The organism is Pseudomonas sp. NBRC 111139, assembly GCF_001753955.1.
Lineage (GTDB): Bacteria > Pseudomonadota > Gammaproteobacteria > Pseudomonadales > Pseudomonadaceae > Aquipseudomonas > Aquipseudomonas alloputida.
The window spans coordinates 1-57671 of sequence record NZ_BCBP01000038.1 but is presented as its reverse complement, the minus strand read 5'-3'; the positions used below and the strand labels follow the sequence as shown (position 1 = coordinate 57671).

Below are 57671 nucleotides of genomic sequence, written 5' to 3'. Positions count from 1 at the left end.
CAGCGACCCGGATCTGTTGACCTGGGTGCATGTAGCGGAGGTCAGCCGTTTCCTCGCCGCCCACCTGCGTTACCGCAACCCACACCTGCCACGCGCCGAGCAGGATGCCTATTACAACGAAATCGCCCTGATCGCCGAGCGCCTTGGTGCCCGTGACGTGCCGCGCTCGTGCCAGCAAGTTGAAGACTATCTGCAACACATACGCCCGCAGCTGCACTGTGATGCGCGCAGCCATGAGGTCATGCGAATCCTGCTCGACGCCCCTGCCCCCAGCCGCTTGGCACAGCCGGTTGGCAAACTGATGCTGCACGCAGGTATCGACTTGCTGCCCGGCTGGGCCCAGGCACTGCTCGGCCTGCAGCACGGGCCCCTGCAGCAGCGCCTGATCCGCCTGGGCCTGCGCCGCACCGCGCCGGTACTGCGCTGGGCAATGCGCGACGGTTCGGCACACCGGGCCAAACGGCGCATGGGCATTGATTGAGCGCAAAGGGTGGCCCCTGCGGAACTGATTTAACGTGCCATACTCCAAGCACTCCTGCTTAGACTGACGAAGCGACACATGTACAAAGGATTGACTCGCGCCGCTGGCGCAATCGTGGCCTTGGTAGCCCTGTATAGCCTGCTCGGCTTTCTCATTCTTCCCGGTGTCGCACTGCGCATCGCCAACCAGCAGTTGGCCCAATACGCCACCGTGCCGGCCCACCTTGAACGGATCGAACTCAACCCCTTCAGCCTCGAGCTGACGCTGTGGGGCCTGCAGGTCGGCGAGCCGGGCAAGGAACAGGTCGGTTTCGAGCGTCTTTACGCTAACGCCTCGCTCGACAGCCTGTGGACAAAAGCCCTGCATCTGGAAGCGGTGGAGCTCGACAAACCGCGCAACGAAGTGCTGTTCGCCAAGGACGGTACCCTCAACCTGACCGGGTTGTTCAAACTACCGGCCAGCGAAGCCAAACCCGAAGAGCCGCCCAGCGACCCGTTCCCGCTGCGTATTGGCAGCATCAAGCTCATCGACGGTTACCTGCACTTCGAGGACCTGCGGCCCAGCGAGCCGATCGAGTTCCTCTACGACAACATGAATCTGGAGCTGAAAAACCTCAGCACCCTGCCCAACGACAACGCCGACATGACCTTGGTGGCCAGCGGCCCCAATGGCGGACGCATCGACTGGAAGGGCACGCTGAGCCTGTCGCCGATCGCCTCCGAAGGCACACTGAAGGTCACTGACGGCAAGATGAAGCTGTTCTGGCCCTACGTGCGCGATGCCGTGCCACTGGTGCTGGAAGACGGCGTGGTAAGCCTCGATACGCACTACAAGCTCAACCTCGCCAAACAGACCGAGCTGCTGCTGGATAACGTCTCCGTGCGCATCGCGCCATTCGCCATCAAGGCGCCGGATGGCCGACCGTTGGCACGCCTGGCCAGCCTGGAGGTTAGCGAAACCACCATTGATCTGGTCAAACAGCAGGTCACCGTGGGCAAGGTTCGCAGCGAAAAGCTCGAAACCTGGGCGGCGCTGGAAAAAGATGGCCAGCTCGACTGGCAGAAGCTGTTCGCCAGCCAACCCGCCAAGGCCACGCCGAAGGAAAAGGCCGAGCCGGCGGCCGCAGCACCTACGCCTGAAGAGAAAGCGGTCAACGAGCCAAGCAAACCCTGGCAAGTGCTGCTCAAGGACGTGCAGTTGCGCAACTACCTGGTACACCTGGCAGATCGCAGCCAAAAGGCACCGGTAGCCTTGGACATTGGCCCTCTCAATGCCGACCTGCAAGGTTTCGACAGCCTCAACCAGTCGCCCTTCACCCTCAAACTCGATACAGGTGTGGGTAAGCAAGGCAAGCTGCAGGCTGCAGGCCAGGTCAACCTGGCACCGATATGGGCAAAGCTGGATGTGAGCACCCGCGACATCGACCTGCGTGTAGCCCAGGCCTACATCAGCCCGTTCATCCTGCTGGAGCTGCGCAGCGGCATGCTCTCGAGCGACCTCAAGGTCGACCTGAAGAACACCGCGCCGCTGGCCTTCAATGTGACCGGCAAGGCGCAGGTCAGCCAGTTGCATACCCTCGACACCATCAAGAGCCGCGACTTCGTCAAATGGCAGCAGGTGAACGTCGACGGCTTGTCCTACGTGCACGGCGATGCTCTGTCGATCGACAAGGTGACCCTGCTGCAGCCCTATGCACGCTTCATCATCAACGAAGACCGCACCACTAACGTGAATGATCTGCTGATCCCGCAACCGGCCGACGCCCCGGCGAGCAGCCAGCCCAAGCCGAACACGGCCAGCAGCAACAAGCCGCTTGGCATCCATATCGGGCAGATAGACATCAACGACGGCTCGGCCAACTTTGCCGACCTGTCGCTAACCCCCAACTTCGCCACGGCCATCCAGCAACTCAACGGGCAGATCGGCACCATCGACAACCGCAAGCCACAGCCGGCCAAGGTCGACGTCAAGGGCAAGGTAGACCGCTACGCACCGGTTACCATCAAGGGCGCACTCAACCCGTTCAACCCACTGGCCAGCCTGGACATTGCCACCAGCTTCAAGCGCGTCGAACTGACCACGCTGACGCCCTACTCCGGCAAGTTCGCCGGCTTCCGCATCCGCAAGGGGCGGCTGAACCTGGACCTGCACTACTTGATCACCAACGGCCAGCTCAAGGCCGAGAACAAGGTAGTAGTGGAGCAACTGCAGTTGGGCGAGAAAGTCGACAGCCCGGATGCGGTCGACCTTCCAATCCGCCTGGCGGTGGCATTGCTGAAGGATACCGAGGGCAAGATCTCGATCGAGCTGCCGGTGTCTGGCGACCTCAACAACCCGCAATTCAGCGTGATGCCGATTGTTTGGCAAACCCTGCGCAACCTGGTGCTGCGCGCGGCGCAGGCGCCATTCAAATTCATTGGCGGGCTGATCAGCGGCGGTAGCTCGGAAGACCTTGGCAACGTGGCGTTCGCCCCCGGTTCCAGCGAACTCAGCGGCGAGGCCCAGTCGTCCTTGGACAAGCTGGCATCCGCGCTGAAAGAGCGCCCGGAACTGCGCCTGGAAATCGAAGGCACCAGCGCCCAGGCCAGCGACGGCCCGCTGATTGCCCAACAGCGCCTTGAGCGTGAGTACCAGGCCACCTGGTACAAGATCCTGCAGCGACGGGGTGACAAGGTGCCGGCCAATGCCTCGATGCTGGTGGTTGACGACAGTGACAAACCGGCGATGCTCGAAGGCATCTACCGCACCCGCCTGAAGCAGCAGCCGCCTGCCGAATGGGAGCAGTTGGGCCGTGACGAACGCGCCGCCAAGCTGCGCGAGGCCGTGATCAAGTCGTGGGCCGAGAGTACCGCCTTGCTGCGTACCTTGGGGCAGGAGCGCGCCAGCAGCATCAAGGACTACCTGGTCGACAAGGGCAAGCTGGAAGACGACCGGGTGTACTTCATCGATACCAGCCTGGGGCAGCCTCAAAGCGATGGCCGGGTGGTGACACCGATGCACCTGGATGCCGAGTAATCCCCTCTGGCAGGCCTGGCCTGTTCGCAGGCACGCCTGCCCCCACAGGCCTGCGCACTACCTGTGGGAGCGGGCGTGCCCGCGAAGAGGCCAGCACGGGCTTTAAACCAAGCGCTGCCCCGACACCGCCGGGTGATACAACGGTTGAACCTTGTTCCCGGCCGGGTCCAGCAGGTGGAAGCTGCGTGCGCCGTCACCATGGTTGAACGGCCGGTCGAGCAAGGTCACGCCACGGGCCTTGAAGTAGGCATACCAGGCCTCCAGCTCCTCCACACTGTCGACAACGAACCCGTAGTGATCCAGGGTCTGCAACCCGTTGGCCGCCCCTGCCCCACGCCCCAATGACAGGTTGTCGTTACCGCAAGTGAGGTACACCAGGTCCTCATTGGCGCGATTCAGCACTTCCATGCCCAGCACATCGACGTAGAAGCGTTCACACTCTTCCAGGTTAGGCACCAGCAGGGCGATGTGGCGCAAGCCATTCAGGCGGCCAGGGCGTGCAGGCAATTCGGACATTGGCGAAGCTCCATTTTTGTATACAATTCATTATTGAATTTAAAACAAAAGGAGAGATTTGTGTATAGCCTGTTCATCAAGACCCGAGTGAAGCCTGGATGCGCCGACGCTTTCCTGAGTGCAATCAAGGTCAATGCTGCAGCTTCCGTGGCGAGTGAGCCTGGCTGTCTGGTGTTCGATGTGTCGCAGGACCGGGTTGATCCGGAGGTGATCTACCTGTACGAAATCTACCGCGATGATGCTGCGTATGAAGCGCATACCCAGACCGCGCATTTTCGCGACAGCCGCCCATTGGTGGAGCCTCTGATCCTTGAGCAGGAATGCTTCGAAAGCGATGTGATCGCGCGCAACCCAGTGTATTGAACTCAAGAAAAAGCCCTGGCACGGGCCAGGGCTTTGCTGAAAGTGGCCAAATCCATTTGGCCGACGGGACATTCCTTTACTCGGCTTTCAGGCCGTCAGACATTACGCTCTTGACGCCTTTGATGTTCTTGGTGATGCGCACCGCTTCTGCTTTCTGCGATTCGGTAACCTTCACATCAGAAGACAGCGAAACAACACCTTGGCTGGTCTCGACTTTGATGTCGCTGCCTGGGATGCCTTTTTCAGTCATCAGATCAGCTTTGACCTTGGTAGTGATCCAAGTGTCGGAGCCTTCTTGCTTGGCGTTGTCGACGGTGTTGGCCGCCAACATGACTGGAGCCTGGGTTGGCTCAGCGGCGAATGCACCGTTAGCCATGGTCAGGGTCAGAGCGGTAGCAGTAGCGGCAACAATGGCGAACTTCTTCATGTGGGTCACTCCTGTTTTTCGAAGGGTCTGCGCCGTATGTCCTGGCGTCAGGTATGAAGGTAGTTGCATGGGCTGTGCCAGCTTGGCCTCTTCGTTTATTTCCTTTTAAATCAATCAGTTAGCAAAACACCATCGCTGCTGCGGTCGTGCATTTTGCAATCTGCGCGGTAAACCTGCATGCAAGATGCAAGTCCGCAAAAGGTTCCCGCCCCCATGAAAAAAGGGCCCCGAAGGGCCCTTTCTCTATTGCGTGACGGTCGCTTAGACGCCCGAGGCCTTGGCCGCAGCGACGTCTTTGATCGACAGCTTGATACGGCCGCGGTTGTCCACGTCCAGTACCAGCACTTCGACTTCCTGGCCTTCTTTCAGGATGTCGGTGACTTTCTCGACGCGAGCATCGCTCAGCATGGAGATGTGCACCAGGCCGTCCTTGCCAGGCAGGATGTTGACGAAGGCGCCGAAATCGACAATGCGCTCGACCTTGCCGACGTAGATCTTGCCGATCTCGGCCTCGGCGGTGATGCCCAGGATGCGCTGCTTGGCAGCATCTGCCGCTTCCTTGGTTTCGCCGAAGATCTTGATCGAGCCGTCGTCTTCGATGTCGATCGAAGCCTTGGTCTCTTCGCAGATGGCGCGAATGGTGGCGCCGCCTTTACCGATGACGTCACGGATCTTGTCGGTGTCGATCTTCATCGCGATCATGGTCGGGGCGTTGGCCGACAGTTCGGTACGCGACTGGCCAATGATCTGGTTCATCTGGCCGAGGATGTTCAGGCGCGCTTCCAGGGCTTGGCCCAGGGCGATTTCCATGATCTCTTCGGTGATGCCGTTGATCTTGATGTCCATCTGCAGCGCGGTGACGCCTTTGGCGGTACCGGCTACCTTGAAGTCCATGTCGCCCAGGTGGTCTTCGTCACCCAGGATGTCAGTCAGGACTGCGAACTTGTCGCCTTCCTTGACCAGGCCCATGGCGATACCGGCAACTGGCGCCTTCATCGGCACACCGGCGTCCATCAGGGCCAGGGAAGCACCGCAGACCGAAGCCATGGAGCTGGAACCGTTGGATTCGGTGATTTCCGAAACCACACGGATGGTGTACGGGAACACGTCAGCAGCAGGCAGCATGGCCTGAACCGAACGGCGGGCCAGACGGCCGTGGCCGATTTCGCGACGGCCAGCACCGCCCATGCGGCCACACTCACCTACCGAGAACGGTGGGAAGTTGTAGTGCAGCATGAAGGGGTCTTTCTTCTCGCCTTCGAGGGTGTCCAGCAGCTGGGCATCACGGGCAGTACCCAGGGTCGCAACGACCAGGGCCTGGGTTTCGCCACGGGTGAACAGTGCCGAACCGTGAGTTTTCGGCAGCACACCCACTTCGATGTTCAGCGGGCGTACAGTCTTGGTGTCGCGGCCGTCGATACGTGGCTTGCCGTTGACGATGTTTTCGCGAACGGTGCGGTATTCGATTTCGCCGAAGATGTCTTTTACTTCGGAAGCCGAAGGCTGGCCTTCTTCACCGGAGAACTTGGCAACCGCCTGGTCACGCAGCTCACCCAGACGCGCATAGCGGTCGGCTTTGACGGTGATGGTGTAACCCTGCGAAACCGCTTCGCCGAACTCGGCGCGGATAGCATTGAACAGCTCGGTGTTGGCAACGGCAGGTTTCCAGTCCCAAGTCGGCTTGCCAGCTTCGGCAGCCAGCTCTTTGACAGCCTGGATAACAGCCTGGAATTCGTCGTGGGCGAACAGTACGGCACCCAGCATCTGGTCTTCGGTCAGCTCTTGAGCTTCCGATTCAACCATCAGTACGGCGTCGGAGGTACCGGCAACGACCATGTCCAGGCTCGAGGCAGCCAGTTGCTCGTAGGTCGGGTTCAGCAGGTAGCCAGTGCTTTCGTGGAAGGCAACGCGGGCAGCGCCGATCGGGCCTTCGAACGGAATGCCGGAAATGGCCAGGGCAGCCGAGGTACCGATCATCGCGGCGATGTCCGGGTCGGTCTTCTTGCTGGTGGAAACCACGGTGCAGACGACCTGCACTTCGTTCATGAAGCCTTCCGGGAACAGCGGACGGATCGGACGGTCGATCAGGCGCGAGGTCAGCGTCTCTTTCTCGGAAGGACGGCCTTCACGCTTGAAGAAGCCACCTGGGATCTTGCCAGCGGCGTAGGTCTTTTCCTGGTAGTGAACCGACAGCGGGAAGAAACCCTTGCCTGGATCAGCCTGTTTGGCGCCTACCACAGTCACCAGCACGGTGACGTCGTTGTCGACGGTAACCAGCACGGCGCCGGTTGCCTGACGGGCAATACGGCCCGTTTCGAGAGTGACGGTCGATTGACCGAACTGGAAAGTCTTGATTACCGGGTTCACGGTTTCCTACCTTTTTCAGTGGCTCTTGGGGGAACTGGTTTCTTGCGAATTCTTGGGCAGAACGGGGAATCGGCCCCATTGACCGTCCAGATACAACACGAGGCTGGGAGCCTGGCACCAAGCGGAAAAACCGCTCAGCATTGCCAGGCTGCCAACCTCGGAGATACGCGTGAAGTGCCCAACGGCAGCGCTGCAAAACAGCCCTGCCGAAGCCTGCGACACCCCACGCACACCACTGACCAGGCCGCTATTAGCGACGCAGGCCCAGGCGACCGATCAGGGCGCTGTAACGAGTGGTGTCTTTGCCCTTCAGGTAATCCAGCAGCTTACGACGCTGGTTGACCATACGGATCAGACCACGACGGGAGTGGTGGTCTTTATCGTTGGCCTTGAAGTGGCCTTGCAGCTTGTTGATGTTGGCGGTCAGCAGAGCAACCTGCACTTCCGGGCTACCGGTATCGCCGGCGGCTTGCTGGTATTCGGCAACGATCTGAGCTTTTTCTTCAACGCTGAGGGCCATTTGGCTTCTCCTGATAACGGATCCCGCATGCGGGGTCCAATAGGCCAGGGACAAATCCCTGTATTAATAAAAAAGGTGTGACCGTGCCTACTGACAGCCACCCTTGATGCCGTGGGGCTCGGCAACTGCCTGACCCCGCGGTTTCGGTCATTCCGACCGAATCAGCCGACGCGGCGCAATGCGCCCGTCTTCGCTCACTTCACCGATACCGATGAAGCGTGCGTTGTGATCCTGTACCCGCACCATGCCAAATTGTGGCGCGTCCGGCGCGCGTACCGCCTGGCCATGCAGCCAGTAGAACGCACTGTGTTCCGACAGGCTGACCAACGGCCAGTCCTGCAGCCCGCTGTCCGATGGCATCAGGAAGCGGTCGAGCGCTTCGTTACCACCTTCGGCATGGGCCTGTTCGAGTTCCTCGAGGGTGACCGTCTGTGCCAGCGCAAAGGGCCCTGCCTGGGTCCTGCGCAGCTCGGCGACATAGGCGCCGCAACCAAGGGCTTCACCGATATCCTCCACCAGCGTGCGGATATAGGTGCCTTTGCTGCATCCTACGCTCAACCGTGCACGGGTGCCTTCGCACTCGAGCAACTCCAAGCGGTTAATAGTAACAGAACGCGCCTCGCGCTCCACTACCTCTCCTGCACGTGCCAGCTTGTACAACGGCTGGCCGTCACGCTTGAGCGCCGAGTACATAGGCGGTATCTGGCTGATCGGGCCGCGAAAACGGGGCAGCAGCGCTTCAATGTCGGCGCGACCAACGGTCACGTCGCGGGTCTGCAGCACCTCACCCTCGGCATCGCCGGTGTTGGTAGTCTGCCCCATCTGCATGACGGTTTCGTAGCCCTTGTCGGAATCCAGCAAGTACTGCGAAAACTTGGTCGCTTCACCGAAGCACAGCGGCAACACGCCGGTCGCCAGCGGGTCGAGGCTACCGGTATGGCCGGCCTTTTCCGCGTTCAGCAGCCAACGCACTTTCTGCAAGGCGGCATTGGACGTGAAGCCCAGCGGCTTGTCGAGCAGGATGATGCCGCTGACATTGCGGCGGATACGTTTGACCTGGGCCACCGCTTACTCCTTGGTGTCCGACTCGTCGGCATCCTTGTGCAGGCGGTCTTCGGCCACTGCACGCTCGATCAGCGCCGACAGGTGCACACCACGGCTGACACTTTCATCGAAATGGAAGTGCAGCTGCGGCACGCTGCGCAGTTGCATCGAACGCCCCAGGTGCAGACGCAGGAAGCTGGCAGCGCTATTCAATGCCTTGAGCGATTGCTGCACGGCATCCGGGGTTTCCTCGCCCATGACGGTGATGAACACCTTGGCATGGCCCAGGTCACGGCTCACGTCCACGGCGGTGATAGTCACCAGACCGACACGCGGGTCCTTGACTTCGCGACGGATCAGCTCGGCCAGCTCGCGCTGCATCTGATCGCCAATACGTTGGGTACGGCTATATTCTTTGGCCATTCTTGCTACCTGTAACTTAAAGCGGCAAACGCCCGGACAGACGAATGCCTGACCGGGCGCTACCTGAAGAGGTACCGCAAGCCGCCCTGTAGCAGGCGCTTGCGGCTCGCTCGCCCTTAAAGGGTACGAGCCACCTGGACTTTCTCGAAGACTTCGATCTTGTCGCCGACCTTGACGTCGTTGTAGCTCTTGACGCCAATACCGCACTCCATGCCCGAACGGACTTCGGAAGCATCGTCCTTGAAGCGACGCAGCGATTCCAGCTCGCCTTCGAAGATCACAACGTCATCACGCAGTACGCGAATCGGACGGTTGCGGTACACGGTACCCTCGATGACCATACAGCCAGCGATGGCGCCGAACTTCGGCGAACGGAACACGTCACGTACTTCGGCGACACCCAGGATGTTCTCGCGAACATCGCTGCCGAGCATGCCGGTCAGGGCCTTCTTGACGTCTTCGATGATGTCGTAGATCACGTTGTAATAACGCATATCCAGACCTTCCTGCTCGACGATCTTGCGCGCACCGGCGTCGGCACGCACGTTGAAGCCGAACAGTACTGCATTCGAAGCCAGCGCCAGGTTGGCATCGCTCTCGGTGATACCACCGACGCCACCACCAATCACGCGCACTTGCACTTCGTCGTTGCCCAGGCCGCCGAGCGAACCCTGCAGCGCTTCCAGAGAACCACGCACATCGGTCTTGAGAACGATGTTGAGGGTTTTCTTCTCTTCCTGACCCATGGTCTCGAAGATGTTTTCCAGCTTGCCGGCGTGAGCACGGGCCAGCTTGACCTCGCGATACTTGCCTTGACGGAACAGGGCAACTTCACGGGCTTTCTTCTCGTCGGCAACCACGGACAGCTCGTCACCGGCTTCCGGAGTACCGTCCAGGCCGAGGATTTCGACCGGGATCGACGGGCCAGCTTCCTTCACAGGCTTGCCGTTCTCGTCGAGCATGGCACGTACGCGGCCATAGTTGGAGCCGCACAGGACCATGTCGCCCTGACGCAGGGTACCGTCCTGAACCAGGATGGTCGCCACCGGGCCACGACCCTTGTCCAGGCGCGATTCGACAACCACACCACGACCTGGCGCGGTTGGGGTAGCGGTCAGTTCGAGGATCTCGGCCTGCAGCAGAACGGCTTCGAGCAGCTCGTCGACACCGGTACCCATCTTCGCCGAAACCTTGACGAACGGCGTGTCACCACCCCAGTCCTCGGAGGTAACGCCTTCGACGGACAGCTCGTTACGGATGCGATCGAGGTCAGCACCTGGCTTGTCGATCTTGTTCACTGCAACGACCAGCGGAACACCGGCTGCCTTGGCATGCTGAACGGCTTCGCGGGTTTGCGGCATCACGCCGTCGTCCGCCGCCACCACCAGGATGACAATGTCGGTCGCCTTGGCACCACGGGCACGCATCTGGGTAAACGCAGCGTGACCTGGGGTATCGAGGAAGGTGACCATGCCGCGGTCGGTTTCCACGTGGTAGGCACCGATGTGCTGGGTGATACCACCGGCTTCGCCAGCGGCAACCTTGGCACGACGGATGTAGTCGAGCAGCGAGGTCTTACCATGGTCAACGTGACCCATGACGGTAACCACCGGCGCACGCGACTCGGTCTGGCCTTCGAACTTCAGCGATTCGGCCAGGGAGTCTTCCAGGGCGGTGTCGCTGACCAGCGTGACCTTGTGGCCCAGCTCTTCTGCGATCAGCTGAGCGGTTTCCTGGTCGAGCACCTGGTTGATGGTGACCGGGGTCCCCATCTTGAACATGAACTTGACCACTTCAGCGCCCTTGACGGACATCTGGTTGGCCAGCTCGGAGACGGTGATGGTCTCGCCGATGGTCACGTCACGGATGACGGGGCCGGTCGGGTTCTGGAAGCCGTGCTGATTACGCTTTTTCAGCTTGCTCTTGCCACCACGGCCACGACGAGCGCCATCGCTCTCTTCGTCGGTAGTGCGCGGAGCAGCACGCGGAGTCGGCGCCTTTTCCTTCTCCTTGACCTTGACCTTGATCGACACACGAGGCGCTTCGCCACGACGACGGTCGTCATCACGGGTACGGCTTTCGTTGCGACGGGTCTCGTCTTTCTTGCGCTCGGCAGCACGGGCTGCGGCGTCTTCAGAGGCCGGGGCGTCTGCGACTACCGGGGCCGGAGCAGCGACCGGAGCAGCGGCAGGAGCCGGCTCTGGCTTGGCAGCAGGCGCAGGGGCGGCGGCGGTGGAGCCGGCCGCCTGACGGCGAGCCTGCTCTTCGTTGCGCTGGCGAACTTCGGCCTCGACCTTGTCGCGAGCGGCATTTTCAGCCGCGCGGCGCTCTTCCAGCTCACGCTTCTGCTCAGCCTGGATTTCTTCAGGGCTGCGCTGAACGAAAACTTTCTTCTTGCGTACTTCTACGCTGATGCTCTTGCTACCGGCGACACGCAGGGTGCTGGTGGTTTTGCGCTGCAAGGTAATCTTGCGCGGCTCTTCCGCCTTGCTCTTGTGGCTGCTTTTCAAATGAGTCAGCAGGGTCTGCTTCTCATTGTCGGTCACTACCTGACCGGCGTCGGTGTGCGGCAGACCTGCCTCACGCATCTGCTGCAGCAGGCGCTCTACCGGTGCCTCGACCTCTTGGGCCAGTTCTTTCACCGTGACTTGCGTCATGCACTTCTCTCCTCAGGCCGCGCCTAATTACTCGAACCAGTGGGCTCGGGCGGCCATGATCAACTTGCCGGCACGCTCTTCGTCGATGCCGTCGATGTCGAGCAGATCGTCGATCGACTGCTCGGCCAGGTCTTCGCGGTTAACCACGCCGCGCACCGCCAGTTCAGCCGCCAGGTCTTTGTCCATGCCCTCAAGGGAGAGCAGGTCTTCGGCCGGGTGGGCGTCTGCCAGTTTTTCTTCGGTAGCGATGGCCTTGGTCAACAAACGGTCCTTGGCTCGAGCGCGGAGCTCATTGACGATATCTTCGTCAAAGCCATCGATGTTGAGCATTTCTTCCAACGGTACGTAGGCAATTTCTTCAAGGCTGGTGAAGCCTTCGTCGACCAGCACTTGGGCCAGCTCCTCGTCGACTTCCAGTTCCTCGATGAAATTGCGCAGGATGTCACCGGTTTCGGCCTGTTGCTTGGCCTGGATGTCCTTCTCGGTCATCACGTTCAGGGTCCAGCCGGTCAACTGACTGGCCAGGCGAACGTTCTGACCGCCACGGCCAATGGCCTGGGCCAGGTTGTCCTCGGCGACGGCGATGTCCATGGCATGGGCATCTTCATCAACGATGATCGCCGCGACTTCAGCCGGCGACATGGCGTTGATGACGAACTGCGCCGGGTTATCGTCCCACAGGACGATATCCACACGCTCACCACCCAGCTCCCCGGATACGGCCTGGACGCGCGAACCACGCATGCCGATGCAGGCACCTTGCGGGTCGATACGCTTGTCCTTGGAGCGGACGGCGATCTTGGCTCGCGAACCCGGATCACGGGAAGCAGCCATGACTTCGATGAGGCCCTCGGCAATTTCCGGCACTTCAATGCGGAAAAGCTCGATCAGCATCTGCGGCGCGGTGCGCGACAGGATCAGCTGTGGGCCACGGTTTTCGGTGCGAATTTCCTTGAGCAGCGCACGCAGGCGCACACCAACACGGAAGGTTTCGCGCGGAATGATGTCTTCGCGAGCCAGCAAGGCCTCGGCGTTGTTGCCCAGGTCAACGATGACGTTGTCGCGGGTAACCTTTTTTACGGTACCGGAGATGATCTCGCCAACGCGCTCACGGTAGGCATCGACCACCTGGGCACGCTCGGCCTCACGGACCTTCTGCACGATGACCTGCTTGGCGGTCTGGGCGGCAATACGACCGAACTCGATGGACTCGATCTTCTCTTCGATCACGTCACCGACCTTGGCTTCAGGGTGGGTGTCCTTGATCTTGTCCAGCCAGGTCTCGATCGCCGGATCATCAAGATCGGCTTCGTCGACCACGGTCCAGCGACGGAAAGTCTCGTAGCTACCGGTGTGGCGGTTGATTTCCACACGTAGGTCGACTTCGTCTTCAAAACGTTTTTTGGTTGCAGTGGCCAGGGCCACTTCCAGCGCTTCGAAAATGACGCCGGGCGGTACACCTTTTTCGTTGGATACCGATTCAACAACCAGCAGTACTTCTTTGCTCATCGTACGCCTCGCCTTGCGCAAGCCATTGGGCCCGGATAGTCCGCCGGGCCCGGCACGTCTCAGTCAAAACTGGGAATAATATTGGCCTTGTCGATCGAGTCGATCGGTAACAGGAACTCCTGGTTGTCCACCTGGACCACCACATCCTGCTCCTCCACACCGCGGAGAAGGCCCTGGAAGTTACGACGACCCTCGAAGGGTGAGCGCAGCTTGATCTTCACTTGTTCGCCGGCATGCGAGGCAAACTGTTCCAGCGTGAACAGTGGGCGATCCATGCCTGGAGAAGACACCTCGAGGGTGTACTCACTGCTGATTGGATCTTCCACATCGAGGATTGCGCTGGCCTGACGGCTGACTGCTTCGCAGTCGTCCACCAGAATACCGCCTTCCTTGTCGATGTAGATGCGCAGTACCGAATGCTTACCCTGGGAAACGTATTCGATCCCCCAGCACTGATAGCCCAGACCCTCGACAACCGGGGCCAACAAGGCCTGCAACTGTTCTAGCTTGCTCGACACCTGAACCCCCTCGTGCATGCTGTGCAAATAAAAAATGGGCGAAGCGCCCATCCCTGAAAGCGCCGTAGGACAACGACGCCGAAACTGTTCGGTTAGCAAAAAGCCCCTGAAAAGGGGCTCCGCTGAAGCTGGTTGCGGGGGCTGGATTTGAACCAACGACCTTCGGGTTATGAGCCCGACGAGCTACCAAGCTGCTCCACCCCGCGACAAAGCTGGGGCAAAAGTATAAGACCGAACCCTGTTGAGGGTCAAATCCAAACATTCACCTACAAGAAAGCCCGCTAAAGCGGGCTCTCAAGCTTTAATTGGTACCGAGAAGGGGACTCGAACCCCTACACCCTATGGGCACAACCACCTCAAGGTTGCGTGTCTACCAATTCCACCACCTCGGCAATACTACTACTTGAAACCCGTTACTTCTGCTCTTGAGCCGGAGGAGGTACATCACCCGTATTACTGGTGGTTTCGCTCTTCTGCTGCTGGAGCACCGGTACATCATCATTAACTGCCGGTTTTTGCGGCTCTTTCACTTCTAGCACTGCTGGATCTGGAAGACCTGCTTGGCTAAGCTGGTGAGCTTGTTGCTTCGCGAAGTATCCTAACCCAAGTGCTGTCAAAAAGAAAGTGGCAGCGAGTATAGCAGTTAATTTACTTAGGAACGTTGCAGAGCCTTGGCTCCCGAACACGGTATTTGAAGCCCCCGCGCCGAAAGATGCACCTGCTTCAGCACCTTTACCCTGTTGCAACAGAACCAGCACTACAAGCGACAGCGCTGCCAACAGATGAAAAACAACGATGACTGTTTCCAGCATTTGTTCAGTTTCCTGCGGCGCGACAAATTGCACCGAATTCGTCTGCGTTCAGGGAAGCCCCACCAATGAGCCCCCCATCGATATCCGGCATGCCGAACAGTTCGGCCGCATTGGCCGCCTTCACGCTGCCGCCGTATAGCAACTGCACCTTCGCAGCTACTTCAGCATCTTCTGCCGCCAACTGGCCGCGGATGGCGGCGTGCACATCCTGGGCCTGCTGTGGCGTGGCCGTAAGGCCCGTACCGATGGCCCATACAGGCTCATAGGCAATTACTGCATCGGCAAAAGCCTTAACACCGAATGCTTCGATGATACTGCTTAGTTGACGCCCGACAACTTCGAGCGTTTTGCCAGCCTCGCGCTCCTCAAGGGTTTCCCCTATGCAAAGCACTGGCTTCAAGCCTTTGGCCTGGGCCGCTGCAAACTTGCGATTGAGCACTTCGTCGGTTTCACCAATAATCTGGCGGCGCTCCGAATGGCCAATCAACACCAACTTGCAACCTGCTTCAACCAGCTGCTCGGGAGCAACTTCCCCGGTCAGCGCACCCTGTTCGGGTTGTACAGCAGAATTCTGTGCGCCGACAGTAATTTCTTTACCCGCCAGGCCATCAATCACCTGATTGATGAACAAGGCCGGTGGAAATACGGCGACTTCCACTCCGCTCGGCAAGGCGAGATTGCTCAAGCCTTTGGTCAGCTCAGCGACGCTAGCGCGGGTACCGTGCATTTTCCAGTTACCAGCTACCATAGGGCGACGCATGCTTTACCTCGTCGGTCAAAGTGGGCGCAGATCTTACCCAACCAGATCTGCGCTGGCAAGCGCCTTCAGACACAAACTTCGCCGACCAGTTTGGCCAGCGCTTCAGCATGGGCCCGCACCTGGCTTTCGTCCTCGCCCTCAACCATGACCCGCACCAGCGGCTCGGTACCGGACTTGCGCAACAGCACGCGACCACGCCCCGCCAGCGCATCGGTAACCTTTGCACTGGCTTCCTTGACGGCGGGGTGCTCCAGCGGGTCGACCTTGCTGGCGCCAAAGCGCACATTGATCAGCACCTGCGGGCACTTGCGCAGGGCCTGACGGGCCTGGGCCAGGGTTTCACCCCGGCGCTTGAGCGCCATCAGCACCTGCAGCGCGGCAATGATCGCATCGCCGGTTGTGGTGTGGTTGCAGCACACGACGTGACCGGAGTTTTCACCGCCGACCAGCCATTCACGCTCCAACAGCTCGGCCATGACGTAACGGTCGCCGACCTTGGCTCGCACAAACGGGATGTCCAGGTCCTTGAGCGCCAGCTCCAGGCCCAGGTTACTCATCAGCGTGCCGACCACCCCGCCTTGCAGCTTGCCATGTTCCTGCAGGTCGCGAGCAATGATGAACAGCAGCTCGTCACCGTCGACGATGGCGCCCGTGTGGTCGACCATCAGCACGCGATCGCCGTCACCGTCAAAGGCAATGCCGAGATCGGCATGCCCGACCAGTACAGCGGCCTGCAGCGATTCGATGTGTGTCGAGCCGCAACCTTCGTTGATGTTCAAGCCGTCCGGTTGCGCATGCAGCACGGTCACGTCGGCACCCAGCTCACGGAATACGCTGGGCGCAACCTTGTAGGTCGCACCATGGGCGCAGTCGACCACCAGCTTGAGGCCGTCGAAGCTGGTGCTGCTCGGCACGCTGCTCTTGCAGAATTCGATGTAGCGGCCGGCGGCATCGTTGATACGCGAAACCTTGCCCAGCTTGCCCGACTCGACAACGGTCATCGGTTGGTCGAGCAGCTCTTCGATCATCAGCTCGACCTCGTCCGGCAGCTTGGTGCCCTGGCCCGAGAAGAACTTGATGCCGTTGTCATCGTGCGGGTTGTGCGAGGCACTGATGACGATACCGGCTTCGGCGTGGAAGGTACGCGTGAGGTAAGCGATGGCCGGTGTCGGCATCGGCCCGAGCAACATCACATCAGCACCTGCCGCGGACAGGCCGGCTTCGAGTGCGGACTCGAACATATAGCCGGAGATACGCGTGTCCTTGCCCACCAGCACGCGGCAATGGCCTTGCTTGCGGAAGGCCATGCCGGCCGCCCAGCCAAGCTTCAGCATGAAGTCAGGCGTGATCGGGTATTCGCCGACGCGGCCACGAATGCCGTCGGTACCAAAATATTTTCTGCTCATAGGGACTCCAATGTTCTTATTCGGCGTTTTGCACCGCAGCGATCATGCGTACCACATCAACGGTTTCGGCCACGTCATGTACACGAAGGATGCTCGCTCCCTTGGTCATGGCCAACGCCGCCAGCGCAAGGCTGCCGTACAAGCGCTCGCCGACCGGACGTTCCAGCGTCAGGCCGATCATGCTCTTTCGTGAAACGCCCACCAGTAGTGGGCGCCCAAGGCGATAGAGCGCTTCCATGTGCTTGAACAGGCTCAGATTGTGCGCCAGTGTCTTGGCGAAACCGAAGCCCGGGTCAAGGATGATTCTGTCAGCATCAATGCCCGCTGCGGCGCAGGCGGCCATCCGCTGTTCAAGATAACGGGTGACGTCGGCGGTCACGTCCTGGTAATGCGGATCGTCCTGCATGTTACCCGGCTCGCCACGCATGTGCATGAGGCACACCGGCAGACCGGTGTCCGCCGCAGCGTCCAGGGCGCCATCGCGCTCCAGGGCCCGCACGTCGTTGATCAGCCCGGCACCCAGGCGGGCTGCTTCACGCATGACAGCAGGCGTGGAGGTATCGACCGAAATGACCACGTCGAGGCGACTGTTGATGGCCTCGACCATTGGCGCCACACGCTCCAGCTCCTCGGTCACCGAGACTGCACGCGCACCCGGGCGCGTGGACTCGCCACCGATGTCGATCAGCGTTGCGCCGGCGGCAACCATCGCTTCGGCGTGGCGCAGGGCCTCGTCGCGCTGACTGAAGCGACCGCCATCGGAGAAGGAATCGGGGGTGATATTGAGAATACCCATGACATGGGTATGCGACAAATCAAGAACCCGGCTGCCGCAAGGCAACCGGGTCGGGTACTGCACTGAGCTCATAGATGCCCTTAGTGTTCAGCCGCTGGGCCGCCGATTGGCGATTCCGGACGCTCATCCTGGGCCGCAGGCGTGCCCGAGTGCTTGTCATCGTCCCAATCACGCGGCTCACGTGGTGTGCGCCCAGCCATGATGTCGTCAATCTGATCGGCATCGATGGTCTCGTACTTCATCAGCGCTTCGGTCATCGCCTCGAGCTTGTCGCGGTTGTCGATCAGCAACTGCTTGGCAGTGGCGTAGCACTGATCGATGATGCTGCGCACCTCGGAGTCGATCAATTTGGCCGTCTCACCGGACACGCTGGCATGCTGGCTACCGGCACTACGGCCGAGGAACACCTCGCCCTCTTCCTCTGCATACATCAGCGGGCCAAGCTTCTCGGACAGGCCCCATTTGGTCACCATGTTACGGGCGATCTGGCTGGCGCGCATGATGTCGTTGGACGCGCCAGTGGTCACGCCATCGAAGCCCAAGGTCATCTCCTCGGCGATACGGCCGCCATACAGCGAGCAGATCTGGCTGATCAGCGCACGCTTGGAGAGGCTGTAGCGGTCTTCTTCCGGCAGGAACATGGTCACACCCAAGGCACGACCACGCGGGATGATCGAAACCTTGTAGACCGGGTCGTGCTCAGGCACCAGGCGACCGACAATGGCGTGGCCAGCCTCGTGATAGGCCGTGTTTCTCTTTTCCTTCTCGGACATGACCATGGTCTTGCGCTCAGCGCCCATCATGATCTTGTCCTTGGCCAGCTCGAACTCTTTCATTTCGACCAGGCGCTTGTTGGAACGCGCGGCAAACAGCGAAGCCTCGTTGACCAGGTTGGCCAGGTCGGCGCCGGAGAAGCCTGGGGTACCCCGCGCGATGACCGCCGGGTTGACGTTCTCGCCGATCGGCACCTTGCGCATGTGCACCTTGAGGATCTGCTCGCGACCACGAATGTCCGGCAGGCCAACCACCACCTGGCGATCGAAGCGGCCGGGGCGCAGCAGCGCAGGGTCGAGCACATCCGGACGGTTGGTGGCGGCGATGACGATGATGCCATCGTTCATCTCGAAGCCGTCCATCTCCACCAGCAACTGGTTGAGGGTTTGCTCACGCTCGTCGTGACCGCCGCCCATGCCGGCGCCACGATGGCGACCAACGGCGTCGATTTCGTCGATGAAGATGATGCACGGGGCGTGCTTCTTGGCCTGTTCGAACATGTCGCGCACACGGCTGGCACCGACACCCACGAACATTTCCACGAAGTCCGAACCGGAAATGGTGAAGAACGGTACTTTCGCCTCGCCCGCAATGGCCTTGGCCAGCAGGGTCTTACCGGTACCGGGTGGGCCAACCATCAGCACACCGCGCGGGATACGGCCGCCCAGGCGCTGGAACTTGCCCGGATCGCGCAGGAACTCGACCAGCTCGCCAACCTCTTCCTTGGCCTCGTCACAGCCCGCAACGTCAGCCAGCGTGGTCTTGACCTGGTCTTCGGACAGCAGGCGTGCCTTGCTCTTGCCGAAGCTCATCGGCCCGCCCTTGCCGCCCGCGCCCCCTTGCATCTGACGCATGAAGAACATGAACACGGCAATGATCACCAGGATCGGGAAGCTCGCCACCAGCAACTGCGTCCAGATGCTCTGTTGCTCAGGCTGCTTGCCTTCGACGACCACGTGGTTGTCGACCAGATCGCCGATCAGGCCATTGTCGGTGATGGCCGGGCGCACAGTCTTGAAGTTGTCGCCATCGGTGCGCTTGCCAGTAATGATGTAGCCATCGACGGTCACACGCTCGACCTTGCCATCCTTGACCTGCTGGATGAAGTCGGAGTAGTTGAGGGTCTGCGGCTCGTTAGGGCTGGAGAAGTTGTTCATCACTGTCACCAGGACAGCTGCGATGATCAACCACAGGATCAGATTCTTTGCCATGTCGTTCAATTAGCTACCCTCTGAGGCCGGCGCACGACGCAGCCGTGCCTCGCATGATATTCATCGCCCTAACTTACTACATTACCTACGCAGCCGCAGGCACCGTCTGTAACCCTTTGTGAAAGCTAGACTACACGAAGTTCGGACGATCCTGACGCAGTGGCCGATTGGAATTAACTATCGACCACCCCGCTTCACACCTTTCATTACCCTTTGAAGCCCCTGCCCAACAGGTATTGCTCGCGGGAACGGTCCCGTGACGACGATGGCTTGCGCATTTGCACCTTGTCGAACTTGCTGCGCACATCCTTCAGGTACACGTCAAAACCTTCGCCCTGGAAAATCTTGATCAGGAAGTCGCCCCCGGGCTTGAGCACGCGGGTCGCCAGATCGAGGGCCAGCTCGCAGAGGAACATGGCACGCGGAATGTCCACCGCGGGCGTACCACTCATATTGGGGGCCATGTCGGAAATCACAAGGTCCACATGCGAATCGCCCACCGCTTCGAGAATGCGCTGCAGCACTTCGTCGTGGGTGAAGTCACCTTGAATGAAGGTCACGTCGGCGATCGAGTCCATTTCCAGAATGTCGGAAGCGATCAGGCGACCCTGGCCACCAATCAGACGACTGGTCACCTGGGACCAGCCACCAGGGGCTGCGCCGAGGTCGATCACGCTCATGCCTGGGCGGATAAGGCGGTCCTTCTCCTGGATCTCCAGCAGTTTGTAGCTCGCACGCGAGCGATACCCATCCTTCTGCGCCTGCTTCACAAAAGGGTCGTTGAAATGCTCTCGCAGCCAGTTTGCGCTGCTTTTGGAACGTTGTACCACGGGGCACCTCGATGATATGCGTCGTGATTGACTGGGCGGAGCCGGTGGCCCTCGGGTAAAATGCCGGTCAATTTTACAGAATCAGACGGAAAGGGTCAGATTATGCCGCTCAATAACGAGCAGAAGAAGCAATACAAGTCCATTGGTCATGACCTGAAGCCGGTCCTGATCGTTGCTGGCAACGGTTTGAATGAAGGCGTGATCGCCGAACTGGAGCGCGCACTGGTCGACCATGAGCTGATCAAGGTCGAAATTCGCTCGGAAGACCGCGAGGAACGCGCCGAGACCATCGCCGAGCTGTGCAAGGCCGGCCGTGCCGAGCTGGTGCAGACCATCGGCAAGAAAGCCCTGATCTACCGCAAGAACCCACAGCCGAACAAACAGCTGTCCAACATCCACCGTTACAAGTAACGGTGGCTCCGATCAGTGGCGCGGTGAACGCGCCCTGACCGGTACCGGCTGGGCCACCAGCACGACGCCGGAAAAGCCCAGCACCAGAAAGCAGAACATCTGCCAGCGCTCGCCCACGGAAATACCGTAGCGCAAGGTGTAATACCCCACGCAGGCACCAAAGCCGAGCAACAGCATCTGGCCGCGGAACTGCCGCCACCAGGCCGCCAGGCCGTCCACCCTCGCCAGCACTGCCAGCTGAGTCAACAAGCCAAGCAACGCCACGCCGATCAACCAGCGGTCGATCTGCCCGGCGATATCCTGCACCAGCAGCGGGGCCAGGCCACTGACCTTGAGCGCAGGCACCAGCCCTACATGGAACACCCACAGGCCACCGACCCAGAAAACCTGGGCCAGTTGCCAGAGGATCCCCTCAAGGGACGGCGCCCGCAGGCGTCGGTCAGATGTGCTTGACTTCGACAATCTCGTACTCGACCGTGCCACTAGGCGTCTTGACGACGACAGTATCACCTTCTTCCTTGCCGATGATGGCACGGGCAATGGGTGCACCGCTCGACAGCTTGCCCTGCTTCACGTCAGCTTCATCCTCACCAACGATCTGGTAGGTCACCTCTTCATCGGTTTCGGTGTTGGCCAGTACCACGGTGGTACCGAAAATCACCTTGCCGGTGTGAGGGATGGTGGTCACATCGATGACCACCGAATTCTGCAGACGGCCTTCGATATCACGGATACGCGCTTCGACCATGCCCTGCTCCTCACGGGCGGCATGGTATTCGGCGTTTTCCTTGAGGTCACCCAGCTCACGCGCTTCACCAATGGCCTGACTCAGGCGCGGGCGCTCGGTCTTGCTCAGGAACAGGTGCTCTTCTTCCAGGGCGCGAGCGCCCTGGACGGTCATCGGGTATTTGGTAATGCTCATGCTTTCAGTCCTGCATGCAGATCCTGCAAGCGACGAACGGTCTTTTCCGGACCGAATTTCAGCGCTTCGCAGATGGCTTCACCAGCCGCAATGGTAGTGGTGCAGTAAATCTTGTGCTGCAGCGCATTGCGACGAATCGAGTAGGAGTCGGCGATCGACTGGCGACCTTCGGTGGTATTGATGATCAGCGACACTTCGTCGTTCTTGATCATGTCGACCACGTGAGGGCGACCTTCGGTCACTTTGTTCACACGGCGCACTTTCAGGCCAGCCGCCTCGATAACCTTGGCGGTGCCGGCAGTGGCAACCACTTCGAAGCCCAGGGCGATCAGGTCGCGGGCAACGCCGGCCACTTGTGGCTTGTCGTCGTCGCGTACGCTGATGAACGCGGTACCGCCCGTCGGCAGCACTTCGCTGGCACCCATCTGGGCTTTGGCGAAGGCTTCACCGAAGCTGTCACCGACGCCCATGACTTCACCGGTCGATTTCATCTCAGGGCCGAGGATCGGGTCAACCCCTGGGAACTTGGCGAACGGGAAGACGGCTTCCTTCACGCTGTAGAAGTTCGGGATGATTTCCTGGGTGAAGCCCAGCTCTTTCAGGGTTTTACCCGCCATGACGCGGGCCGCGATCATCGCCAGGGACGTGCCGATGCACTTGGACACGAACGGTACGGTACGCGAGGCACGCGGGTTGACTTCGATCACGTAGATCTTGTCGCCCTGCAGGGCCAGCTGTACGTTCATCAGGCCTACCACGCCCAGCTCCAGCGCCATTTTCTTGACCTGAACGCGGACTTCGTCCTGCACTTCCTTGCTCAGCGAGTAAGGTGGCAGCGAGCACGCCGAGTCGCCGGAGTGTACGCCGGCCTGCTCGATGTGCTGCATGATCGCGCCGATGACCACGTCGGTGCCGTCGCACACCGCATCCACGTCCATCTCGATGGCGCAGTTGAGGAAGTGGTCGAGCAGTACCGGGCTGTCGTTCGACACTTGTACCGCTTCACGCAGGTAGCGCTTGAGCTCGTCCAGCTCGTAGACGATCTCCATGGCACGACCGCCCAGTACGTAGGACGGACGCACGACCAGCGGGTAGCCGATGCTGCCCGCAGCACGGATAGCCTCTTCTTCGCTGCGCACGGTGGCGTTTGGCGGCTGCAGCAGGTTCAGGCGCTGAACCATCTGCTGGAAGCGCTCACGGTCTTCGGCGCGGTCGATGGCGTCAGGGCTGGTACCGATGATCGGCACGCCAGCTTCTTCCAGAGCGCGGGCCAGCTTCAGCGGGGTCTGGCCGCCGTAGTGAACGATCACGCCCTTCGGCTTCTCGACGCGGCAGACTTCCAGCACGTCTTCCAGGGTCAGCGGCTCGAAGTACAGGCGGTCGGAAGTGTCGTAGTCGGTGGAGACGGTTTCCGGGTTGCAGTTGACCATGATGGTCTCGTAACCGTCGTCACGCAGCGCCAGGGCGGCGTGTACGCAGCAGTAGTCGAACTCGATACCTTGGCCGATACGGTTCGGGCCGCCACCCAGGATCATGATCTTGTCGCGGGTCGACGGGTTGGCCTCGCACTCTTCCTCGTAGGTGGAGTACAGGTAGGCAGTGTCGGTGGCGAACTCGGCGGCGCAGGTGTCGACGCGCTTGTACACCGGGAACACTTCCAGCTTGTGGCGGTGGCGACGCAGGTTCTTGTCGGTGATGCCCAGCAGTACTGCCAGACGCTGGTCCGAGAAGCCCTTGCGCTTGAGGCGCAGCATGTAGTCCTTGTCGATTGCCGACAGGGCCAGGGTCTTGACCTTCTCTTCTTCCTTGATCAGGTCTTCCATCTGCACCAGGAACCACATGTCGATGCCGGTCAGATTGAAGATTTCTTCGCAGGTCATGCCCGAACGCATGGCGTCAGCCACGTACCAGATACGCTCGGCACCCGGCACGGTCAGTTCGCGCTTGAGGATGCTGGCGGCTTCCGGGCTGGCCAGGTCGACTTTCGGGTCGAGGCCGCAGGCGCCGACTTCCAGGCCGCGCAGGGCTTTCTGCAGGGATTCCTGGAAAGTACGGCCGATGGCCATGACTTCACCCACGGATTTCATCTGGGTGGTCAGGCGGGCGTCGGCTTTCGGGAATTTCTCGAAGGCGAAGCGTGGCAGCTTGGTGACGACGTAGTCGATCGACGGCTCGAAGGACGCTGGGGTGCGACCGCCAGTGATGTCGTTCTGCAGCTCGTCGAGGGTGTAGCCAATGGCCAGCTTGGCGGCGATCTTGGCGATCGGGAAGCCGGTGGCCTTGGAGGCCAGGGCGGACGAACGCGATACGCGCGGGTTCATCTCGATGACGACCATGCGGCCGGTGTTCGGGCAAATGCCGAACTGGACGTTGGAACCGCCGGTTTCCACACCGATTTCACGCAGCACCGCCAGCGAGGCGTTGCGCATGATCTGGTATTCCTTGTCGGTCAGGGTCTGTGCCGGGGCAACCGTGATCGAGTCACCGGTGTGCACACCCATCGGGTCGAAGTTCTCGATCGAGCAGACGATGATGCAGTTGTCCTTCTTGTCGCGGACCACCTCCATCTCGTATTCCTTCCAGCCGATCAGCGATTCGTCGATCAGCAGCTCTTTGGTCGGCGACAGGTCCAGACCACGGGTGCAGATTTCTTCGAACTCTTCACGGTTGTAAGCGATACCGCCGCCGGTGCCGCCCATGGTGAACGACGGGCGAATGATGCATGGGAAGCCGAGCTTCTCGAGGACCGCATTGGCCTCTTCCATGCTGTGGGCGATACCGGAGCGCGGGCACTCCAGGCCGATGTCCTTCATGGCCTTGTCGAAGCGCGAGCGGTCTTCGGCCTTGTCGATGGTGTCAGCATTGGCACCGATCATCTCTACGCCGAACTTTTCCAGAACGCCGTGGCGCTCCAGGTCCAGGGCGCAGTTCAGGGCGGTCTGGCCACCCATGGTCGGCAGGACGGCGTCCGGGCGCTCTTTCTCGATGATCTTGGCCACCGATTGCCACTTGATCGGCTCGATGTAGGTGGCGTCGGCCATGGCCGGGTCGGTCATGATGGTGGCTGGGTTGGAGTTCACCAGGATGACGCGGAAACCTTCCTCGCGCAGGGCTTTACAGGCCTGCGCGCCGGAGTAGTCGAATTCGCAGGCCTGGCCGATCACGATCGGGCCAGCGCCGAGAATCAGGATGCTTTTGATGTCTGTACGTTTTGGCATGGTGGTCACTCAAATCCGGGGTCAGTCGGCAAGCCGCTTTGAACAATCTGGGTCAGGCGCTGCCGGGCGCGGCGTATGCCGGCCCGGGGCCTTGAAGCAGGATGCTCAGCGGCGCTTGGCCATGGCATCGGTGAAACGATCGAACAGAGGCGCGACGTCGGTCGGGCCAGGGCTCGCTTCAGGGTGGCCCTGGAAGCTGAACGCGCTCTTGTCGGTACGCTCGATACCCTGCAGGGTGCCGTCGAACAGCGACTTGTGAATGGCGCGAACGTTACCCGGCAGGGTCGCCTCGTCAACGGCGAAGCCGTGGTTCTGGCTGGTGATCATGACCACACCGGTATCCAGGTCCTGGACCGGGTGGTTGGCACCGTGGTGGCCGTGGCCCATTTTCACGGTCTTGGCGCCGGAAGCCAGGGCCAGCAGCTGGTGGCCGAGGCAGATGCCGAATACCGGGATCTCGGTTTCGAGGATTTCCTTGATCGCCTGGATCGCGTAGTCGCACGGCTCAGGGTCACCCGGGCCGTTGGACAGGAACACGCCGTCCGGGTTGAGTGCCAGCACTTCGCTGGCCGGGGTCTGGGCTGGCACCACGGTCACGCGGCAGCCGCGGGCCACCAGCATGCGCAGGATGTTCAGCTTGACGCCATAGTCGAAGGCAACCACGTGGTACGGCAGGTCGGCAGCGTCGATGGTCGGGTGGCTGTCGGTTTTCAGCTCCCACACACTGGAGCGCCACTCGTAACGTTCCTTGGTGGAGACGACCTTGGCCAGGTCCATGCCCTTCAGGCCCGGGAAGCCGCGGGCAGCGGCGATGGCCGCTTCTTCGCTGATGTTGTCACCCGCCAGAATGCAGCCGTTCTGGGCGCCCTTTTCACGCAGGATACGGGTCAGGCGACGGGTGTCGATGCCGGCAATGGCAACGACGTTGTTAGCCTTGAGGTACTCAGGCAGCGACTGGGTATTACGCCAGTTACTGGCCAGCAGCGGCAGGTCACGGATGACCAGGCCAGCGGACCAGACGCGGTTCGACTCGGCGTCTTCCGGGGTAGTACCGGTGTTGCCGATGTGCGGGTAGGTCAGGGTAACGATTTGCTGCGCGTAGGAAGGGTCTGTAAGGATTTCCTGGTAGCCGGTCATAGCGGTGTTGAATACCACCTCACCAACGGTCTGACCGTCGGCACCGATGGCTTCACCGCGGAAAATACTGCCGTCGGCAAGGGCGAGTATGGCTGGCTTTGTCAAGAAGACCTCCCGTAAATCAAGCATGAAAGGGCGATCGCAGGTTGCAAAAAAGCGGAGTGACGTATGGACACGTCACCCCGCTTTCATGTGCTGAATTCAATTCGCTGCGCGCTTTTAGTGGACACACTAAAGCTGTAGCTTACAGAAAAGTGTGTTTTCGGTCTACCGGATATGTGTCTCTAAAACACATCGATGCGACAGGCTGACATCCACGCCAGCCTCTTCGCGGGCTCGCCCGCTCCCACAGGGATCGCACCAACCCAAGAGCAACGCTGTACCTGTGGGAGCGGGCAAGCCCGCGAAGCAGCCAACACCCCACTCACGGCTTAGCGCAGCTCAAGCACATCCTGCATGTCGTACAGCCCAGGCTCGCGCCCATCCAGCCACAGTGCCGCACGCACGGCACCCTTGGCGAAGGTCATGCGGCTGGAGGCCTTGTGGGTGATTTCCAGGCGCTCGCCTTCAGCAGCGAACAACACGGTGTGATCGCCCACCACATCGCCGGCACGCACGGTAGCGAAACCGATGGTTTTGCGATCGCGCGCACCGGTCTGCCCTTCACGGCCATACACGGCCACTTCCTGCAGATCACGGCCCAGCGCATTGGCAACCACTTCACCCATGCGCAGTGCAGTACCCGACGGCGCATCGACCTTGTGCCGGTGGTGCGCCTCGATGATTTCGATATCGACATCATCGCCCAGCACCCGCGCAGCCATATCCAGCAGCTTGAGGCTAAGGTTGACCCCCACGCTGAAGTTGGCGGCGAACACGATTGGAATGTCCTTGCCAGCCTCAGCCAACAACTGCTTCTCTTCGACTGTAAAACCGGTCGTGCCGATGATCATCGCCTTGCCGTGCTTGCGGCAGAACGCCAGGTTTTTCAGGGTCACCGAGGGGTGAGTGAAATCGATCAGCACATCGAACTCGTCGGCAACCTTGGCCAGGTCGTCGGACAACAGCACGCCAATTCGGCCAAGTGCCGCCAGCTCTCCGGCATCAGCCCCGACCAACGAGCTGTCTGGGCGATCGATCGCCGCAGTCAGCCCCGCGCCCGGGGTTTGTTGCACGGCTTCGATGAGGGTTTTGCCCATCCGCCCCGCCGCGCCCATCACTGCAATACGTCGCATAACCTGTTCCTTGTCAGAGATCGCCGAAGAAGCGCTTCACACCATCGAACCAGCCGCTGGCCTTGGGCGAGTGGGAACTGTCGCCTTCCAGCGAATCACGCAGCTCTTCGAGCAGCTCACGCTGACGGCGACTGAGATTGACCGGGGTTTCTACGGCCACACGGCACAGCAGGTCACCCGCACCACCACCACGCACCGGGGCAACACCCTTGCCACGCAGACGGAACTGCTTACCGGTCTGGGTGCCTTCCGGAATCTTCAGCTTCACGCGACCATCCAGGGTCGGCACTTCCAGCTCGCCGCCCAGGGCAGCATCGGTGTAGCTGATCGGCACTTCACAGTACAAATGCTTGCCATCACGCTGGAAAATCTCGTGCTCACGCACGCTGATCACCACGTACAGGTCGCCAGTCGGGCCACCATGAGTACCGGCCTCGCCCTCACCCGACAGACGGATGCGGTCGCCGGTATCGACACCTGCCGGCACCTTGACCGACAGCGTCTTGTATTCCTCGACACGCCCTTCACCATGGCACGAAGTGCACGGGTCGGTAATGATCTTGCCTTGGCCATGGCAGCGCGGGCAGGTTTGCTGCACCGAGAAGAAGCCTTGCTGCATGCGCACCTGGCCGATACCACCACAGGTCGGGCAGGTCGACGGGGTCGAGCCCTTCTTGGCACCGGAACCGTCGCAAGGCTGGCAGTTGACCAGGGTAGGCACGCGGATGCTGACCGTGGTGCCACGCACCGCTTCTTCCAGGTTCAGCTCCAGGGTGTAGCGCAGGTCGCTGCCGCGCTGGGCACCGCCTCGACCACCACCGCGGCCGCCGCCGAAGAAGTCGCTGAACACATCGCCGAAGATGTCGGAGAAATTGGCACCACCAAAGCCGGCACCACCGCCACCCATGCTTGGGTCGACACCCGCATGGCCATACTGGTCGAAGGCCGCACGCTTGCTCGCGTCTGACAGCACTTCGTAGGCCTCGTTGGCCTCCTTGAACTTGTCTTCCGATTCTTTATCACCCGGGTTGCGGTCCGGGTGGTACTTCATCGCCAAACGGCGGTAAGCCTTCTTGAGGTCCGCTTCAGTGGCGCCGCGCTCGACACCCAGGACCTCATAATAATCACGCTTGGACATAGGTCATTTGCACCTTGTTGGGCGTGTGGCATCTGCGCCACGCCATCAGCACCCGCGTGCGACCCTCAAGAGCCGCTGACAGATGCTGTAAAAATTCTCGAATTCCAGATACGCCAACGCGGGAGCAAGCCCCCGCGCGGCGACATCCTACCAGCTCACCGGCAAACGACGGTGAACCGGCCGACAACATGCAGGGATTACTGCTTGTTGTTGTCTTTCACTTCTTCGAACTCGGCGTCAACCACGTCATCGTGCTTGGCTTCCGGCTCGGCCTGCTGCGCGCCACCCTGAGGCTGTTCAGCCGACTGCTCGGCGTACATCTTCTGGGCAACCGGGGCAGAGACCTTGGACAGCTCTTCAACCTTGGCGTCGATGGCAGCCTTGTCGTCGCCTTTGACAGCGGCTTCCAGGGCAACAACGGCGGCCTCGATGGCGGTTTTCTCTTCAGCGGTAACCTTGTCACCTGCGTCAGCGACCATCTTGCGGGTCGAGTGCACCAGCGCGTCACCCTGGTTACGGGCAGCCGCCAGCTCTTCGAACTTGCGGTCTTCCTCGGCGTTGGCCTCGGCGTCACGCACCATGCGCTCGATCTCTTCGTCCGACAGGCCGGAGTTGGCCTTGATCACGATCGACTGAGTCTTGCCGGTGGCCTTGTCTTTCGCACCTACGTGCAGGATGCCGTTGGCGTCGATGTCGAAGGTCACTTCGATTTGCGGCACGCCACGCGGTGCTGGCGGAATGTCAGCCAGGTCGAACTTGCCCAGCGACTTGTTCTGCGCAGCCTGCTTACGCTCACCTTGCAGCACGTGAATGGTCACGGCGCCCTGGTTGTCGTCGGCAGTCGAGAACACCTGCGACTTCTTGGTCGGGATGGTGGTGTTCTTCTCGATCAGCGCGGTCATCACGCCGCCCATGGTTTCGATACCCAGGGTCAGCGGGCTGACGTCCAGCAGCAGTACGTCTTTCACGTCACCGGCCAGTACCGCACCCTGGATGGCAGCACCCATGGCGACGGCTTCGTCCGGGTTCACGTCCTTGCGCGCTTCTTTACCGAAGAAGTCGGCCACTTCTTTCTGCACCAGCGGCATGCGGGTCTGACCGCCGACCAGGATCACGTCGTCGATCTTGCTGGCGTCGATGCCGGCGTCTTTCAGGGCGATGCGGCAAGGCTCGATGGTACGCTTGACCAGGTCTTCGACCAGCGACTCCAGCTTGGCGCGGGAGATCTTCACGTTCAGGTGCTTAGGACCGGTGGCATCTGCAGTGATGTACGGCAGGTTGACGTCGGTCGACTGAGCGGACGACAGCTCGATCTTGGCTTTTTCTGCGGCTTCTTTCAGACGCTGCAGGGCCAGAGGATCGTTCTTCAGGTCCATGCCCGACTCTTTCTTGAACTCGTCGACAAGGTAGTCGATCAGGCGCATGTCGAAGTCTTCGCCACCCAGGAAGGTGTCGCCGTTGGTAGCCAGTACTTCGAACTGGTGCTCACCGTCGACTTCGGCGATTTCGATGACCGAAACGTCGAAGGTACCACCACCCAGGTCATAAACGATGACAGTGTGGTCGCCCTTGGCCTTGTCCATGCCATACGCCAGTGCAGCGGCAGTCGGCTCGTTGATGATGCGTTTTACGTCCAGGCCAGCGATGCGGCCGGCGTCTTTGGTCGCCTGACGCTGGCTGTCGTTGAAGTAGGCCGGAACGGTGATGACCGCTTCGGTGACTGGCTCGCCGAGGTAGTCTTCGGCGGTCTTCTTCATTTTCTTCAGGACTTCGGCGCTGATCTGCGGCGGAGCCATTTCCTTGCCAGCAGCCTCGACCCAGGCGTCACCGTTGTTCGCCTTGACGATCTTGTATGGCACCAGCTTGATGTCTTTCTGCACGACATCTTCTTCGAAGCGGCGGCCAATCAGGCGCTTCACTGCGAACAGGGTGTTGTGCGGGTTGGTGACAGCCTGGCGCTTGGCCGACTGGCCAACCAGGATTTCGCCATCGTTGGCGTAGGCCACGATCGAAGGGGTAGTACGCGCACCTTCGGCGTTTTCGATGACTTTGACGTTACCGTTTTCCAGAATGGAGACGCACGAGTTGGTGGTCCCCAGGTCGATACCGATGATTTTGCCCATGTTAACTCTCCCGAAACTTGAATTTGGTAGCAGCGACTACTTTGGCCAACTGCGGTAATACTTGAAGGCTTGACACCTAGATGGGGATGCCCCGGAGGATTTCAAGCCTTTTCATTGATCGAGGGTTGCGCCGCGCTCGGCGCCTTGCTGACCACCACCATGGCGGGGCGCAGCAGGCGGCCGTTCAGCAGGTAACCCTTCTGGAACACGTTCAGCACGCTGTTTGGCTCGACCTCGGCGTTTTCCTGCATGGCCATGGCCTGGTGATGCTCAGGGTTGAACGGCTGGCCGTGCGGGTCGACAGCTTCAAGGTTGTAGCGCTTGAGGGTGTCCTGGAACATCTTCAGGGTCAGTTCGACACCTTCGCGGATCTGCTTGACGTGCTCATCGTCGGCACTGGAGTGAGCCAGGGCCAGTTCCAGGCTGTCGATCACCGGCAGCAAGTCGCCGGAGAACTTCTCCAGGGCGAACTTGTGGGCTTTCTCCACATCCTGCTCGGCACGACGGCGTACGTTCTGCAGGTCGGCAACGGCGCGCAGCGCCTGGTCCTTGGCTGCGGCCAGCTGTTCCTCGAGCTCCAGAACACGGGTATCAGCTGCATTGCCTGCACCGGTTTCTTCCACGTTAAGGTCTTTCTCGTTCAGCTGTTCATCAGCCATGGGGTCTCTCCTGCGCAATTTTGTGGACTGCGAGCCAGGCTCGCCTTGGATGTCGGCTATATGGGGCCGGAAAAACCAGGTTCAAGGGGCAAGGTGGTTTTCGAGGCTGCAACAGAATCTGCGAAGGGGCATTGGCAGGCCTGAAAAAAGTACTGTATAAATAACCAGACCTGATTTCCGGGAGCCGCCCCCATGCTGGTGCACCTGTCCATTCACAACTACGCCATCGTCGAGCACCTCGACCTCGAAATCGCCCGTGGCATGTCCGTCATCACCGGCGAGACCGGTGCCGGCAAATCGATCATGCTCGACGCCCTCGGCCTTGCCCTGGGCGACCGTGCCGACAGCGGGGTGGTGCGCCCCGGCACCGACAAGGCGGACATCCTGGCCACCTTCGACCTGGTGGACATTCCCGAAGCGCACACCTGGCTGGCCGAGCGCGACCTGGACAACGAAGGCCTGTGCATCTTGCGCCGGGTGATCACCGCCGAAGGCCGCAGCCGCGGCTACATCAACGGCACGCCCTGCCCGCTCGGCGACCTCAAGGCGCTGGGCGAACTGCTGATCGATATCCACAGCCAGCACGAGCACCAGTCCCTGCTCAAGACCGACACCCACCGCCGCCTGCTTGACGAGTATGCCGGCGCCGTCGACCTGGCCCGCCAGGTACAGCTTGCAGCCAAGCGCTGGAACCAGACCCGCCTGGAGCTGGAGCGCCTGTCCAACTCGGGCGACGAGCAGCGGGCCCGCCACCAGCTGCTCAGCTACCAGCTGGAAGAACTGGACAACCTCGGCCTGGGCGAGCACGAACTGGAGCAGCTGGAGCAGGAACACAAGAACCTGACCAGCGCCGAAGCCCTGTTCGGCATCTGCCGCCAGGTCATCGACCAGTGCAGCGAGAGCGATTCGGGCAATGTGCTGAGCGCCCTCACCTCCAGCCTCAACCGCCTGGGTGCCGCCACCAACTCGCCCAAGGCACTGAACGAAGCAGCCAACCTGATCGCCAGCGCGCAGATTCAGGTCGAGGAAGCCGTGGGCGAACTCAACCGCTTCCTCGACAACTTCGACGCCGACCCGATGCGCCTGCAAGCCCTGGAAGAGCGCCTGGACACCATCTACACCCTGGCGCGCAAACACCGGGTGCACCCCACCGAGCTGCCCCACCTGCAACAGCAACTGATGGAGGAGCTGGAAGGCCTTAACGCCAGTGACGAGTCGATCGAGCGGCTGGGCGAAGAGCTTGCCGCCTACGCCCAGCACTATAAAGAGAAGGCGCGTGAACTCAGCGGCCTGCGCCAGCAAGCAGCGCAGCAGCTGGCAGGCGCGGTGGAGCAGGAAATCCAGCGCCTGGGCATGCCTGGCGGGCGCTTCTGCATCGAACTGACAGCGAACGAAGGCGCCGAACTGTCACCCCATGGCCTGGAGCAGATCGAACTGCTGGTCAGTGCCAACCCTGGCCAGCCGCTCAAGGGCCTGGCGAAGGTGGCGTCGGGCGGTGAACTGTCACGTATCAGCCTGGCGATCCAGGTCATTACCGCGCAGACCTCGCGCATTCCTACCCTGGTGTTCGACGAAGTCGACGTGGGTATTGGCGGGCCAACGGCAGAAATCGTCGGCCAACTGCTGCGGCGCCTGGGCGAGCGCGGCCAGGTACTGACCGTGACCCACCTGCCGCAGGTGGCGGCGCAGGGGCATCACCATTTGTTCGTGCACAAGGTGCGCAACAGCGACACCACCCACACCGCCGTGGCTAGCCTGGGCAAGCGTGAGCGCGTGGAAGAAGTGGCGCGGATGCTCGGCGGGATCGACCTGACCAAGGAGTCCCTGGCCCATGCACGCAAGATGGTGGTGAGCGGCAAGGCCTGAGGCCCTACCCGGCAGACGCGATCAATGTGGGAGCAACTGTCTTGCTCAATTTTCTAAAAGCTGGCGCGACCCCTGTGGGAGCGGCCTTGCGTCGCGAAAGGGTCGCAAAGCGGCCCCAGGATTTCAGCTTCAACCCACCTATCGCTGGGGCTGCCCGGCAGCCCTTTCGCGACGCAAGGCCGCTCCCACAGGAATCTCACACTCTTTCTAGCCCGGCTATAAAGCACAAAGGCGACCCGAAGGTCGCCTTTGCTATCCATAACGAAAAATCGTTACTTCTTCTTACGCACGTACAGGACCAGATTGTGGTCCACCAGCTCGAAGCCATGCTCGGCCACGATTTCGCGCTGGCGCTTCTCGATTTCGGCGTCCATGAATTCGATGACTTCACTGGTATCCACGTTCACCATGTGGTCGTGGTGACCGCCATCAGCCAGCTCGAACACTGCATGACCGCCGTCGAAGTTGTGGCGAACCACCAGACCCGCCGCCTCGAACTGGGTCAGCACGCGATAGACGGTGGCCAGGCCTACATCCTCGCCAGCCTCCATCAGCGCCTTGTAGACATCCTCTGCACTCATGTGACGCTGCTCGGTAGAGTCGAGCATCTGAAGGATCTTGACTCGAGGCAGGGTCACCTTGAGGCCGGCTTTGCGCAATTCGCTATTTTCAACCATGGTCAGCTTTCTCGCCGATGCTGCTTCGCAGCTTCTCTTAATACGGGTATGATCGGGGTTTACGTTGTCCAGCCAAGATAGTGGAAGTCGCCCACCGATGCAAAACACCAAGCTCTTGCTAACCAGCCTCACCCTAGTGGGACTGCTCGCACTCGCCGGTTGCTCGTTTCCCGGGGTTTACAAAATCGACATCCAGCAGGGCAATGTCGTCACGCAAGACATGATAGACCAATTACGCCCGGGAATGACCCGCCGGCAAGTAAGGTTTATCATGGGCAACCCGCTGATTCAGGACACTTTCAACACCAATCGTTGGGATTACCTGTACAGCCTGCAGCCTGGTGGCGGTAAGCGCCAGCAAGAACGCATGAGTGTATTTTTCAACGAAAGCGATCAACTGGTCAGCCTGTCTGGCGACTTCATGCCAGGCGTCAGCCGCGATCAGGAAATCCTCGGTGGCAGCAGCGACACCACCGTCAGCCCGGCCACCGAGCCAGGCCAGGCCGAACAGCCGGCAGCGCAACCTGTAGAAAAACCGGCCAAGCCTGGTTCGACCGAAGAGTCCATCCAGCGCGAGATCGACACCATCGAGACCACCCCGGTCCCGACCCCGGCACCGCTGGAAACCCGCTAAGCGGGAACAGCAGATGCAAAAAAGCCCGGACCTGGTCCGGGCTTTTTGTTTGCGCCTTATACGTCAGGCATTCAATTGCTTGGCACGCTGGCAGAACGCATCGACCAGCGTATTCGCCGCCTGATTGAATAGCGGGCCCAACGTGGCGCGCACAATCGGCCCGGCGTAATCGAAGGACAGGTCCAGGCTGATCTTGCAGGCTTTTTCACCCAGCGGCTTGAACACCCAAACACCATGCAGCTGGGTGAATGGCCCTTCTTCGAGGTTCATCTCGATGGACTGCCCCGGCACCAGCACGTTACGCGTCACGAAGTGCTGGCTCATGCCCCCCTTGGCCACTTCGAGCTTGGCACGCATGTGTGTATCGCTGGTTTCGATCACCGTCGAGGCCGAGCACCACGGCAAAAACTCAGGGTAGCTGGCCACATCGTTGACCAGATCGTAAAGCGCCTGGGCGGGGTATGGCAGCAGGGCGGAGCGTTGAATATGGGTAGTCATCCAGGCGTCACTTCCAAGGCTGGGTGGCGGCGCTTCGCAGCGTGCCGAAAACAGGTTCTGTGCGTATGACAGGGTTTGTATTGTCCGGTATTCATTCCAGTGGCTCAAGCACACCGAAATCCCATAGCGGACGACGCGCGGACTTGCCTATAATGCCGCCCCTATGGCTAAGCAAAAAAAACATCCGACCGGGACCATCGCGCAAAACAAGAAAGCGCGACACGATTACTTCATCGAACACAAGTTCGAGGCCGGGCTGGTCCTGTCCGGCTGGGAAGTAAAAAGCCTGCGAGCCGGCAAGGCGCACCTGACTGACAGCTACGTGCTGCTCAAGGACGGTGAGGCCTGGCTGTTCGGCAGCCACATCACCCCGCTGACCACGGCCAGCACCCACGTCATCGCCGACCCTACACGCACCCGCAAGCTGCTGCTGAACAAGCGCGAGCTCGAGCGCGTGGAAGCGGCTGTGGCGCAAAAAGGCTACACCTGTGTGGCTTTGGCGCTGTACTGGAGCAAGCACCTGATCAAGTGCGAAATCGCACTGGGCAAGGGCAAGAAGGAATTCGACAAGCGCGACACCATGCGCGAACGCGATTCCAACCGCGAGCTGCAGCGGGCTGTGCGGAACAAGGGCAAGGAAGAGTAACCAGCCTGCCCGGCCGCTGTGGGAGCGGCCTTGTGTCGCGAAAGGGCTGCAAAGCAGCCCCAGCAATCTGCGCATCGACGCCGATCCTGGGGCCGCTCTGCGACCCTTTCGCGACGCAAGGCCGCTTCCACAGGGCCCGCGTTACAGCTCAAAGAGCGTGCCCTCAGCGCCCGCTGCGCCGCTCCGCCCGTGCCACACGCTGCGCTTCTTCGTGCGCCTCATGCAGCACCTCCTGCACATACAAAATGTGCCGGCTGGACACCTCTCGCGCATCTTCCGCCCTGCCCTCGACAATCGCCAGGTACAGTTCCCGGTGCTGGCTGATCAGCATGTCCCGGGTTTCGGTGCGCTGCTGGTACATGCCCCCGATGTTGGTCACCACGTTGCGTTTGAGCAGGTCGAACAAACCCCGGATGGTGTGCAGCAACACCGCGTTATGGCTGGCCTCGGCGATCGCTAGGTGGAAGCGCGCATCAGCCGCGCCCTCCTCCGCACGGGTCACCTCATCGACCCTGGCATAGCAGTCCTGCAGCGTATCGAAGGCCGCCTTCAACCGTGCCCGGTCCGGCTCGGTGGCACGCTGGGCAGCGTAATAGGCGCAGGACGCCTCCAGGGTATGGCGGAACTCGAGCAGGTCACGCTGCGCTTCGGCACTGTGCTCGAGCAACTGCAGCAACGGGTCGCTGAAGGTGGACCCCAACGACTCCGCCACAAAATTGCCCCCGCCCTGACGGCTGACCAGCAGCCCCTTGGCCACCAGCTTCTGGATCGCCTCACGCAGTGACGGGCGGGACACACCAAACTGCTCGGCCAGGACGCGCTCGGCCGGCAGCCGCTGCCCCGAGGTCAGCGTGCCTTCCAGAATCATCCCTTCCAGCCGATCGACAATGTCGTCGGACAGGCGCCGTTGGCGTACCTGATCAAAAACCATCACATGCTCTCCACAAACCCCCGGCAAATTTCAGGGGGTGCCTATTCTCGCCGATCCAGGCCACGCAAACACCCATCAAGCCGCGATTTTCCGAGCACATCAGACGCCCGCTCATCGGCACGCGACCAAAGTTTTGCACGGGACAAATTGACACACCCACGGCAGCGCTTTTAACCTAGCGTCCAGCCATTGTAAATTGGTCTTACCAATTATCCAATGCCAGTGCCTGACCAACAACAATTAGGGGCCACCCCATATGCAAACCTGGCAACAACTCTATAGCCCGCTTGGTAGTCTTGGCCTGTCCGCAATGGCGGCGGTCATCCCTATCGTGTTCTTCTTCCTGGCCCTCGCCGTGTTCCGCCTCAAGGGCCACGTAGCGGGCAGCATCACCCTCGCGCTGTCGATCCTGGTGGCGATCTTCGCCTTCCAGATGCCTGTCGACATGGCCCTCGCCGCCGCAGGTTACGGCTTCCTCTATGGCCTCTGGCCAATTGCCTGGATCATCGTTGCCGCGGTGTTCCTGTACAAACTCACGGTCAAGAGCGGCCAGTTCGAAGTGATCCGCAGCTCGGTGCTGTCGATTACCGACGACCAGCGCCTGCAAGTGCTGTTGATCGGCTTCTGCTTCGGCGCCTTCCTCGAAGGTGCGGCAGGCTTTGGCGCACCGGTGGCCATCACGGCCGCACTGCTGGTGGGCCTGGGCTTCAACCCGCTGTACGCTGCCGGCCTGTGCCTGATCGCCAACACCGCGCCAGTGGCCTTCGGCGCCCTGGGCATCCCGATCATCGTGGCCGGCCAGGTCACCGGTATCGACGCCTTCCACATCGGCGCCATGACCGGCCGCCAGCTGCCGCTGCTGTCGCTGTTCGTGCCGTTCTGGCTGGTGTTCATGATGGACGGCCTGCGTGGCGTGAAGGAAACCTGGCCTGCCGCCCTGGTCGCCGGCCTGAGCTTTGCCGTCACCCAGTACTTCACCTCGAACTTCATCGGCCCGGAACTGCCAGACATCACCTCGGCACTGGCCAGCCTGATCTGCCTCACCCTGTTCCTGAAAGTCTGGCAGCCCAAGCGTGCGTTCAGCGAGGCCAAAGGCAGTGTCGGCGCAGCCGTTGTGCAGCCAAGCGGCAGCCAGCCTAGCCCGTACAGCTTTGGCGAGATCTTCAAGGCCTGGTCGCCGTTCCTGATCCTCACCGTGCTGGTCACCATCTGGACCCTGAAGCCGTTCAAGGCGGCTTTCGCTCCGGGCGGCGCGATGTACAACTTCGTGTTCAACTTCGCCATCCCGCACCTCGACCAGCTGGTGATCAAGACCGCACCGATCGTTGCCGCGCCGACCGCCATGCCGGCGGTGTTCAAGCTCGACCCGATCTCCGCCACCGGCACCGCGATCTTCCTCTCGGCGCTGATCTCGATGGCGGTGCTGAAGATCAACTTCAAAACTGGTCTTACCACTTTCAAAGAAACCTTCTGGGAACTGCGCTGGCCGATTCTGTCGATCGGCATGGTGTTGGCTTTTGCCTTCGTCACCAACTACTCGGGCATGTCCTCGACCATGGCCCTGGTGCTGGCCGGTACCGGCGCCGCGTTCCCGTTCTTCTCGCCGTTCCTCGGCTGGCTGGGCGTGTTCCTGACCGGCTCGGACACCTCGTCCAACGCCCTGTTCAGCTCGCTGCAGGCCACCACCGCGCACCAGATTGGGGTCAACGACACCCTGCTGGTGGCAGCCAACACCAGCGGCGGCGTAACCGGCAAGATGATCTCGCCGCAATCGATCGCCGTGGCCTGCGCCGCTACCGGCCTGGTCGGCAAGGAATCCGACCTGTTCCGCTTCACCGTCAAGCACAGCCTGTTCTTCGCCACCATCGTCGGCCTGATCACCCTGATCCAGGCTTACTGGCTGACCGGCATGCTGGTTCATCACTAAAGTGAAAGGGGCCGGGCGCCGTCGCGCGCCCGGCACTCCCACAAGCAACGCTGCGAGAATCCATGATCATTTCTGCCTCTACCGACTATCGCGCCGCGGCCCAACGCAAGCTGCCCCCCTTCCTGTTCCACTACGCTGACGGCGGCGCCTACGCCGAGCACACCCTGCGCCACAACGTCTCGGACCTGGCCGGCATCGCCCTGCGCCAGCGCGTGCTGAACAACATGTCCGAGCTCAGCCTGGAAACCAAGCTGTTCGACGAAACCCTGAGCATGCCGGTGGCCCTGGCCCCGGTCGGCCTCACCGGCATGTACGCCCGCCGTGGCGAAGTGCAGGCCGCACGCGCGGCCGCCGCCCATGGCATCCCGTTCACCATGTCGACTGTGTCGGTGTGCCCGATCGAAGAAGTGGCGCCCGCCATCAACCGGCCAATGTGGTTCCAGCTGTATGTGCTCAAGGACCGCGGCTTCATGCGTAATGCCCTGGAGCGGGCCAAGGCTGCCGGCGTCAAGACCCTGGTGTTCACCGTGGACATGCCCGTACCCGGTGCCCGCTACCGCGACGCCCACTCTGGCATGAGCGGCAAGAACGGCCCGCTGCGCCGCGTGCTGCAAGCCATGACCCACCCCGAGTGGGCATGGGACGTGGGCGTGATGGGCCGCCCGCATGACCTGGGCAACATCTCCAAATACCGTGGCAACCCCACCGGCCTTGCCGACTACATCGGCTGGCTGGGCAACAACTTCGACCCGTCCATTTCCTGGAAGGACCTGGAGTGGATCCGCGAGTTCTGGGACGGCCCGATGATCATCAAGGGCATTCTCGATGCCGATGACGCCCGCGATGCGGTCAAGTTCGGTGCCGACGGTATCGTGGTGTCCAACCACGGCGGCCGCCAGCTCGACGGCGTGCTGTCCAGCGCCCGTGCCCTGCCGGCCATTGCCGACGCGGTCAAAGGCGACCTGAAAATTCTGGCCGACTCGGGCATTCGCAGTGGCCTGGACGTGGTGCGCATGATCGCCCTGGGTGCCGACACCGTACTGATCGGCCGCGCCTTCCTCTATGCCCTTGCCGTGCATGGCCAGGGCGGCGTGAAAAACCTGCTTGAGCTGTTCGAAAAGGAAATGCGCGTGGCCATGGTGCTGACCGGTGCCAAGTCGATCAGCGAGATCACCCGCGACTCGCTGGTACGCGAACTGGGCGCCTGAACGCCTGCAAGAACCACAGCCTGAATGACCCGGGGCATGTAGCGCACAGACGCCACAGCCCCGCGAGGAGACTGCATGAGCCTGCCCGCCGCGTTCCTGCGTGATGCCGAGCGCCTGATCCCCGCCGAACGCCGCTTCGACGACCCCACCTCCACCCTGGCCTTCGGCACCGACGCCAGCTTCTACCGCTTGATCCCCAAGCTGGTGGTGCGCGTCGAGTCCGAGGACGAAGTGGTCGGCCTGATCAAACTGGCCCAGCGCGAGCGGGTGCCGGTCACCTTCCGCGCTGCCGGCACCAGCCTGTCTGGCCAGGCCATCAGCGACTCGGTGCTGATCGTGCTCGGCGATAACTGGAACGGCCGCGAAATCCGTCGCCAGGGCGAGCAAATCCGCCTGCAACCCGGCGTGATCGGCGCCCAGGCCAACGCCTGGCTGGCCCCCTTCGGGCGCAAGATCGGCCCCGACCCGGCCTCGATCAACGCCTGCAAGATCGGCGGCATCGTCGCCAACAACGCCAGTGGCATGTGCTGTGGCACCGCGCAGAACACCTACCACACCCTGGCGGGCCTGCGCCTGGTGCTGGCCGACGGCACCCGCCTGGACAGCGAAGACCCGGCCAGCGTCGCCGCCTTCGAAAGCAGCCACGCCGAACTGCTGGAAGCACTGGCCCGCCTGGGCCGCGAAACCCGCGCCAACACCGCGCTGGCTGAACGCATCCGGCACAAATACCGGCTGAAGAACACCACCGGCCTGTCACTGAACGCACTGGTGGACTACGACCAGCCGCTGGACATCCTGCAGCACCTGCTGGTCGGCTCGGAAGGCACGCTGGGCTTCATCAGCGCCGTCACGTACGACACCGTGCCCGACCACCCGCACAAGGCCAGCGCCCTGCTGGTGTTCCCCAGCGTTGAAAGCTGCTGCCGCGCGGTACCCGTGCTCAAGCAGCAGCCGGTTTCTGCCGTGGAACTGCTCGACCGCCGCAGCCTGCGCTCGGTGCAGAACATGCCCGGCATGCCGCTGTGGGTAAAAGGCCTGTCGGACAATGCCTGCGCCCTGCTGATCGAATCCCGCGCCGCCAGCCAGAGCCTGCTGCACGAGCAACTGCAGCAGATCATGGCCTCGATCGCCGACTTCCCGCTGGAACAGCAAGTGGACTTCAGCGAAGACCCGGCCGTGTACAACCAGCTGTGGAAAATCCGCAAGGACACCTTCCCCGCCGTCGGTGCCGTGCGCCAGACCGGCACCACGGTCATCATCGAAGACGTGACCTTCCCCGTCGAGCAACTGGCCGAAGGCGTCAACCGCCTGATCCAGCTGTTCGACAAGCATCACTATGACGAAGCGATCATTTTCGGCCACGCGCTGGAAGGCAACCTGCACTTCGTCTTTACCCAGGGGTTCAACAGCGCCGAAGAAGTCGCCCGTTACCAGGCGTTCATGGACGACGTGGCGCAGCTGGTGGCGGTGGAGTTTGGCGGCTCGCTCAAGGCCGAGCACGGCACCGGGCGCAACATGGCGCCCTTCGTGGAGCTGGAGTGGGGGCACGACGCCTACCAGCTGATGTGGAAGCTCAAGCGCCTGCTCGACCCCAACGGCATCCTCAACCCCGACGTGGTGTTGAGCGACGACCCGGATATCCACCTGAAAAACCTCAAGCCGCTGCCTGCCGCCGACGAAATTGTCGACAAGTGCATCGAGTGCGGCTTCTGCGAACCGGTGTGCCCGTCCAAGGGCCTGACCCTCAGCCCGCGCCAGCGCATCGTCATGTGGCGTGACATCCAGGCCAAGCAACGCGCCGGCATCGATACCCGCGCACTGATGCAAAGCTACCAGTACCAGGGCATCGACACCTGCGCCGCTACCGGCCTGTGCGCCCAGCGCTGCCCGGTCGGCATCAACACCGGCGAGCTGGTGAAGAAACTGCGCAGCCAGGCCGCCGACCACGCTAAAACCGCCGACTGGCTGGCCGAGCATTTCCACACTGCCCTAAGCGGTGCGCGCCTGACCCTGACCGCCGCCAACACCGCACGCAAGCTGCTAGGCGCCCCGCGCCTGGGCCGCCTGAGCGGCTCGCTGAGCAAAGCCAGCAAAGGCCGCCTGCCCCAATGGACCCCGGCCATGCCGCAACCGCTGCGCCCGCTGGCCTTCGGCGCGCCCAGCAACGACGCCCGCCCCCGCGTGGTGTACCTGGCCGCCTGCGTCTCCCGGGTAATGGGCCCGGCCTATGCCGACCGCGAGCAAAGCTCGCTGCTGGACAAAACCCGCGCCCTGCTGGAAAAGGCCGGTTATCAGGTGGTGTTCCCCGACAACGCCGACAGCCTGTGCTGCGGCCAACCGTTCGCCTCCAAGGGCTACCCCGAGCAGGCCGAACACAAACGCCAGGAGCTGATCACCGCCCTGCTGCACGCCAGCCGCGGCGGCCTCGACCCCATCTACTGCGACACCAGCCCCTGCACCCTGCGCCTGGTGCAGGACCTGAGCGACACCCGGCTGGACCTTTACGACCCGGTGCGCTTCATCCGCACCCACCTGCTCGACCGACTGGAGTTCACCCCCCAGGACGAACCAGTAGCTGTGCATGTGACCTGCAGCACCCAGCACCTGGGCGAAAGCCAGGCCTTGATCGACCTGGCGCGGCGCTGCAGCAAACAGGTGGTGATCCCGGAAGGCATTCATTGCTGCGGGTTTGCCGGTGACAAAGGCTTTACCACCCCCGAGTTGAACGCCCACTCGCTGCGCAGCCTGAAGGACGCCGTGCAGTATTGCAGCGAAGGCATTTCCACCAGCCGCACCTGCGAGATAGGCCTGTCGAGCCACAGCGGCATCGACTACCACGGCCTGGTGTACCTGGTAGACCGCGTCACCCGGCCACGCAGCCTCTAACGCGTTGATATAGGTGGGGAGCGCTGTGTAGGAGCGGGTTTACCCGCGAAAGGGCCGGCCCTGCTGGCCAATCTCCACCCGCTGTCCACCGTCGCAGCCACCACCGCATTCGCAGGTAAACCCGCCCCTACACCGATTGGTGGTGCCCACACATCGGTGGTTGTACACAGCCCCCCCCGTAGGAGCGGGTTTACCCGCGAAGAGGCCGGCCCTGCTGTCCAACTTCTACCCGTCGTTCACCATTGCCGCCGCCACCGTATTCGCGGGTAAACCCGCTCCTACACACAGATTGATGGTGGACACACATCGGTGGTTGTACGAAGCTCGCCGTATCCGCGGTAAACCCGCGAACACCGGCACCGCCGGTGCCATCCCCACCTCAATATCGCCCCGCCACCATCCCGATTGAACCCCCGCCAATCCCCCGCAGTCCACCTTACAGGCCCACCTTCCAGAGGCCCCAGAGGAGACACCCATGAAAGGTACCGCACTTTCGGCCCTGTTCGCGGCCGCCACCCTGCTGGCTTCGCCGGTGTTCGCCGCCGATGACCTCTGCGCCGCCAACCTGCAAAAGATCGACGACAGCATGGCCACCGCCGGCGCCACTTCCGAAGGCCTGGACAAAGCCATCACCGAGCACGTCGACAAAGCCAAGGCCGCCCAGGCCTCGGGCGACACCAAGGAATGCATCGCCATTACCAGCAAAGTGCTGGAGCGCCTGGAAAAAACCGAGAAAGGCAGTAGTGGCAACGGCGGCGCGTGAGCCCAAAAGCGGGCGACTGGACCGGCTGTCGACGTCGCCCGCGCAATGGCGTATACTCCGTCCTACGCGCCGTAAGGTGCGTTAGCCAAGAGCTAGTGCGGGGCCGATTAGGATTCGACGCCGGTAGCGAAACTCTAGGTGCATGCCGAGTTGGTAACAGAACTCGTAAATCCACTGTTGCAACTTCTATAGTTGCCAATGACGAAACCTACGGCGAGGAATCCTACGCTCTCGCAGCGTAAGTGACCTTTGCTTCTGGTAGCTTCGGCTCCAGCAATCACTAGGGGATGCCTGTAAACCCGAAATGATTGTCATACAGAACAGGATCGTCGCGTAGCACGTTGTGGGCGAAGTGACTAAAACTTACACAACTCATCCAAAGCACCCTGCCCGTCGGGCGGCTGCGGATTAAATCAGTAGACACGGCTAAGCATGTAGTACCGACAGCGGAGTACTGGCGGACGGGGGTTCAAATCCCCCCGGCTCCACCACATTTACATCTAAAGACGTCCACGGACGTCTTTTTTTGTGCCTGAAAGCCAATGAATACGAGGCTTTCAAGGCCATCGGCGTCCACAGACGTCCATGAGCAGCTATACCTTTTGGCATTCCAAATGGCATTCCAAGCCCGTAGGTGCTAATTTTTGGAATGCCAAAATCAAGTCTGGAATGCCAATGTGCGCACAAGCTACCCGCCTCTCTGAACTCAAAGTCAAATCTGCCAAGCCTGCTGAAAAGGACTACGTCCTATTTGATGGAGGCGGACTCCAAATGCGAGTGAGAAGCAATGGCTCGAAGCTATGGAACTTCAACTACCGACACCCTGTGACAAAGAAACGGATCAACATGGGACTGGGTACCTTCCCCGAAGTCTCGTTGGCGCAAGCACGCAAGCGTTCCGTTGAAGCGAGGGAAGCACTTGCCCACGGCATCGACCCTAAAGAGAAACGGGATGCTGTGCTGCAAGCTAAACAAGCTGCGACTGAGCATACCCTCCAGAATGTGGCGACGTCCTGGTATGAACTGAAGAAGGATGCTGTTACGCCAGCCTACGCTGAGGACATCTGGCGCTCGCTAACATTGCACATACTCCCGGACTTGGGCTCCACACCGATCTCAGCCATCAGCGCACCGCAAGTCATCAATCTGCTCCGACCACTCGAAACCAAGGGCAGCCTTGAAACCGTGAAGCGGCTGACGCAGCGGCTCAACGAGATCATGACCTACGGGGTCAACTCGGGACTGATTCACGCGAACCCACTCAGCGGTATCCGCTCTGTCTTCAAGAAACCGAAAAAGAAAAACATGGCGGCTCTACCCCCCGATGAGCTGAAAGAGCTCATGGTGGCAATCGCCAATGCCAGCATAAAAAGAACAACCCGCTGCCTGATCGAGTGGCAGCTCCACACCATGACCCGGCCAGTCGAGGCAGCAACCACCCGCTGGGCAGATATCGACATCGAGAAGAAGATCTGGACGATTCCTGCAGAGCGCATGAAGAAGCGCCGCGCGCACATTGTCCCGCTCACAGAGCAGGCTCTCGCGCTTCTGGAAGCGATCAAGCCCTGCAGTGGACATCGGGAATTTGTGTTCCCCGCAGACCGGAACCCCCGCACGCACTGCAACAGTCAGACCGCTAACATGGCGCTGAAACGAATGGGCTTTGAAGGCCGCCTGGTCAGCCATGGCATGCGCTCAATGGCGAGCACCATCCTCAACGAGCATGGCTGGGATCCCGAATTGATCGAGGTTGCGCTTGCCCACGTCGATAAAGACGAGGTACGTAGCGCGTACAACCGAGCAGATTACATAGAACGCAGACGCCCTCTGATGGCGTGGTGGAGCAACCATATTCAGGAAGCTGCTACAGGCAACCTGTCGGTATCAGCTATCAGAGAAAATCAAGATAAAAAAGTCGTCTCGATACGTTGACCCAACGTCAGTTCCTCGCCAAAGCGGGCTGCGGACATGACGCTACCTCACAGGGTTGCCGATGGTGACCCATTTGCTTTGGCTCACCTAGATCAGTTTTCGCTCAGTATCACAAGCGTCCCAGTTCTTCATAACTTCATTATTGACTTTACTCGCCCTTCTCAAAGCTTGAGGGACCAATATCCGGTTACGTCTACAGCGCTAGATTAATCGATATTGGATCCAAAATTATTTCAAACCTATATCACCTCAATGAACTCCCCGCAGTATCGACTGCTGCAGGGGGATTTGGCGCGCCAGCTTCTACCTCGGCACGCTCATCACTTGAGAGGATCTGCACATGTATACCCCTTGCCCAAGCTGTAACTCTGGACGCGTCATCACTAAAAATATCGGTAAACAAGCGGGCGGCTTGATTGGTGCCGCAGGCGGTGCGGCCAGTGGAGCCGCTGGCGCCCTATCGGGTGCTGAAGTCGGTGCGGTGCTTGGTGTAGTCGGCGGGCCGGTTGGGATCGCCATTGGCGGTATTGCTGGGGCTCTTCTCGGTGGGCTGTTTGGCGGAGTGGCAGGCGGGATAGCCGGTGCCACGCTGGGTGAGCAGATCGATGACAAGGTGCTTCACAACTACCAGTGCCTACAGTGCGGTTACAGCTTCAGCCTCAACCATTAAGCCGTCATGAACACGCGTCGGTGGTTGATGAAGCGACGCTCACTCCCATTCATTCGCAAGGAATCATTCCCATGGCTCATCTCATTGAAACCATGGCCTACGCCGGTGCCACCCCTTGGCATGGCCTGGGTAACAACCTGCCTCGCAAACAACCAATCGAGATATGGCAACGTGAAGCTGGCATGGACTGGCAGATCCAGGAAATGCGCGCCAGCGTGATCCGTGACGTGCTCAACAACCAACTGCCTGTTGCCATCGAGAACGATGAGAGGGTTGCACAGGAGGTTGGCCGGCTTGACGAGCTCAACACGCGTCTGGTCAAACAGCTGGCTGTGACCGGGCAGCAAATCGAAGATGCACGCATCAACCTACGCAACTTTGCCGCACGCTACTTCTCTGACCTGATCCTTCAAGCCAAGGGTTCCAGCCTGGAAACCTTCGGTGACTTTTTCGAGCGAGAAATTGGCGCAGAAGGCATTATCGTGTCCACTCGCCTGCAGAACGAGTTCAGCCGTCAGACCCAGTCGATCACGCTTGAGGTCGAGAAGATGCAGGTTGGCTTCGACAGTGAGGTCAACCACTTCAATACCACCGTCAAGGCACTGGGCAAGCAAGGCATCAACCATGTGCTCAAAGGCAACTTGATCAACAACACCACGGTACTGGCCGCGCGCGATGGCCTGACGACGATTGCCAAGACGGTGGGCATGGATATCGGTAAGTACCTGAAGTTCAAGCCATGGGGTGCCGTGAAGTTTGCCAAAGGAGCAAACGGAGCACTGGCCTTCATCGGGGTGGCGCTTGAGGCCTGGGATAGCTGGGAGCAATACAAACGCGAAGAAGCGTTCAAGAAGACTGTTGTTGAAATAGTCAGCAATTTCGAGAAGCAGCGCCAAGACTTCCTTGACTTGGTCAATTCCGAACGCTTCAAAGAACAGTTCTTCCCCGACTACCTGCTGCTCAACACACGTCGACAAGAATTGCAGGCCAATGTGGATGAAAGCCATTTACGTCAGCAGCGCTTCCAAGCCTGGCGCGTTGAGGCCGAAGCCATCGACGCAGAATTCAAAAGATTGAACTGACTGGCTTCAAGCGCCTGTTGCACAACGCAGCGGGCGCCTGACGACTGAGCTACCTTCTCGGAGACCAGTCGTAGCTGAACTGATCTCGATCAAACAGTCGCTCATGGCTGACAATCACACCATCATCGGCAATAACGACGATCCGCGGGGGGGATAGAGCCGACTGCTGACCCACTTTCCAGCACAATCGCAGGGTACTGAATAGCGATTGCGAGCCAAGTTGATCAGGGATGTGCTGGAAACACGAACCGTGCCCTCTACATAGCCGTCGAAAGGCGTTGGCATCGGCATCATTCCGACGCGCTCCAGTTCCAAGACTTCGACGACGGTAAGGCCGTTGTACTGCGGGTGGATCAGCTCGTACCACCTGGATCAGTTTTCGATCAGCGGCGACTAATAGCACCACATCAGGACGCCCAAGGCGCCAAGCAAATCCTATCGGCATTCCAAATGGCATTCCAGCTAAAAAAATCAACCGATATTATTTTTTAAAATCAATATCTTGCGCTTCCTGTTCAGATTACCCCGGCACTAAACACCAAAAAATACAGCACTAGCCGACACCCAGCCTCTAGCCAGCCCTCCCCCGAAAAGCCCGCTTTTAACCATTTGCCCAAACCCCAACCCTCAGTCCGCAACACCCTCTTCTTTAAGGCTCAGCCGAAACGTATCCCGAGCAGTCTTCCCCACATACTTCGTCAACGCATAATTCGCCGTGCCACCCACTACAACCCCAATCCCAAAAGGAATCACTTTAGCGGCAGCCTTCTGGGTGAACGTAATCCCGATCTTCTTGAACAAATCCTTGATCACTTGCAAAACCGGACCCGTGAGGTACTTCTTGACCATCCGCACCCCGGCTTTGCTGGCGATTCGGGTCGTTCCCGTAGTCCCCATCTGCTCCAGCGAACCATAGAGGGCGATGATGTACGACATGTGCTTGGCGTCCTCATTGGACATCTTCCCGTTGATCGCCACCGCCAGGCACATCGTCATATCAATCTGAAGCTTCATGCACACCGAAATGTCCGCCAGCCCGCCGCCCACAGCACTCACCGCGGTTCCGATACCCGGGATAACACCCGGCAGTGCAGTGGCAGCACCAGAGGTGGCGGCCAATTTTGAGTAGCGGCTGATAATCTTGTCGACCACCGTGTCCTCGATTTTCTGCTCCGAGGCAGACGGCGAGGCCTTGCGCGCCTGCGCCTGGTACTGGGCGACCAGCTCCCGCGCATCTTGGGGACTAATGGCAATGGCTTCCACCATCTTCATCAACGACGAGCTGCTTTCTACTACTTCAGTGGTCATGCCGGATTCCGTTCGTAAAATGGTTTGCCAACTGCCCGCAAAAGCGAAGCATGGGTATCAAGGCGGTCAACGTGGCGCCTGGCGCAGGGTCTCACACGACCCGATACTGGCTTCGCCTCTAAAGGTCCGTGCCCCGCGCAGGGCTGCAGCAGCCCTTAGCGCTCAAGAAGCCGCATGGCTGATGAGGCATAATGCCATCATTTGATCGTAAGTCTCCACCGGGCCAGGTGAAATCGGTTTTAAACCGTTCCGTAGGCATTCAGCACTGCACCTGCCCAAGCAGCGGCCTATTCAAAAGCTTCCCTTAACGGCCTTGTGTCACAGCCATGTCCTGCAAAATGACCACCTTGCGCTGCAACTGTGCAACATGCTCTCGCTCCGCCCGCAACGCTGACCGTAGCTCGCGGTTCTCCATCTCCCAAATTTGCAGCCAACGCAAATCCCGCTGGCAGTGCTCCACCTTCTTGCCAAGCTCCCCCAGCTTCAACCCTTGCTGGATCAGCACCAGCAGGATGATCCCCATTGCCACCAAGGCCCCCGTCGCAATCACTTCCGGCATCGTCATGTTCATGTCCTTTGATGCCTCCGATGCATTCCGAAGGCGAGCCAACGGTATGTAATGAAAAACTACACGTCTAGAATGTAGACTTATACAGGTAAAGTAATCGCGCACATGGAGAGGGTATGAAACGCAAGCAATCCATCGAGCAGGTACGCTGGGACCTGGCACTTCGCTATCGTTTGATCGAGACCGTTGCCTGGTGGGAAGGCCGGCTGACCACGGGGCACCTGATGCAGAGCTTTGGCATCAGCCGCCAGCAGGCGTCGAAGGACATCAATACCTACATCACCGAGCATGCGCCCGAAAACTTGACGTATGACAAGCAGATCAAGGGCTATGTACCGAGCGAGCAGTTCGAGCCACGGTTCATCGACAACAGCGCCAGCGCCTATCTGCACCTGCTGTACCAGAACAATGAGCGTGCCCCTCACATAGACGGGCTGGCACTGGCCTATGCACACACCCGGGTGCTGGAAGTACCCGATCGCCCTATTCGGCCAGAGGTGCTGCGCCCCTTGCTCAAGGCCTGCCGTGAAGGCCTGCGCCTGGAAACCGAATACGTGTCCTTCAACACCCCCAACGTCGAGGTACGCCTGATCGCCCCGCACACGCTGGTGTACACCGGCATGCGCTGGCACGTGCGGGCTTATTGCGAAAAGAACGGCCAGTACCGCGACTTCGTGCTGAGCCGCTTGCGCGGGCAGCCGGACTTGCTCGACGCATCGCCGAACACGCGTGAGCAGGATGAAGACTGGAATGTGGAAGTGCCCGTCATCTTCGAGCCTGATGGGCGGTTGAACGCGGCGCAGAAGGCAATTATCGAAACCGACTTCGGCATGACGGATGGGCAATTGGTGGTACCCAGCCGCAGGGCGTTGGTGAAGTATGTGTTGCAGCGGTATCAGATCGACCACCGCAACATGGCGATACTGCCCGAGGCCCAGCAACTGGTGGTGAGCAACCTCAAGGAATTGAAACAGTGGTTGATGAATGACTAATAGCTGAATGCCGGGGCCGAGAGTTGCTGCCGCAAGTCTCAGCCCGGCACACGCGCTCAGCTACGACCACCTGCTCCAGCGCTTGCTGGGGTTATCAGGGCTCATTTGCGCAGCAGTTCGTGCCTGAAACGTGCTTCCAGCGAGGGGATTTCAAGCAACACATCTTCGTCTTCCCACACATCGTAGGAGCGTTCCATCTCAATGTTTCCGGCCATGAAATCTTCATCGAATGGGGCATCATCATCGATTTCCTCGTAGAGCGACGAGGTGTACCCCTTGATCCAAAGCTTGCGCTTTTCTGCACTGACCACATAGCCGGAAGAGTACTCACTACCCAGCAGGCGCTGGGGCTCCGCAGAGCCTTTACGGCCAAGGGCGGTAATGGCAATGACCAGATGCGCCAGTTCATCCATGTCTGGGCAGACAAACTCATGAAACGCTGGCCAAAACTCCATATCGGCGTCAGAAGCGCGCCAACCTTTCGCATCGTTGACCTCGCTCAGGTCTTCGTAGGGGTGCGAATGGAACGTGCCGATGAGCTCCAACTGCGGCCAGTACTCTGCGAAGAAGTCGCGCTTCATCGCGATGGATTCGAAATCGGGCTTTACCCATTCCGAGTGCCTGAGTGCCGAGGTTTCGACCGTGGCGACCACCGCAACCAGGCGGGCAGGAAGGTTGTTGCGCACGGGTAAGGCATACCCCCACAGCAAGCCGAATGTTTCGAGCTTCTTGTTGCTTCGTCCCCGCGCGTGCGCCCTGTGCGACACCTCGTACGCTTCGATCGCCGAAGTAAGCAACTGCGGCAGGACATGATCCTCAATAATTACCTGTGTGCGCATTTATTCCTTCCTGGGAGTTGTTGATGGCTTGCGCCGCGTTATCAATGCCCAGGACACGCCAGGCAGATAATGGCAAATAGCCTTTATCCTACCTCATTTAGCTGATCAGAATACGGTGGAGGCTGGCCGAATGCCCAGCGTCCACCCGGTACACATTTCCCCTACCAGCTATAACTCACCTTCGCCGTCACCTCCCGCCCCGGGTTGTAGTAATTCGCCGTCCCCGACCCCACCACATGCTGCTCGTCAAACAGGTTGCTCACATTCAGCGCCAGGTCGGTCCCTTTGGCGATCTTGTAGTTCAGCGCCGCATCAAACAACGTGGTCCCATCGCTCTTCTTGGTATTGGCAGCATCCATGTAGTACGCCCCCACATACCGCGCGCCCAGGCCGACGCTCACGTCAGTGCCAGGTATGTCGTAATAGCTCCACAGCGATGCGGTGTGTTTGGGCGCCGTGGTGAACTCATTGCCCTTCAAGGAAGAGCCGTCATACAGCGACCCGCGCAGCACCTCGGACTCCATGTAGGAGTAAGCACCAATCACGCTGATGTCTTGCGTGACTTGTGCCTTGGCTTCCAGGTCAAGGCCACGCACGCGTGACTCGCCCACCGTCTGCTGCTCGATGATGCCGCTTGGCAACACCACGGCAATGGTGACGTTCTCCTGGGTCAGGTCATAAACAGCGGCGGAGAAGAGTGCGTCCATGCCCATGGGCGAATACTTGATGCCCACTTCGTATTGCTTGCCGGTCTGCGGGGTAACGCCCACTTGCGGGGGCGAGACGGACTCCACCATGCTCACGTAGGTCGACACTTCATCGTTGACGATATAGGTCAGTGCCGCGCGGTAGGAGGTTTCGGAGAAGTTGTCCTTTTCCGTCTGCTCGCCACCGATGTATTCCTTGCTCGACAGGTCCATCGAGTCGTTACGCACGCCTGCGGTCGCGATGACGCGGTCAAAGAACGACAGGTTCTGCTGCAGGAAAACCGCCTTGGTGGTGGCGTCATTCTTTTTGCGGGTATAGGGCGTGATGCCGCCAGGCACGCCGGTGAATACCGGGTTGGCGATGTCGATGGAGGGCGCCAGGCCGTAGACCGAGCTCTGTTTGGTCGTCGAGTCGAGGTACTCGACGCCCACCAGCGTGCTGCTGTCGATGTGCTCGAACTGCGCATCGTACTGCAGCATCAAGTTGCCATTGAGCTGATCGGCATCGCTGTCGGTGCCGAAGACGTAGCGTGGAATGGTGGTACCAACACGCGAGGCGTTGTCGCTCAGGTAGACATAGCCGAAGTCATCGGTCAGCTCGCTGTAGCGCAGGTTGCTGCGCAGGGTGAAGCCGTTGTCGAAGTCGTGGGTAATGTTGCCGCTGAGGCTGGTGCGCTCGACATCGTGGAAGTTGTAGCCGGGCTCGCCGTAGAAGTCGCTGCGGTCGTACTCCTTGTCCAGCGGGTAGCCACCGCTGTTCGGCGAGCTGTTGGTCTTCAGGTAATCCAGCACCACCGTGGCCGAGGTGAAGTCGGTCGGAGCCCAGGTCAGGCCGCCCATCACGAAGCGGTTATCGTCCTGGGAGTGGTCGTACTCGCGGTCGCTGTTCTGCATCTTGGCCGTGAAGCGGCCGGCCAGGGTTTGTTCGTCGTTCAGCGCATCGCCTACATCGATCCCGGTTTCGGCATGGTCATAGGAGCCGTAGGTCACGTAGCCTTGGCCAAACTTCTCGAAGCGCGGTTGCTTGGTCACAAAGTTGACCGAGCCACCCGGGTCTGCCGGGCCGAACAGGGTGGAGTTGGCACCCCGCAGAATTTCGATACGCTCGTAGGCGTAAGGGTCTTCGCGCACACCGCGCATCGAGCTGAGGGTCAGGCCGTCTCGGTAGGTGGTGGCCTGGAAGCCGCGGATCAGGAAGTAGTCGTTGCGGTCGTCCGAACCGTAGTAGTCGCTGACCACGCCGGGGGTGTACTGCAGCGCCTCTTCGGTGGTGCTGACGCTGCGCTGCTGCATTTCCTTGTTGGTCACCACAGACACGGACGCGGGCGTGTTGAGGATGCTGGTCGCCACCTTGCCCCCTACCCACAGCTCCTTGGCAACCACCGAGTTGGCGTCATCGTCGGCGCTGGCCTTGACCTTGGCATTGATGATGACAGGTGCCAGGCGGTAGTCCTCGGTCGCGCCCAGTTCCAGCGGGCCGGCAGGCTTTGGTTGTGGAATCACCAGGTACGCATTGGGGCCCTGCGGCTCAATCTGCAACTCGGTTCCGCGCAGCAGCGACGACAGTGCCGACCGTGTATCCAGCGCGCCCTGCACCCCGTTGGTATTGCGGTTGGCCACGTTCTGCGCATCGAACGAAAGGCTGATGCCCGCCTCGCGCGCAAAGCGGTCCAGTGCCGGCGCCAGCGGGCCCGCGGGAATGCTCCATTGCTTGAGCGGGCTGTTGTGACCAGCGCTCAAAGGCTGTGCAAGCGACGGCAGTGCGTAGGTGCTGACTGCCAGGCCCAACAGTGCAGCATGCAGGGCACGACTCAAGGGGTGGCGCTGTGGAACCGGGGTAAAACTCATTCTCTCGCTCCGTGTCGGGGGTCGGCGGGCTGGCCTGTAATCCGGCCTTCTCTACATGCCGAACGAGAATGAGAAAACACCTCATTTATTTTTACACTGGGCATCTTGCGCGAACCACCCGCCTACCCCGATACGAAACTGCGTGGTGGATGGCCTTGCGTTGACACAATCGTTGCAGGGAATGGACGGCACACGGGCTGCGAAGCGAGCTTACCCCGATCGACCCGCTTGACCTCAGGGCGCATGGCGTTCTTGGCCATTTCGCCAAGTCGTCCCGCAACGCCCAGCGCTACGAGAGGCAGCAATACCCCGCCCAGGTGTGCGCGGCCTTGGTCTGTATGCCTGTCGAGGCCCTGGCTGCTGGCGCCACGAGTCCCCCAACTGCCTCCGACAGCCCCGCCAGCGAAACAGCCAGCACCCTGGCCCCTGAGGGCTGATCAATTACATCTGGCGCAATCCCTGTAGCGGCCTTGTGTCGCGCATGTCATTCATGGCGCCGGGGCAGATTCGTCACCATCCTGTTCGGGAGCAGCCGACTGCAGCATGTCCATGATGAACCGCTGCGTTTCCGGCAGCTGCTTGCCGAACACCTCATCCAGTTCAGGGGCGACCTGGATTTCGCCTGCACGCAAATCCCTTGCAACCTGGTCCTGGTAACGCTTCACAAAGCGTTGCCGGATGTCCCGCGCTTCGGGGTTATCGCCGTGAACCAGTTCTTCCAGTAGCCCTTGCACCGCCCGCATGAACACCAGGCTGCGCTTGTATTGCAGCTGTCTCAGCCTGGACTGCTCGAGCGCAGCTGCATAATGCATGTCCATCACCTCGAGCCTTGCCTTGAGCAACTCATTACTGCTCTGCAGGGCTGCAAATGCTTCGGACTCGCTAGCCGTCGGTTTAGCCTCAGCGCGCTTGGCCGCGCCGGCGACCTGGGACAATTGCTGGTACATCAGGTCGATGATGGTTTTCTGGCGCTGCACAACAGCCCGAAGCTGCACCGCCTCCTCGAAGTACTGCCTCACGTACCCCCTGAGTGGCTCCAGTTTCTGGTTAGCACATACCACCCCTGCGTCCCAGCCTTGCGCATAGCCTTGAGAGCGCCCCTCGTCGAAGCCCTCTTTACGACCTTGCTGGCGCCCCTGACTGCGCCCGACATGCAGGTTGGAGATTGCATGATCGAGCGACCCGGTATATCCACCATCCAGGCCGCCGCCCGCTCTACCCGTACCCCAGTTATTGTCCATTTCGCCATCTCCCTGGTTCGACGCGTCCCTAAAAAATGCGCCGCTAGATTCTGGTCAATGCCAAACCCGATACTGTCGACCGGGTTCAACGCATGATCTTTACCTCGCTCCCAGCTGCTTGCTGGGCCTCGGCCTGAGGCAAGGCAAAATTGCCCAGCCGAGTGCCACGCAGTAACGCCACGCAAACCTGTATGCGCTGAAAGGCGTCACGCCATGAGCTTCAGGACACTGGCTGCAAGTTTCTGAAAACGTTCAAGGACGCCCTGGGTATCCCTGCCCGTTTACGCCAGGTCATCGCCGCCGCCCCCAAGCTACGCATGCAGGTGCATAACACCGCCCGTCATCGCCTCATCACGCATGGTGCGCTGGCAGGTGTGGTCGCAGCGTCTCGGTTTCGACCAGGGCAGCGAGCGCAACGGTGAGGTCAGGGGCGGGCGTGGTAGTGACGGCCACTACGAGGGTGAACATCGGCAGATCATCAGCCCTGATTCAACTTCAGAATATGCATCTTTATGGCCTGCCCGGCGGCATCGACAAGGCTCATATAGAACGCCTTGCCCAGGCCGAGCAACGGTGATCCCTTCAATGATTCAGCCGTTGCCTTCAGCGTGATGACGCCGAATTGCTCTGCGATGGTCTCAATACTGCGCTGGCGCTTCCCAGGCTGGTCGTACGGCTTTTGATACCACGTGGCAATCTGGTACTGGGCGTCCTCTCTTTCGAATGCCGCGTACAAGTGCTGGGCCAGCGCAGTAACCGTTTCACGAATCAGCCCAGGGTCGGTATCGTGATTATTCAGCAATGCCTCGAAAGGGGCATTGGCTACCGCCAGAAGATCTCCGATGGTGTAGCCCGCCATCGGTGGAAACACACCAGGCGGCAACTCGACGGCTGCGCCATTCGCTAAAGTTGAACTGCCTTCGTCGTGCATAAAAAGCTCCTTTCTCTTAGCGCGAAGCGCTCTTGTATCCGTGCAAAGCATCCCTGCACGAGAGTGACGAAACGGTGAAGCGAACCACATACTGCATAAAGTCACCAGGCGCAATATTGGCCGGGCGCGCGCCTCTGTCGACAGCCGAACGGTGGGTAAGTACGGCATCACAACTCTCCACGGCGGCCAGCACGGGCAGGATGAGTTTACACGTGGTCATGCCAGTTTCCTTACTTGAAAAGTCTGCTGGAGCACACCAGAAGAACCGCCCCATGTCTTGCTGCTGAACCTTCGTCTGGCCCAAAAAAACAAAGGGCACCCATCCTCGGGTGCCCTTTGCCTTACAGCCAGGTGAACTGAATCACCCCATCGATCGCGCTGCCACCGGTTGCGCATGGCCCCTCGACGTCACGATCCCCAGGAAGGAAATCACGATCGCCAGGCCCAATGTCGAGCTCACTTCCGCCCGGTGCTCAGGCGTGTACATCATCACCGCCAGCGCCCCGGCAATGAAAATGATCACCGCCCAGGTCAGGTACGGGAACAGCCACATGCGGAACTTCAGTTCGGTGTTCTCGCGCTCCAGACGGCGGCGCATGCGCAGCTGCGAGATGGCGATAACCATGTACACCAACAGGGCGATGGCGCCAGAGCTGGCCAGCAGGAACTCGAACACGCCCTTCGGCGCGAAGTAGTTGAGGACTGCGATGGCCGCACCGATCAGGGTGCTGCCGAACACTGCAGCACGCGGTACACCGACCTTGGAGGTCTTGTTGAGGAAGGCCGGGGCGTCACCGCGCTTGGCCAGCGAAAACATCATCCGCGAAGCGATGTAGATGGACGAGTTCATGCAGCTGGTAACGGCTACCAGCACCACCAGGTCGACCATGAACGCGGCGTTGGGGATGTTCATGATTTCCAGCGCACGCTGGTACGAACCCACCACCGCCAGCTGCGGGTCGTTCCACGGCACCACCGAAATGATCACGAAGATCGACAGGATGTAGAAGGTGCTGATACGCCAGATCACCGAGCGAGTGGCCTTGGCGATGTTGCGCGACGGGTCGCTGGACTCGGACGCGGCGATGGTCACTGCCTCGGTGCCGATGAAGCTGAACATCACAGTGATGAACGCGCCGACCACCGCCGACCAGCCCTTCGGTGCAAAGCCGCCGTATTCGGCCATCAGCCCGCTCAGCCCACTGACCTCGCGGTTGGGCAGCCAGCCCATCAGCGCGGCGAAGCCCAGGCCGATGAAGCCCAGGATGGCGGTGACCTTGAGGATGGCAAACCAGAACTCGAACTCGCCGTACTTGGCCACGCTGAACAGGTTGGTACCGGCCAGCAGCAACACCGAAGCCAGGGCGAAGATCCAGCTGTCCACCTGCGGGAACCAGGCGTTCAGCACATGCCCGGCGGCCAATGCTTCGATAGGAATCACCAGCACCCAGAACCACCAGTACAACCAGCCGATGGTATAGCCGGCCCAGCGGCCAATGGCCTGGTCGGCATAGGTGGAAAACGATCCGGTGTCGGGGTGCGCCACGGCCATTTCGCCGAGCATGCGCATGACCAGTACCACCAAGGTCCCGGCCACGAAATAGGAAATTATGGTTGCTGGCCCGGCTGCCGCGATGGCGTGGCCAGAGCCTACGAAAAGTCCGGCGCCGATGATGCCGGCGATGGACAGCATCGTTACGTGACGTGGCTTGAAACCTTGTGCAAGGTTGCCATCAGATCCCACGGTGTTCATTGATGTTGTTCTCTTTTTGCTGACACAAGGAAGGACGGGCAGGCGTAGGCGAAAAATATCTCCTTTGAAATCAATAAGTCGACACGTTGTTCGCGCGCTGTTGTTGATATTTGGCACGCGTCACAGAGCAAGGTGTCAGTGCGGTTCGGGGTTCATTTAATCCCCGCATGGCTGTGGGGAATTACACGAGAACGCCACGGAACTGTTCGATCACGACAGGGCATTTCCATCAACGCCAGATGTCGCGAATGGCATATCCGATCGCGCCACAGGCCCAAATGGAGCTTTTGTTTTTCATTTGAATGTGTGTTGCCTGTGCCGGCCCTTTCGCGGGTGAACCCGCTCCTACGATGGTGCGTAGCGACGGTACCGATTGGTGGATGCGGTGGCGGGTGCGGCGGTGAATGACTGGGGGTAGTGGGCGGCAGGTCCGGCCTATTCGCGGGTGAACCCGCTCCTACAACGGTACGGGGTGACGGTACCGATTGAGGA

At 60.5% G+C, this 57671-nt stretch carries 48 protein-coding genes, 2 tRNA genes, 1 other RNA gene and 1 pseudogene (1 of these 52 running past the window's edge); 16 read left to right on the top strand and 36 right to left on the bottom strand.

The genetic code is table 11. The annotated features are described in order from the left end of the window. Positions 1-481, top strand: partial view of an oxygenase MpaB family protein gene (locus tag BJQ17_RS15620; RefSeq protein ID WP_054888862.1) — the 3' portion only. Its footprint begins 389 nt before the window's first position; the window shows 481 of its 870 coding nt (coding positions 390-870); its start codon lies off the left edge, out of view; the stop codon is at positions 479-481. A 78-nt stretch (positions 482-559) separates the two neighbouring features. Further along, a complete protein-coding gene (locus BJQ17_RS15615) occupies positions 560-3496 on the top strand; it encodes a DUF748 domain-containing protein (RefSeq protein WP_070096295.1) in 2937 nt (978 codons plus the stop codon). A gap of 102 nt (positions 3497-3598) precedes the next feature. Here BJQ17_RS15615 and BJQ17_RS15610 read toward each other — a convergent pair whose 3' ends face one another. Then, on the bottom strand, positions 3599-4012 hold the full coding sequence (locus tag BJQ17_RS15610) for a VOC family protein (protein WP_003249980.1): 414 nt from the start codon (positions 4010-4012) through the stop codon (positions 3599-3601). A 60-nt stretch (positions 4013-4072) separates the two neighbouring features. On the opposite strand from BJQ17_RS15610, the gene BJQ17_RS15605 reads away from it, so the two are divergent. Beyond that, a complete protein-coding gene (locus BJQ17_RS15605) occupies positions 4073-4375 on the top strand; it encodes a putative quinol monooxygenase (RefSeq protein ID WP_003249978.1) in 303 nt (100 codons plus the stop codon). A 76-nt stretch (positions 4376-4451) separates the two neighbouring features. Here BJQ17_RS15605 and BJQ17_RS15600 read toward each other — a convergent pair whose 3' ends face one another. From BJQ17_RS15600 to rlmE, 16 genes are all read right to left on the bottom strand, one after another. Continuing rightward, positions 4452-4802 carry a BON domain-containing protein gene (locus tag BJQ17_RS15600; RefSeq protein ID WP_070096294.1) on the bottom strand — a complete coding sequence of 117 codons (351 nt, stop codon included), beginning with the start codon at positions 4800-4802 and terminating at the stop codon, positions 4452-4454. 261 nt (positions 4803-5063) lie between these two features. Next, the gene (gene pnp, locus BJQ17_RS15595; RefSeq protein ID WP_014859357.1) at positions 5064-7169 is read right to left on the bottom strand and encodes a polyribonucleotide nucleotidyltransferase; all 2106 of its coding nucleotides are present in this window, start codon (positions 7167-7169) and stop codon (positions 5064-5066) included. A 250-nt stretch (positions 7170-7419) separates the two neighbouring features. Then, the gene (gene rpsO, locus BJQ17_RS15590) at positions 7420-7689 is read right to left on the bottom strand and encodes a 30S ribosomal protein S15 (protein ID WP_003249971.1); all 270 of its coding nucleotides are present in this window, start codon (positions 7687-7689) and stop codon (positions 7420-7422) included. Positions 7690-7836: 147 nt separating this feature from the next. After that, the gene (gene truB, locus BJQ17_RS15585) at positions 7837-8754 is read right to left on the bottom strand and encodes a tRNA pseudouridine(55) synthase TruB (protein WP_003249968.1); all 918 of its coding nucleotides are present in this window, start codon (positions 8752-8754) and stop codon (positions 7837-7839) included. Positions 8755-8757: 3 nt separating this feature from the next. Continuing rightward, positions 8758-9156, bottom strand: a complete 399-nt coding sequence (gene rbfA, locus BJQ17_RS15580) for a 30S ribosome-binding factor RbfA (RefSeq protein ID WP_003249967.1) — start codon at positions 9154-9156, stop codon at positions 8758-8760. Between the two features lie 116 nt (positions 9157-9272). Continuing rightward, on the bottom strand, positions 9273-11813 hold the full coding sequence (gene infB, locus BJQ17_RS15575) for a translation initiation factor IF-2 (RefSeq protein WP_004575779.1): 2541 nt from the start codon (positions 11811-11813) through the stop codon (positions 9273-9275). Between the two features lie 27 nt (positions 11814-11840). Further along, positions 11841-13322: a transcription termination factor NusA gene (gene nusA, locus BJQ17_RS15570; protein WP_003249963.1), complete on the bottom strand. Its 1482-nt coding sequence runs from the start codon at positions 13320-13322 to the stop codon at positions 11841-11843. A 59-nt stretch (positions 13323-13381) separates the two neighbouring features. Then, on the bottom strand, positions 13382-13840 hold the full coding sequence (gene rimP, locus BJQ17_RS15565) for a ribosome maturation factor RimP (protein WP_003249960.1): 459 nt from the start codon (positions 13838-13840) through the stop codon (positions 13382-13384). A gap of 129 nt (positions 13841-13969) precedes the next feature. Further along, positions 13970-14046 (bottom strand) — tRNA-Met (locus tag BJQ17_RS15560). Positions 14047-14146: 100 nt separating this feature from the next. Further along, positions 14147-14232: transfer RNA gene (locus BJQ17_RS15555), tRNA-Leu, on the bottom strand. A gap of 21 nt (positions 14233-14253) precedes the next feature. Further along, complete coding sequence (gene secG / locus BJQ17_RS15550; RefSeq protein ID WP_003249958.1) at positions 14254-14652, bottom strand: preprotein translocase subunit SecG; 399 nt, start codon at positions 14650-14652, stop codon at positions 14254-14256. A 4-nt stretch (positions 14653-14656) separates the two neighbouring features. Beyond that, positions 14657-15412, bottom strand: a complete 756-nt coding sequence (tpiA, locus tag BJQ17_RS15545; RefSeq protein ID WP_003249956.1) for a triose-phosphate isomerase — start codon at positions 15410-15412, stop codon at positions 14657-14659. A 65-nt stretch (positions 15413-15477) separates the two neighbouring features. Continuing rightward, positions 15478-16818 carry a phosphoglucosamine mutase gene (glmM, locus tag BJQ17_RS15540; protein ID WP_070096293.1) on the bottom strand — a complete coding sequence of 447 codons (1341 nt, stop codon included), beginning with the start codon at positions 16816-16818 and terminating at the stop codon, positions 15478-15480. Positions 16819-16834: 16 nt separating this feature from the next. Beyond that, a complete protein-coding gene (gene folP, locus BJQ17_RS15535) occupies positions 16835-17686 on the bottom strand; it encodes a dihydropteroate synthase (protein ID WP_003249952.1) in 852 nt (283 codons plus the stop codon). An 8-nt stretch (positions 17687-17694) separates the two neighbouring features. Next, complete coding sequence (gene ftsH, locus BJQ17_RS15530; RefSeq protein ID WP_003249950.1) at positions 17695-19599, bottom strand: ATP-dependent zinc metalloprotease FtsH; 1905 nt, start codon at positions 19597-19599, stop codon at positions 17695-17697. 206 nt (positions 19600-19805) lie between these two features. Then, positions 19806-20429, bottom strand: coding sequence for a 23S rRNA (uridine(2552)-2'-O)-methyltransferase RlmE (gene rlmE / locus BJQ17_RS15525; protein ID WP_003249947.1), 624 nt, complete (start codon positions 20427-20429; stop codon positions 19806-19808). A 102-nt stretch (positions 20430-20531) separates the two neighbouring features. On the opposite strand from rlmE, the gene yhbY reads away from it, so the two are divergent. Next, complete coding sequence (gene yhbY, locus BJQ17_RS15520) at positions 20532-20840, top strand: ribosome assembly RNA-binding protein YhbY (protein ID WP_003249945.1); 309 nt, start codon at positions 20532-20534, stop codon at positions 20838-20840. A 12-nt stretch (positions 20841-20852) separates the two neighbouring features. On the opposite strand, the gene BJQ17_RS15515 is transcribed toward yhbY, so the two are convergent. The 8 genes from BJQ17_RS15515 to grpE form a co-directional block, all read right to left on the bottom strand. Next, positions 20853-21302 (bottom strand): MFS transporter, encoded by a 450-nt coding sequence (locus BJQ17_RS15515; protein ID WP_083285067.1) that lies wholly within the window; start codon positions 21300-21302, stop codon positions 20853-20855. After that, positions 21280-21756, bottom strand: a complete 477-nt coding sequence (greA, locus tag BJQ17_RS15510) for a transcription elongation factor GreA (RefSeq protein ID WP_024717413.1) — start codon at positions 21754-21756, stop codon at positions 21280-21282. Before greA ends, BJQ17_RS15515 begins: the two co-directional genes overlap by 23 nt. Before the next feature lie 2 nt (positions 21757-21758). Continuing rightward, complete coding sequence (carB, locus tag BJQ17_RS15505; protein ID WP_003249937.1) at positions 21759-24980, bottom strand: carbamoyl-phosphate synthase large subunit; 3222 nt, start codon at positions 24978-24980, stop codon at positions 21759-21761. 105 nt (positions 24981-25085) lie between these two features. Next, positions 25086-26222: a glutamine-hydrolyzing carbamoyl-phosphate synthase small subunit gene (carA, locus tag BJQ17_RS15500; RefSeq protein WP_003249935.1), complete on the bottom strand. Its 1137-nt coding sequence runs from the start codon at positions 26220-26222 to the stop codon at positions 25086-25088. Positions 26223-26548: 326 nt separating this feature from the next. Beyond that, positions 26549-27352, bottom strand: coding sequence for a 4-hydroxy-tetrahydrodipicolinate reductase (gene dapB / locus BJQ17_RS15495; RefSeq protein WP_003249933.1), 804 nt, complete (start codon positions 27350-27352; stop codon positions 26549-26551). 13 nt (positions 27353-27365) lie between these two features. Further along, complete coding sequence (gene dnaJ / locus BJQ17_RS15490; protein ID WP_003249931.1) at positions 27366-28490, bottom strand: molecular chaperone DnaJ; 1125 nt, start codon at positions 28488-28490, stop codon at positions 27366-27368. A 197-nt stretch (positions 28491-28687) separates the two neighbouring features. Continuing rightward, positions 28688-30613 (bottom strand): molecular chaperone DnaK, encoded by a 1926-nt coding sequence (gene dnaK, locus BJQ17_RS15485; protein WP_003249929.1) that lies wholly within the window; start codon positions 30611-30613, stop codon positions 28688-28690. A gap of 101 nt (positions 30614-30714) precedes the next feature. Next, positions 30715-31272 carry a nucleotide exchange factor GrpE gene (gene grpE / locus BJQ17_RS15480; RefSeq protein WP_003249927.1) on the bottom strand — a complete coding sequence of 186 codons (558 nt, stop codon included), beginning with the start codon at positions 31270-31272 and terminating at the stop codon, positions 30715-30717. A 192-nt stretch (positions 31273-31464) separates the two neighbouring features. On the opposite strand from grpE, the gene recN reads away from it, so the two are divergent. After that, a complete protein-coding gene (gene recN, locus BJQ17_RS15475) occupies positions 31465-33138 on the top strand; it encodes a DNA repair protein RecN (RefSeq protein ID WP_004575778.1) in 1674 nt (557 codons plus the stop codon). Between the two features lie 272 nt (positions 33139-33410). On the opposite strand, the gene fur is transcribed toward recN, so the two are convergent. After that, entirely contained in the window at positions 33411-33815 is a 405-nt protein-coding gene (gene fur / locus BJQ17_RS15470; protein ID WP_003249922.1) for a ferric iron uptake transcriptional regulator, read from the bottom strand. 97 nt (positions 33816-33912) lie between these two features. On the opposite strand from fur, the gene BJQ17_RS15465 reads away from it, so the two are divergent. Then, the gene (locus BJQ17_RS15465) at positions 33913-34449 is read left to right on the top strand and encodes an outer membrane protein assembly factor BamE (protein ID WP_003249918.1); all 537 of its coding nucleotides are present in this window, start codon (positions 33913-33915) and stop codon (positions 34447-34449) included. Positions 34450-34512: 63 nt separating this feature from the next. On the opposite strand, the gene BJQ17_RS15460 is transcribed toward BJQ17_RS15465, so the two are convergent. Then, complete coding sequence (locus BJQ17_RS15460; protein WP_003249916.1) at positions 34513-34947, bottom strand: type II toxin-antitoxin system RatA family toxin; 435 nt, start codon at positions 34945-34947, stop codon at positions 34513-34515. A 163-nt stretch (positions 34948-35110) separates the two neighbouring features. Here BJQ17_RS15460 and smpB point away from each other — a divergent pair, with 163 nt between their 5' ends. Further along, entirely contained in the window at positions 35111-35593 is a 483-nt protein-coding gene (smpB, locus tag BJQ17_RS15455) for an SsrA-binding protein SmpB (RefSeq protein WP_003249914.1), read from the top strand. A 163-nt stretch (positions 35594-35756) separates the two neighbouring features. Here smpB and BJQ17_RS15450 read toward each other — a convergent pair whose 3' ends face one another. Next, the gene (locus BJQ17_RS15450; protein ID WP_003249911.1) at positions 35757-36524 is read right to left on the bottom strand and encodes an FCD domain-containing protein; all 768 of its coding nucleotides are present in this window, start codon (positions 36522-36524) and stop codon (positions 35757-35759) included. A 256-nt stretch (positions 36525-36780) separates the two neighbouring features. Between BJQ17_RS15450 and BJQ17_RS15445 the strand changes: the two genes are divergently transcribed. The 8 genes from BJQ17_RS15445 (at position 36781) to BJQ17_RS15415 (ending at position 46992) form a co-directional block, all read left to right on the top strand. Beyond that, entirely contained in the window at positions 36781-38451 is a 1671-nt protein-coding gene (locus BJQ17_RS15445; RefSeq protein WP_070096292.1) for a lactate permease LctP family transporter, read from the top strand. Positions 38452-38513: 62 nt separating this feature from the next. Further along, positions 38514-39659 (top strand): FMN-dependent L-lactate dehydrogenase LldD, encoded by a 1146-nt coding sequence (gene lldD / locus BJQ17_RS15440; RefSeq protein WP_070096291.1) that lies wholly within the window; start codon positions 38514-38516, stop codon positions 39657-39659. A 75-nt stretch (positions 39660-39734) separates the two neighbouring features. Further along, positions 39735-42545, top strand: a complete 2811-nt coding sequence (locus BJQ17_RS15435) for an FAD-binding and (Fe-S)-binding domain-containing protein (RefSeq protein WP_070096290.1) — start codon at positions 39735-39737, stop codon at positions 42543-42545. A 475-nt stretch (positions 42546-43020) separates the two neighbouring features. After that, positions 43021-43308, top strand: coding sequence for a hypothetical protein (locus BJQ17_RS15430; RefSeq protein WP_003249902.1), 288 nt, complete (start codon positions 43021-43023; stop codon positions 43306-43308). A 99-nt stretch (positions 43309-43407) separates the two neighbouring features. After that, positions 43408-43799, top strand: a transfer-messenger RNA (tmRNA) gene (gene ssrA / locus BJQ17_RS15425). Positions 43800-43983: 184 nt separating this feature from the next. Further along, the gene (locus BJQ17_RS15420) at positions 43984-45240 is read left to right on the top strand and encodes an integrase domain-containing protein (RefSeq protein ID WP_070096289.1); all 1257 of its coding nucleotides are present in this window, start codon (positions 43984-43986) and stop codon (positions 45238-45240) included. 340 nt (positions 45241-45580) lie between these two features. Next, a complete protein-coding gene (locus tag BJQ17_RS30125; protein WP_083285066.1) occupies positions 45581-45910 on the top strand; it encodes a hypothetical protein in 330 nt (109 codons plus the stop codon). A 182-nt stretch (positions 45911-46092) separates the two neighbouring features. Continuing rightward, entirely contained in the window at positions 46093-46992 is a 900-nt protein-coding gene (locus BJQ17_RS15415) for a LeoA/HP0731 family dynamin-like GTPase (protein ID WP_256559741.1), read from the top strand. A 64-nt stretch (positions 46993-47056) separates the two neighbouring features. Here the strand turns inward: BJQ17_RS15415 and BJQ17_RS30120 are convergent. From BJQ17_RS30120 to BJQ17_RS15405, 3 genes and pseudogenes are all read right to left on the bottom strand, one after another. Next, positions 47057-47358: pseudogene (locus tag BJQ17_RS30120) on the bottom strand (IS21 family transposase); the annotation flags it as partial. 261 nt (positions 47359-47619) lie between these two features. Next, positions 47620-48300, bottom strand: a complete 681-nt coding sequence (locus BJQ17_RS15410) for an EcsC family protein (protein WP_070096288.1) — start codon at positions 48298-48300, stop codon at positions 47620-47622. A 304-nt stretch (positions 48301-48604) separates the two neighbouring features. After that, the gene (locus tag BJQ17_RS15405; RefSeq protein WP_070096287.1) at positions 48605-48865 is read right to left on the bottom strand and encodes a hypothetical protein; all 261 of its coding nucleotides are present in this window, start codon (positions 48863-48865) and stop codon (positions 48605-48607) included. A gap of 119 nt (positions 48866-48984) precedes the next feature. Between BJQ17_RS15405 and BJQ17_RS15400 the strand changes: the two genes are divergently transcribed. Next, a complete protein-coding gene (locus BJQ17_RS15400) occupies positions 48985-49860 on the top strand; it encodes a WYL domain-containing protein (protein ID WP_014859377.1) in 876 nt (291 codons plus the stop codon). Between the two features lie 101 nt (positions 49861-49961). Here the strand turns inward: BJQ17_RS15400 and BJQ17_RS15395 are convergent, their stop codons facing one another. The 5 genes from BJQ17_RS15395 to BJQ17_RS15370 form a co-directional block, all read right to left on the bottom strand. Further along, positions 49962-50699: a hypothetical protein gene (locus BJQ17_RS15395; RefSeq protein ID WP_003249871.1), complete on the bottom strand. Its 738-nt coding sequence runs from the start codon at positions 50697-50699 to the stop codon at positions 49962-49964. Positions 50700-50860: 161 nt separating this feature from the next. Further along, positions 50861-53254 carry a TonB-dependent siderophore receptor gene (locus BJQ17_RS15390; protein ID WP_070096286.1) on the bottom strand — a complete coding sequence of 798 codons (2394 nt, stop codon included), beginning with the start codon at positions 53252-53254 and terminating at the stop codon, positions 50861-50863. A 488-nt stretch (positions 53255-53742) separates the two neighbouring features. Beyond that, the gene (locus BJQ17_RS15385; RefSeq protein ID WP_070096285.1) at positions 53743-54495 is read right to left on the bottom strand and encodes a hypothetical protein; all 753 of its coding nucleotides are present in this window, start codon (positions 54493-54495) and stop codon (positions 53743-53745) included. Between the two features lie 478 nt (positions 54496-54973). Continuing rightward, the gene (locus tag BJQ17_RS15380; protein WP_004576149.1) at positions 54974-55426 is read right to left on the bottom strand and encodes a hypothetical protein; all 453 of its coding nucleotides are present in this window, start codon (positions 55424-55426) and stop codon (positions 54974-54976) included. Positions 55427-55787: 361 nt separating this feature from the next. Continuing rightward, positions 55788-57179 (bottom strand): amino acid permease, encoded by a 1392-nt coding sequence (locus BJQ17_RS15370; RefSeq protein ID WP_003249863.1) that lies wholly within the window; start codon positions 57177-57179, stop codon positions 55788-55790. Positions 57180-57671 lie beyond the last annotated feature (492 nt).

Bases quoted from the DNA above. Each gene is read 5' to 3' on its own strand.
- BJQ17_RS15615 (WP_070096295.1), top strand. From the start codon at position 560: ATGTACAAAGGATTGACTCGCGCCGCTGGCGCAATCGTGGCCTTGGTA.
- BJQ17_RS15610 (WP_003249980.1), bottom strand. From the start codon at position 4,012: ATGTCCGAATTGCCTGCACGCCCTGGCCGCCTGAATGGCTTGCGCCAC.
- BJQ17_RS15600 (WP_070096294.1), bottom strand. From the start codon at position 4,802: ATGAAGAAGTTCGCCATTGTTGCCGCTACTGCTACCGCTCTGACCCTG.
- rpsO (WP_003249971.1), bottom strand. From the start codon at position 7,689: ATGGCCCTCAGCGTTGAAGAAAAAGCTCAGATCGTTGCCGAATACCAG.
- rbfA (WP_003249967.1), bottom strand. From the start codon at position 9,156: ATGGCCAAAGAATATAGCCGTACCCAACGTATTGGCGATCAGATGCAG.
- infB (WP_004575779.1), bottom strand. From the start codon at position 11,813: ATGACGCAAGTCACGGTGAAAGAACTGGCCCAAGAGGTCGAGGCACCG.
- nusA (WP_003249963.1), bottom strand. From the start codon at position 13,322: ATGAGCAAAGAAGTACTGCTGGTTGTTGAATCGGTATCCAACGAAAAA.
- secG (WP_003249958.1), bottom strand. From the start codon at position 14,652: ATGCTGGAAACAGTCATCGTTGTTTTTCATCTGTTGGCAGCGCTGTCG.
- tpiA (WP_003249956.1), bottom strand. From the start codon at position 15,412: ATGCGTCGCCCTATGGTAGCTGGTAACTGGAAAATGCACGGTACCCGC.
- glmM (WP_070096293.1), bottom strand. From the start codon at position 16,818: ATGAGCAGAAAATATTTTGGTACCGACGGCATTCGTGGCCGCGTCGGC.
- folP (WP_003249952.1), bottom strand. From the start codon at position 17,686: ATGAGCTCAGTGCAGTACCCGACCCGGTTGCCTTGCGGCAGCCGGGTT.
- ftsH (WP_003249950.1), bottom strand. From the start codon at position 19,599: ATGGCAAAGAATCTGATCCTGTGGTTGATCATCGCAGCTGTCCTGGTG.
- yhbY (WP_003249945.1), top strand. From the start codon at position 20,532: ATGCCGCTCAATAACGAGCAGAAGAAGCAATACAAGTCCATTGGTCAT.
- carB (WP_003249937.1), bottom strand. From the start codon at position 24,980: ATGCCAAAACGTACAGACATCAAAAGCATCCTGATTCTCGGCGCTGGC.
- dapB (WP_003249933.1), bottom strand. From the start codon at position 27,352: ATGCGACGTATTGCAGTGATGGGCGCGGCGGGGCGGATGGGCAAAACC.
- dnaJ (WP_003249931.1), bottom strand. From the start codon at position 28,490: ATGTCCAAGCGTGATTATTATGAGGTCCTGGGTGTCGAGCGCGGCGCC.
- dnaK (WP_003249929.1), bottom strand. From the start codon at position 30,613: ATGGGCAAAATCATCGGTATCGACCTGGGGACCACCAACTCGTGCGTC.
- grpE (WP_003249927.1), bottom strand. From the start codon at position 31,272: ATGGCTGATGAACAGCTGAACGAGAAAGACCTTAACGTGGAAGAAACC.
- recN (WP_004575778.1), top strand. From the start codon at position 31,465: ATGCTGGTGCACCTGTCCATTCACAACTACGCCATCGTCGAGCACCTC.
- fur (WP_003249922.1), bottom strand. From the start codon at position 33,815: ATGGTTGAAAATAGCGAATTGCGCAAAGCCGGCCTCAAGGTGACCCTG.
- BJQ17_RS15465 (WP_003249918.1), top strand. From the start codon at position 33,913: ATGCAAAACACCAAGCTCTTGCTAACCAGCCTCACCCTAGTGGGACTG.
- BJQ17_RS15460 (WP_003249916.1), bottom strand. From the start codon at position 34,947: ATGACTACCCATATTCAACGCTCCGCCCTGCTGCCATACCCCGCCCAG.
- smpB (WP_003249914.1), top strand. From the start codon at position 35,111: ATGGCTAAGCAAAAAAAACATCCGACCGGGACCATCGCGCAAAACAAG.
- BJQ17_RS15450 (WP_003249911.1), bottom strand. From the start codon at position 36,524: ATGGTTTTTGATCAGGTACGCCAACGGCGCCTGTCCGACGACATTGTC.
- BJQ17_RS15445 (WP_070096292.1), top strand. From the start codon at position 36,781: ATGCAAACCTGGCAACAACTCTATAGCCCGCTTGGTAGTCTTGGCCTG.
- lldD (WP_070096291.1), top strand. From the start codon at position 38,514: ATGATCATTTCTGCCTCTACCGACTATCGCGCCGCGGCCCAACGCAAG.
- BJQ17_RS15435 (WP_070096290.1), top strand. From the start codon at position 39,735: ATGAGCCTGCCCGCCGCGTTCCTGCGTGATGCCGAGCGCCTGATCCCC.
- BJQ17_RS15430 (WP_003249902.1), top strand. From the start codon at position 43,021: ATGAAAGGTACCGCACTTTCGGCCCTGTTCGCGGCCGCCACCCTGCTG.
- BJQ17_RS15420 (WP_070096289.1), top strand. From the start codon at position 43,984: ATGTGCGCACAAGCTACCCGCCTCTCTGAACTCAAAGTCAAATCTGCC.
- BJQ17_RS30125 (WP_083285066.1), top strand. From the start codon at position 45,581: ATGTATACCCCTTGCCCAAGCTGTAACTCTGGACGCGTCATCACTAAA.
- BJQ17_RS15415 (WP_256559741.1), top strand. From the start codon at position 46,093: ATGGACTGGCAGATCCAGGAAATGCGCGCCAGCGTGATCCGTGACGTG.
- BJQ17_RS15410 (WP_070096288.1), bottom strand. From the start codon at position 48,300: ATGACCACTGAAGTAGTAGAAAGCAGCTCGTCGTTGATGAAGATGGTG.
- BJQ17_RS15405 (WP_070096287.1), bottom strand. From the start codon at position 48,865: ATGACGATGCCGGAAGTGATTGCGACGGGGGCCTTGGTGGCAATGGGG.
- BJQ17_RS15400 (WP_014859377.1), top strand. From the start codon at position 48,985: ATGAAACGCAAGCAATCCATCGAGCAGGTACGCTGGGACCTGGCACTT.
- BJQ17_RS15395 (WP_003249871.1), bottom strand. From the start codon at position 50,699: ATGCGCACACAGGTAATTATTGAGGATCATGTCCTGCCGCAGTTGCTT.
- BJQ17_RS15390 (WP_070096286.1), bottom strand. From the start codon at position 53,254: ATGAGTTTTACCCCGGTTCCACAGCGCCACCCCTTGAGTCGTGCCCTG.
- BJQ17_RS15385 (WP_070096285.1), bottom strand. From the start codon at position 54,495: ATGGACAATAACTGGGGTACGGGTAGAGCGGGCGGCGGCCTGGATGGT.
- BJQ17_RS15380 (WP_004576149.1), bottom strand. From the start codon at position 55,426: ATGCACGACGAAGGCAGTTCAACTTTAGCGAATGGCGCAGCCGTCGAG.
- BJQ17_RS15370 (WP_003249863.1), bottom strand. From the start codon at position 57,179: ATGAACACCGTGGGATCTGATGGCAACCTTGCACAAGGTTTCAAGCCA.